This window comes from Aromatoleum toluolicum, from assembly GCF_012911005.2.
Taxonomy (GTDB): Bacteria; Pseudomonadota; Gammaproteobacteria; order Burkholderiales; family Rhodocyclaceae; genus Aromatoleum; species Aromatoleum toluolicum.
The window spans coordinates 57,672-113,776 of the sequence record NZ_WTVS01000008.1 but is presented as its reverse complement, the minus strand read 5'-3'; the positions used below and the strand labels follow the sequence as shown (position 1 = coordinate 113,776).

At 66.2% G+C, this 56,105-nt stretch carries 54 protein-coding genes and 1 tRNA gene (2 of these 55 cut by a window edge); 32 read left to right on the top strand and 23 right to left on the bottom strand.

Annotation, left to right across the window (positions count from 1 at the left end):
* A protein-coding gene (icd, locus tag GPA27_RS05815; RefSeq protein WP_169138474.1) for an NADP-dependent isocitrate dehydrogenase crosses the window boundary here: on the bottom strand, nt 1–1,094 show its 5' portion. It extends 151 nt beyond the left edge of the window; only the first 1,094 of its 1,245 coding nucleotides appear in the window; it begins with the start codon at nt 1,092–1,094; its stop codon lies off the left edge, out of view.
* Between the two features lie 306 nt (nt 1,095–1,400).
* Entirely contained in the window at nt 1,401–3,638 is a 2,238-nt protein-coding gene (locus tag GPA27_RS05810) for an NADP-dependent isocitrate dehydrogenase (RefSeq protein ID WP_169138472.1), read from the bottom strand.
* 361 nt (nt 3,639–3,999) lie between these two features.
* On the opposite strand from GPA27_RS05810, the gene aceK reads away from it, so the two are divergent.
* A complete protein-coding gene (gene aceK / locus GPA27_RS05805) occupies nt 4,000–5,769 on the top strand; it encodes a bifunctional isocitrate dehydrogenase kinase/phosphatase (protein WP_169138470.1) in 1,770 nt (589 codons plus the stop codon).
* Between the two features lie 4 nt (nt 5,770–5,773).
* Here the strand turns inward: aceK and soxZ are convergent, their stop codons facing one another.
* Together soxZ and soxY are read right to left on the bottom strand one after the other, a co-directional pair.
* Nucleotides 5,774–6,085: a thiosulfate oxidation carrier complex protein SoxZ gene (gene soxZ, locus GPA27_RS05800; RefSeq protein ID WP_169138468.1), complete on the bottom strand. Its 312-nt coding sequence runs from the start codon at nt 6,083–6,085 to the stop codon at nt 5,774–5,776.
* Nucleotides 6,082–6,549 (bottom strand): thiosulfate oxidation carrier protein SoxY, encoded by a 468-nt coding sequence (gene soxY / locus GPA27_RS05795; protein WP_169138466.1) that lies wholly within the window; start codon nt 6,547–6,549, stop codon nt 6,082–6,084. The genes soxZ and soxY overlap by 4 nt, the downstream gene beginning before the upstream one ends.
* A gap of 102 nt (nt 6,550–6,651) precedes the next feature.
* On the opposite strand from soxY, the gene GPA27_RS05790 reads away from it, so the two are divergent.
* On the top strand, nt 6,652–6,984 hold the full coding sequence (locus GPA27_RS05790) for a c-type cytochrome (protein ID WP_256222799.1): 333 nt from the start codon (nt 6,652–6,654) through the stop codon (nt 6,982–6,984).
* A complete protein-coding gene (locus GPA27_RS05785) occupies nt 6,981–8,255 on the top strand; it encodes an NAD(P)/FAD-dependent oxidoreductase (protein ID WP_169138464.1) in 1,275 nt (424 codons plus the stop codon). Before GPA27_RS05790 ends, GPA27_RS05785 begins: the two co-directional genes overlap by 4 nt.
* Before the next feature lie 50 nt (nt 8,256–8,305).
* Here GPA27_RS05785 and GPA27_RS05780 read toward each other — a convergent pair whose 3' ends face one another.
* The 3 genes from GPA27_RS05780 to coaBC are packed head-to-tail and all read right to left on the bottom strand — an operon-like array spanning nt 8,306 to nt 10,415.
* Nucleotides 8,306–8,761 carry an NUDIX hydrolase gene (locus GPA27_RS05780; RefSeq protein WP_211164849.1) on the bottom strand — a complete coding sequence of 152 codons (456 nt, stop codon included), beginning with the start codon at nt 8,759–8,761 and terminating at the stop codon, nt 8,306–8,308.
* The gene (dut, locus tag GPA27_RS05775) at nt 8,761–9,210 is read right to left on the bottom strand and encodes a dUTP diphosphatase (protein ID WP_169138463.1); all 450 of its coding nucleotides are present in this window, start codon (nt 9,208–9,210) and stop codon (nt 8,761–8,763) included. Before dut ends, GPA27_RS05780 begins: the two co-directional genes overlap by 1 nt.
* Before the next feature lie 8 nt (nt 9,211–9,218).
* Nucleotides 9,219–10,415 (bottom strand): bifunctional phosphopantothenoylcysteine decarboxylase/phosphopantothenate--cysteine ligase CoaBC, encoded by a 1,197-nt coding sequence (gene coaBC, locus GPA27_RS05770; protein ID WP_169138462.1) that lies wholly within the window; start codon nt 10,413–10,415, stop codon nt 9,219–9,221.
* 46 nt (nt 10,416–10,461) lie between these two features.
* Here coaBC and radC point away from each other — a divergent pair, with 46 nt between their 5' ends.
* From radC to rpmG, 3 genes are all read left to right on the top strand, one after another.
* The gene (radC, locus tag GPA27_RS05765) at nt 10,462–11,139 is read left to right on the top strand and encodes a RadC family protein (protein ID WP_169138461.1); all 678 of its coding nucleotides are present in this window, start codon (nt 10,462–10,464) and stop codon (nt 11,137–11,139) included.
* Nucleotides 11,140–11,260: 121 nt separating this feature from the next.
* Nucleotides 11,261–11,497, top strand: coding sequence for a 50S ribosomal protein L28 (gene rpmB / locus GPA27_RS05760; RefSeq protein WP_018990829.1), 237 nt, complete (start codon nt 11,261–11,263; stop codon nt 11,495–11,497).
* 66 nt (nt 11,498–11,563) lie between these two features.
* Nucleotides 11,564–11,731, top strand: a complete 168-nt coding sequence (rpmG, locus tag GPA27_RS05755) for a 50S ribosomal protein L33 (protein WP_018990830.1) — start codon at nt 11,564–11,566, stop codon at nt 11,729–11,731.
* Between the two features lie 133 nt (nt 11,732–11,864).
* On the opposite strand, the gene GPA27_RS05750 is transcribed toward rpmG, so the two are convergent.
* Nucleotides 11,865–12,068, bottom strand: a complete 204-nt coding sequence (locus GPA27_RS05750; RefSeq protein WP_018990831.1) for a cold-shock protein — start codon at nt 12,066–12,068, stop codon at nt 11,865–11,867.
* A 416-nt stretch (nt 12,069–12,484) separates the two neighbouring features.
* Between GPA27_RS05750 and clpS the strand changes: the two genes are divergently transcribed.
* From clpS to aceA, 4 genes are all read left to right on the top strand, one after another.
* Nucleotides 12,485–12,793 (top strand): ATP-dependent Clp protease adapter ClpS, encoded by a 309-nt coding sequence (gene clpS, locus GPA27_RS05745; RefSeq protein ID WP_169138460.1) that lies wholly within the window; start codon nt 12,485–12,487, stop codon nt 12,791–12,793.
* A 2-nt stretch (nt 12,794–12,795) separates the two neighbouring features.
* Complete coding sequence (gene clpA / locus GPA27_RS05740) at nt 12,796–15,072, top strand: ATP-dependent Clp protease ATP-binding subunit ClpA (RefSeq protein WP_169138459.1); 2,277 nt, start codon at nt 12,796–12,798, stop codon at nt 15,070–15,072.
* A gap of 162 nt (nt 15,073–15,234) precedes the next feature.
* On the top strand, nt 15,235–15,714 hold the full coding sequence (gene rraA, locus GPA27_RS05735) for a ribonuclease E activity regulator RraA (RefSeq protein ID WP_169138458.1): 480 nt from the start codon (nt 15,235–15,237) through the stop codon (nt 15,712–15,714).
* A 336-nt stretch (nt 15,715–16,050) separates the two neighbouring features.
* A complete protein-coding gene (aceA, locus tag GPA27_RS05730) occupies nt 16,051–17,364 on the top strand; it encodes an isocitrate lyase (protein WP_169138457.1) in 1,314 nt (437 codons plus the stop codon).
* 121 nt (nt 17,365–17,485) lie between these two features.
* Here aceA and GPA27_RS05725 read toward each other — a convergent pair whose 3' ends face one another.
* On the bottom strand, nt 17,486–18,031 hold the full coding sequence (locus GPA27_RS05725; protein WP_169138455.1) for a Spy/CpxP family protein refolding chaperone: 546 nt from the start codon (nt 18,029–18,031) through the stop codon (nt 17,486–17,488).
* A gap of 227 nt (nt 18,032–18,258) precedes the next feature.
* Between GPA27_RS05725 and GPA27_RS05720 the strand changes: the two genes are divergently transcribed.
* Nucleotides 18,259–19,020, top strand: a complete 762-nt coding sequence (locus GPA27_RS05720; protein WP_169138453.1) for a response regulator — start codon at nt 18,259–18,261, stop codon at nt 19,018–19,020.
* Entirely contained in the window at nt 19,017–20,369 is a 1,353-nt protein-coding gene (locus tag GPA27_RS05715) for an ATP-binding protein (RefSeq protein WP_169138451.1), read from the top strand. Before GPA27_RS05720 ends, GPA27_RS05715 begins: the two co-directional genes overlap by 4 nt.
* Before the next feature lie 9 nt (nt 20,370–20,378).
* On the opposite strand, the gene gcvA is transcribed toward GPA27_RS05715, so the two are convergent.
* The gene (gene gcvA, locus GPA27_RS05710; protein WP_169138449.1) at nt 20,379–21,389 is read right to left on the bottom strand and encodes a transcriptional regulator GcvA; all 1,011 of its coding nucleotides are present in this window, start codon (nt 21,387–21,389) and stop codon (nt 20,379–20,381) included.
* 109 nt (nt 21,390–21,498) lie between these two features.
* Between gcvA and GPA27_RS05705 the strand changes: the two genes are divergently transcribed.
* A complete protein-coding gene (locus GPA27_RS05705) occupies nt 21,499–21,852 on the top strand; it encodes a DUF2917 domain-containing protein (protein ID WP_169138447.1) in 354 nt (117 codons plus the stop codon).
* 10 nt (nt 21,853–21,862) lie between these two features.
* On the opposite strand, the gene GPA27_RS05700 is transcribed toward GPA27_RS05705, so the two are convergent.
* From GPA27_RS05700 to glpK, 3 genes are read right to left on the bottom strand one after another with little or no spacing between them, the layout of a single operon-like run.
* On the bottom strand, nt 21,863–22,702 hold the full coding sequence (locus tag GPA27_RS05700; RefSeq protein WP_169138445.1) for a DMT family transporter: 840 nt from the start codon (nt 22,700–22,702) through the stop codon (nt 21,863–21,865).
* A gap of 60 nt (nt 22,703–22,762) precedes the next feature.
* A complete protein-coding gene (locus tag GPA27_RS05695) occupies nt 22,763–24,334 on the bottom strand; it encodes a glycerol-3-phosphate dehydrogenase/oxidase (protein WP_256222793.1) in 1,572 nt (523 codons plus the stop codon).
* A 2-nt stretch (nt 24,335–24,336) separates the two neighbouring features.
* Nucleotides 24,337–25,827, bottom strand: a complete 1,491-nt coding sequence (gene glpK, locus GPA27_RS05690) for a glycerol kinase GlpK (protein WP_169138441.1) — start codon at nt 25,825–25,827, stop codon at nt 24,337–24,339.
* 132 nt (nt 25,828–25,959) lie between these two features.
* Between glpK and GPA27_RS05685 the strand changes: the two genes are divergently transcribed.
* The 3 genes from GPA27_RS05685 to GPA27_RS05675 are packed head-to-tail and all read left to right on the top strand — an operon-like array spanning nt 25,960 to nt 28,145.
* Nucleotides 25,960–26,847 (top strand): DMT family transporter, encoded by an 888-nt coding sequence (locus GPA27_RS05685; protein ID WP_169138439.1) that lies wholly within the window; start codon nt 25,960–25,962, stop codon nt 26,845–26,847.
* Nucleotides 26,848–26,907: 60 nt separating this feature from the next.
* A complete protein-coding gene (locus GPA27_RS05680; RefSeq protein WP_169138437.1) occupies nt 26,908–27,270 on the top strand; it encodes a SpoIIAA family protein in 363 nt (120 codons plus the stop codon).
* Entirely contained in the window at nt 27,267–28,145 is an 879-nt protein-coding gene (locus GPA27_RS05675; RefSeq protein ID WP_169138435.1) for a sulfurtransferase, read from the top strand. Before GPA27_RS05680 ends, GPA27_RS05675 begins: the two co-directional genes overlap by 4 nt.
* A gap of 18 nt (nt 28,146–28,163) precedes the next feature.
* Here the strand turns inward: GPA27_RS05675 and murI are convergent, their stop codons facing one another.
* Both murI and queG read right to left on the bottom strand, forming a co-directional pair.
* A complete protein-coding gene (gene murI / locus GPA27_RS05670; protein ID WP_211164847.1) occupies nt 28,164–28,967 on the bottom strand; it encodes a glutamate racemase in 804 nt (267 codons plus the stop codon).
* Nucleotides 28,968–29,009: 42 nt separating this feature from the next.
* On the bottom strand, nt 29,010–30,104 hold the full coding sequence (queG, locus tag GPA27_RS05665) for a tRNA epoxyqueuosine(34) reductase QueG (protein WP_169138433.1): 1,095 nt from the start codon (nt 30,102–30,104) through the stop codon (nt 29,010–29,012).
* Here queG and tsaE point away from each other — a divergent pair.
* The 9 genes from tsaE (at nt 30,090) to GPA27_RS05620 (ending at nt 42,260) form a co-directional block, all read left to right on the top strand.
* Nucleotides 30,090–30,602 (top strand): tRNA (adenosine(37)-N6)-threonylcarbamoyltransferase complex ATPase subunit type 1 TsaE, encoded by a 513-nt coding sequence (gene tsaE / locus GPA27_RS05660; protein ID WP_169138431.1) that lies wholly within the window; start codon nt 30,090–30,092, stop codon nt 30,600–30,602. The two genes, queG and tsaE, sit on opposite strands and share 15 nt — an antisense overlap.
* Nucleotides 30,599–31,915, top strand: coding sequence for an N-acetylmuramoyl-L-alanine amidase (locus tag GPA27_RS05655; protein ID WP_169138429.1), 1,317 nt, complete (start codon nt 30,599–30,601; stop codon nt 31,913–31,915). The genes tsaE and GPA27_RS05655 overlap by 4 nt, the downstream gene beginning before the upstream one ends.
* Before the next feature lie 130 nt (nt 31,916–32,045).
* Entirely contained in the window at nt 32,046–32,996 is a 951-nt protein-coding gene (locus GPA27_RS05650) for a bifunctional riboflavin kinase/FAD synthetase (RefSeq protein ID WP_169138427.1), read from the top strand.
* Between the two features lie 24 nt (nt 32,997–33,020).
* Nucleotides 33,021–35,840 carry an isoleucine--tRNA ligase gene (gene ileS, locus GPA27_RS05645; protein ID WP_169138425.1) on the top strand — a complete coding sequence of 940 codons (2,820 nt, stop codon included), beginning with the start codon at nt 33,021–33,023 and terminating at the stop codon, nt 35,838–35,840.
* Nucleotides 35,833–36,372, top strand: a complete 540-nt coding sequence (gene lspA, locus GPA27_RS05640) for a signal peptidase II (RefSeq protein ID WP_211164846.1) — start codon at nt 35,833–35,835, stop codon at nt 36,370–36,372. Before ileS ends, lspA begins: the two co-directional genes overlap by 8 nt.
* Nucleotides 36,369–36,797 (top strand): FKBP-type peptidyl-prolyl cis-trans isomerase, encoded by a 429-nt coding sequence (locus GPA27_RS05635; protein WP_169138423.1) that lies wholly within the window; start codon nt 36,369–36,371, stop codon nt 36,795–36,797. Before lspA ends, GPA27_RS05635 begins: the two co-directional genes overlap by 4 nt.
* A gap of 37 nt (nt 36,798–36,834) precedes the next feature.
* Nucleotides 36,835–37,773, top strand: coding sequence for a 4-hydroxy-3-methylbut-2-enyl diphosphate reductase (gene ispH, locus GPA27_RS05630; protein ID WP_169138421.1), 939 nt, complete (start codon nt 36,835–36,837; stop codon nt 37,771–37,773).
* A 232-nt stretch (nt 37,774–38,005) separates the two neighbouring features.
* Nucleotides 38,006–39,145, top strand: a complete 1,140-nt coding sequence (locus tag GPA27_RS05625) for an efflux RND transporter periplasmic adaptor subunit (RefSeq protein ID WP_169138419.1) — start codon at nt 38,006–38,008, stop codon at nt 39,143–39,145.
* Nucleotides 39,146–39,155: 10 nt separating this feature from the next.
* Nucleotides 39,156–42,260: an efflux RND transporter permease subunit gene (locus GPA27_RS05620; protein WP_169138417.1), complete on the top strand. Its 3,105-nt coding sequence runs from the start codon at nt 39,156–39,158 to the stop codon at nt 42,258–42,260.
* Between the two features lie 86 nt (nt 42,261–42,346).
* Here GPA27_RS05620 and GPA27_RS05615 read toward each other — a convergent pair whose 3' ends face one another.
* Nucleotides 42,347–43,447 carry an aromatic ring-hydroxylating oxygenase subunit alpha gene (locus GPA27_RS05615; RefSeq protein ID WP_169138415.1) on the bottom strand — a complete coding sequence of 367 codons (1,101 nt, stop codon included), beginning with the start codon at nt 43,445–43,447 and terminating at the stop codon, nt 42,347–42,349.
* Nucleotides 43,448–43,574: 127 nt separating this feature from the next.
* Here GPA27_RS05615 and xseB point away from each other — a divergent pair, with 127 nt between their 5' ends.
* Genes xseB through folE2 form a run of 4 tightly spaced genes read left to right on the top strand, consistent with a single transcriptional unit; the run spans nt 43,575 to nt 47,469 of the window.
* The gene (gene xseB, locus GPA27_RS05610) at nt 43,575–43,820 is read left to right on the top strand and encodes an exodeoxyribonuclease VII small subunit (RefSeq protein WP_169138413.1); all 246 of its coding nucleotides are present in this window, start codon (nt 43,575–43,577) and stop codon (nt 43,818–43,820) included.
* 23 nt (nt 43,821–43,843) lie between these two features.
* Nucleotides 43,844–44,713, top strand: a complete 870-nt coding sequence (locus GPA27_RS05605) for a polyprenyl synthetase family protein (RefSeq protein ID WP_169138492.1) — start codon at nt 43,844–43,846, stop codon at nt 44,711–44,713.
* Nucleotides 44,714–44,736: 23 nt separating this feature from the next.
* Nucleotides 44,737–46,602: a 1-deoxy-D-xylulose-5-phosphate synthase gene (gene dxs / locus GPA27_RS05600; protein WP_169138411.1), complete on the top strand. Its 1,866-nt coding sequence runs from the start codon at nt 44,737–44,739 to the stop codon at nt 46,600–46,602.
* Between the two features lie 57 nt (nt 46,603–46,659).
* On the top strand, nt 46,660–47,469 hold the full coding sequence (gene folE2 / locus GPA27_RS05595; protein ID WP_169138409.1) for a GTP cyclohydrolase FolE2: 810 nt from the start codon (nt 46,660–46,662) through the stop codon (nt 47,467–47,469).
* 95 nt (nt 47,470–47,564) lie between these two features.
* Here the strand turns inward: folE2 and GPA27_RS05590 are convergent, their stop codons facing one another.
* From GPA27_RS05590 to GPA27_RS05560, 7 genes are all read right to left on the bottom strand, one after another.
* Entirely contained in the window at nt 47,565–48,014 is a 450-nt protein-coding gene (locus GPA27_RS05590; RefSeq protein WP_169138408.1) for a MaoC family dehydratase, read from the bottom strand.
* A 187-nt stretch (nt 48,015–48,201) separates the two neighbouring features.
* Nucleotides 48,202–48,483: a type II toxin-antitoxin system HicA family toxin gene (locus GPA27_RS05585; protein WP_169138406.1), complete on the bottom strand. Its 282-nt coding sequence runs from the start codon at nt 48,481–48,483 to the stop codon at nt 48,202–48,204.
* A gap of 71 nt (nt 48,484–48,554) precedes the next feature.
* Nucleotides 48,555–49,475 (bottom strand): spermine/spermidine synthase domain-containing protein, encoded by a 921-nt coding sequence (locus tag GPA27_RS05580; RefSeq protein WP_308446323.1) that lies wholly within the window; start codon nt 49,473–49,475, stop codon nt 48,555–48,557.
* Between the two features lie 62 nt (nt 49,476–49,537).
* A tRNA-Pro gene (locus tag GPA27_RS05575) sits at nt 49,538–49,614 on the bottom strand.
* Nucleotides 49,615–49,628: 14 nt separating this feature from the next.
* Nucleotides 49,629–50,597: an octaprenyl diphosphate synthase gene (gene ispB, locus GPA27_RS05570; protein WP_169138404.1), complete on the bottom strand. Its 969-nt coding sequence runs from the start codon at nt 50,595–50,597 to the stop codon at nt 49,629–49,631.
* A gap of 87 nt (nt 50,598–50,684) precedes the next feature.
* On the bottom strand, nt 50,685–51,431 hold the full coding sequence (gene ugpQ, locus GPA27_RS05565; RefSeq protein ID WP_169138402.1) for a glycerophosphodiester phosphodiesterase: 747 nt from the start codon (nt 51,429–51,431) through the stop codon (nt 50,685–50,687).
* Nucleotides 51,432–51,438: 7 nt separating this feature from the next.
* On the bottom strand, nt 51,439–52,758 hold the full coding sequence (locus tag GPA27_RS05560) for an extracellular solute-binding protein (protein ID WP_211164844.1): 1,320 nt from the start codon (nt 52,756–52,758) through the stop codon (nt 51,439–51,441).
* Nucleotides 52,759–52,910: 152 nt separating this feature from the next.
* Between GPA27_RS05560 and GPA27_RS05555 the strand changes: the two genes are divergently transcribed.
* The 3 genes from GPA27_RS05555 to GPA27_RS05545 form a co-directional block, all read left to right on the top strand.
* Nucleotides 52,911–53,321 carry a hypothetical protein gene (locus tag GPA27_RS05555; RefSeq protein WP_169138400.1) on the top strand — a complete coding sequence of 137 codons (411 nt, stop codon included), beginning with the start codon at nt 52,911–52,913 and terminating at the stop codon, nt 53,319–53,321.
* A gap of 129 nt (nt 53,322–53,450) precedes the next feature.
* Nucleotides 53,451–54,560 (top strand): 23S rRNA (cytidine(2498)-2'-O)-methyltransferase RlmM, encoded by a 1,110-nt coding sequence (gene rlmM / locus GPA27_RS05550; RefSeq protein ID WP_169138398.1) that lies wholly within the window; start codon nt 53,451–53,453, stop codon nt 54,558–54,560.
* Between the two features lie 205 nt (nt 54,561–54,765).
* On the top strand, nt 54,766–56,105 hold the 5' portion of the coding sequence (locus tag GPA27_RS05545; RefSeq protein WP_169138396.1) for a DEAD/DEAH box helicase. 136 nt of this gene lie beyond the right edge of the window; only the first 1,340 of its 1,476 coding nucleotides appear in the window; its start codon is at nt 54,766–54,768; the stop codon falls past the right edge of the window.

Genomic DNA, 56,105 nt, shown 5'->3' with positions numbered 1-56,105 from the left:
AGGTGGCGCAGCATCATCTCGGCCGACAGGATCAGCGAGCCGGGGTTGACCTTGTCCAGCCCGGCATACTTCGGTGCCGTGCCGTGGGTCGCCTCGAAGCACGCGTACTGGTCCGAGATGTTCGCCCCCGGCGCGATGCCGATGCCGCCGACCTGCGCGGCCAGGGCGTCCGAGATGTAATCGCCGTTCAGGTTGGTCGTCGCGATCACGTCGTATTCGGCCGGACGCAGCAGGATCTGCTGCAGGAAAGCGTCGGCGATCGCGTCCTTGATGACGATCTCGCGGCCGGTCTTCGGGTTCTTGAACTTGCACCACGGGCCGCCGTCGATCGGCTGCGCGCCGAACTCTTCCTGCGCGACCTTGTAGCCGGTGTCACGGAACAGACCTTCCGTGAACTTCATGATGTTGCCCTTGTGCACCAGGGTCACCGACTTGCGGTCGTTGTCGATCGCGTACCGGATCGCCGCGCGCACCAGTCGCGTCGTGCCTTCCACCGACACCGGCTTGATGCCGATACCGGAAGTCTCGGGGAAGCGGATCTTCTTCACGCCCATCTCGTTCTGCAGGAAGGAGATGACCTTTTTCACCTGCTCCGAGCCGGATGCCCACTCGATGCCGGCGTAGATGTCCTCAGTGTTCTCGCGGTAGATGACCATGTCGGTCAGTTCCGGATTCTTCAGCGGCGAGGGCACGCCCTTGAAGTAGCGCACCGGACGCACGCACTGGTACAGGTCCAGTTCCTGGCGCAGCGCGACGTTCAGCGAACGGATGCCGCCGCCGACGGGGGTGGTCATCGGCCCCTTGATCGATACCGAGAACTCCTTCAGCGCGTCGAAGGTCTCCTTCGGCAGCCACTCGTCCGGACCGTACAGCTGGGTCGATTTCTCGCCCGCGTACACCTCCATCCAGTGGATCTTCTTCTTGCCGCCGTATGCCTTCGCGACCGCCGCGTCGATGACCTTGATCATCACGGGGGTGATATCGACACCGATGCCGTCGCCCTCGATGAACGGGATGATCGGTTGATCGGGAATTGCCTGGCCGGCAACGATCTTCTGGCCGCCTGCGGGAACCTTGATCTTGGATGTGCTCATGCCTACTCCCTCTTCATGTGGATATGTCTCGCTCGATTCAGCTCGTCGCTGAAAACCCTTGGCTTGCAGCTGGGGGACCATCGCGCATGCAGGTCGTGACAGGATCATGCAAGGCGGATGACATCTCCCCAATCCAGCTTGCGATTATGGCTCAAAAATGCAGGACGAACGATCCGACGCGCGTTGTACCGCCGCTACGGGGCTCCCCGGGAAAATCCGCCGACAAAAAAAAGCCAGCGCATAGCGCTGGCTTTCTGGGATTGTCGGCTCCGCCCGGCTCAAGGGCAGGGCCGGCGCAACTCGCCGTCAGGCATTCACTGCAGCAAGCACCGCGTTGAGCGTCGCGCTCGGCCGCATTACCGCCTCGGTCTTGACCGGATCGGCATAGTAGTAACCACCGATATCGACCGGCTTGCCCTGCACGGCGCTGAGTTCCGCGACGACCTTCTGCTCGTTCTCGGCCAGCGTCTTGGCAAGCGGCGCGAAACGGGCCTTCAGATCGGCATCCTCATCCTGCGCGGCCAGCGCTTCGGCCCAGTACAGCGCGAGGTAGAAGTGGCTGCCGCGGTTGTCGAGCTGGCCGGTACGGCGCGACGGCGACTTGTCGTTGTCGAGCAGCTTGCCGGTCGCCTGGTCCAGTGTCTTCGCCAGCAACCTGGCCTTGGCGTTGCCGGTCTTGAAGCTCATCTCCTCGAGCGACACCGCGAGCGCGAGGAATTCGCCGAGCGAATCCCAGCGCAGGTGGTTTTCCTCGACCAGCTGCTGCACGTGCTTGGGCGCCGAACCGCCCGCGCCCGTCTCGTACATGCCACCGCCGGCCATCAGCGGGACGATGGACAGCATCTTCGCGCTGGTGCCCAGTTCCATGATCGGGAACAGGTCGGTCAGGTAGTCGCGCAGGATGTTGCCGGTCACCGAGATCGTATCGAGACCGCGAGCGACCCGCTCCAGCGTGAAGCGCATCGCGCGCACCTGCGACATGATCTGGATGTCGAGGCCGTTCGTGTCGTGATCCTTCAGGTACTTCTGCACCTTCTTGATCAGTTCGTTCTCGTGCGGGCGGTACGGGTCGAGCCAGAAGATCGCCGGCATGCCCGAGTTGCGCGCGCGCGTCACGGCGAGCTTGACCCAGTCGCGGATCGGCGCGTCCTTGACCTGGCACATGCGCCAGATGTCGCCCTCTTCCACGTTCTGCGACATCAGCACTTCACCGGTGTCGAGGTCGGTGATGTTCGCGACGCCGTCTTCCGGAATCTCGTAGGTCTTGTCGTGCGAGCCGTACTCCTCGGCCTGTTGCGCCATCAGGCCTACGTTCGGCACCGTGCCCATCGTCGCCGGGTCGAAGTTGCCGTGCCACTTGCAGAAGCTGATCATCTCCTGGTAGATGCGAGCGAAGGTCGATTCCGGCATTACGCACTTGCTGTCGTACTGCTTGCCGTCGGCGCCCCACATCTTGCCGCCGGAGCGGATCATGGCGGGCATGGAAGCGTCGACGATGATGTCGTTGGGCGAATGGAAGTTGGTGATGCCCTTGGCCGAGTCGACCATCGCCAGACGCGGACGGTGTTCCTGGCAGGCGTGCAGGTCGCGGATGATCTCGTCGCGCTGCGATTCCGGCAGCGTCGCAATCTTCTCGTACAGCGTGGCCATGCCGTTGTTGACATTGATGCCCAGCTGGTCGAACAGCTTGCCGTGCTTCTCGAAGGCTTCCTTGTAGTAGATCTTCACGCAGTGGCCGAAGACGATGGGGTGCGACACCTTCATCATCGTCGCCTTCACGTGCAGCGAGAACAGGATGCCGGCTTCGCGGCAGTCGTCGAGCTGCTTCTCGTAGAACTCGTACAGCGCCTTCTTGCTCATGAACATCGAATCGATGATCTCGCCGTCGAGCAGCGCGACCTTCGGCTTCAGCACGATGTTCTTGCCGCTCTTCGTGACGAGTTCCATCTTCACGTTGCGCGCGCGGTCCAGCGTCATCGACTTTTCGCCGTGGTAGAAGTCGCCGTGCTCCATGTGCGAGACGTGGGTCTGCGACCACTGCTTCCACTCGCCCATCGAATGCGGGTGCTTCTTCGCGTAGTTCTTGACTGCCGCAGGCGCGCGACGATCGGAATTGCCTTCGCGCAGCACCGGGTTCACGGCGGAGCCGAGGCACTTGCCGAAACGAACCTTCAGCGCCTTTTCTTCCTCGGTCGTCGGGTTCTCCGGGTAGTCGGGGATCGCGTAGCCCTTCGACTGGAGCTCCTTGATGCAGGCGATCAGCTGCGCAACGGAGGCGCTGATGTTCGGGAGCTTGATGATGTTGGTGTCCGGATCCTGGGTCAGGCGGCCGAGTTCGGCGAGGTTGTCCGGGACCTTCTGAGCGTCGGTCAGGCAATCCGAGAATTCAGCCAGCACGCGGGCCGCGACCGAGATGTCGGTCTTCTGGATCGTCACACCGGCCGGCGCCGTGAACGTCTCGATGATCGGCAGCAGCGAATAGGTCGCCAGCAGGGGCGCCTCATCGGTGAGCGTGTAGATGATCGTCGAACTCTTGTCTGTCATGCATTTCTCCCGGATTATCTCTATATGGCGCGAAGCCAGGCCGACGCTTGAACCGACCGGAGTACGCCCCCAATTGCGGGATTGCACCCGGACCTCTTTAGACGACCGCTTATTATAAACGTGCACCGGCAGCAGTTTGGCGCAATTCCGATAAATCAGGTCTTATATAAGACACAAGATGTTTCAGACAGCATAAACACCGCCCGCCCATCGACGCGTCCCGAACGAGGGAGCGGCACAGGGCCAGCGCCGGCAGGCAGCTGCGCGGTTGCCATGATCCGTCGGGCAACACGTTCGCGGCGCGTTAGAATCGAGCGCATTCGCCCTGTTGCCACGCCGCCATCACCGTGACGAGGAAGCCATGGAAGCACCGACGGGAGAAAACGTCCTTGCCCAGTCGATCGCACAGACACTGATCGAGGGCTTCAACAAGCACTACCGCATCTTTCGCGAGACCTCCCGACGCGCGAAGGAAAGCTTCGAGGCCGCCGACTGGCAGGCCCAGCTCGCTGCGGTGCGCGACCGCGTGCAGTTCTACGACGACCGCGTCGAAGAGACGGTGCGCCGCCTGCACGAGGAGTTCGATGCCGATTCGGTCGACGACGACACCTGGCAGCAGGCCAAGCTCCACTACATCGGCATCCTGATCCGCCACAAGCAGCCGGAACTCGCCGAGACATTCTTCAATTCGGTGTGCTGCAAGATCCTGCACCGCACCTACTTCAACAACGACTACCTGTTCGCGCGCCCGGCGATCTCCACCGAGTACATGGAGTCCTACCCGCCGGTGTACAGCAGCTACTACCCGCGCGACGCGGGCCTGCGCACGACCGTGCGCCGCATCGTCGAGGACTTCGACTGGGAGCGCCCCTTCGAGGACCTCGACCGCGACATCGACCTGATCCTGCACACCGTGCACCGGCACCTCGGCGAGTGGCCCGACATGGAGGTCAACTGCCAGATCCAGGTGCTGTATTCGGCCTTCTACCGCAACAAGACGGCCTACATCATCGGCAAGGGCATCAACGGCTACCAGGAATATCCGTTCGCGATCGCCGTGCGCCACAATGCCTCGGGGCGCCTCGAGATCGACACCATCCTGCTCGACCCGTGGCGCATCTCGGTGCTGTTCTCGCTGTCGCGCGCGTACTTCCTCGTCGACATGGAAGTGCCGTCCGGCTACGTCCAGTTCCTGCGCTCGATCATGCCCAACAAGCACCGCTCGGAGCTCTACACGATGCTGGGACTGGGCAAGCAGGGCAAGACGATGTTCTTCCGCGACCTCATCGCGCACCTGCGCCACTCCAACGACCAGTTCGTGATCGCGCCGGGCATCCGCGGCCTGGTGATGCTGGTGTTCACGCTCCCCTCCTATCCCTACGTGTTCAAGGTCATCAAGGACGTGTTCGGCGCCTCCAAGAACATGGATCGTGCCACGGTGAAGCGCAAATACCTGATGGTCAAACGTGTCGACCGCGTGGGCCGGATGGCCGACACGCTGGAGTTCTCCAACGCCGCCCTGCCGCTGGCGCGCTTCCATCCCGAACTGCTGGAGGAATTGCGCGCCCTCGCCCCGACCGCCTACGAGTTCGACGGCGATTCGATCGTCATCAAGCACCTGTATATCGAGCGCCGCATGACGCCGCTCAACATCTACCTCGAGCGCTCCAGCGACGAACAGGTCGAGCACGCCGTGCGCGAATACGGCAACGCAATCAGGGAGATGGCCACGGCGAACATCTTCCCCGGCGACATGCTGTGGAAGAACTTCGGCGTCACGCGCTACGGCCGAGTGGTGTTCTACGACTATGACGAGATCGACTACATGACGGACATGAATTTCCGTCACATCCCCGAGGCGCCGTACCCTGAGATGGAGATGTCGAGCGAGCCGTGGTACTCCACCGGGCCCATGGACGTTTTTCCCGAGGAATTCGCGACCTTCCTGCTAGGCGCCCCGCGCGTGCGCCAGGCCTTCCTGAAACACCACCGCGACCTGCTGACGCCCGCCTTCTGGCAGCGCACGCAGGCGTCGATCCGCAGCGGCTACGTCGAGGACTTCTTCCCCTACCCCGACGAACTGCGCTTCTGTCACCTGCACGCGACCCGCGACCGCCACATCGGCGCCTGAGCCGCTACGCGACCCGGATCGTGTCGCTGCGCGTCTCGCCGAGGTTGTCCCGCCAGCTCACCACGATTTCGTCGCCCGCGGCACCGCCGCCGACGCTGAACGCAAGATAGGGATTCGTCGCGATCGACGGGCCGAAGTCTGCCGCCAGCACGACTTCGCCGTTGCGCCGCACGCTCAGCTCGGTGATGAAGTGCGCCGGAATGCGCTTGCCCTCGGCATCCTTGCGCAAGCCGTTCTCCATCGGATGCGACAACAGCATACGCAATTCCGTGCCCCCGTCCTTGAGCGTCGCGCGGATACGCGTCGGCGTGCTCATGTCCCGCAGCCCCCGACGGTCACGGTGACCTCCCGCCGCGCCGCGAAGAGGCGGCCGTCGGCCTTCACCAATACGTGCACGCGCGTCGAACGGGCCATCTTCACCCGCGTCTGGATCGACGGAGCCATCGCCCCGGAGAGGCGAAAACTCGCGGCGACCTTGTAGGGATTCTCTTCGATGAGGATCACGATCTGCTCGGTCCGCGGAATGTCGCTGGCCACCGAGAGCGCCACCGCACGCCCGTCCTCCGCTACATCCGGGGCTCCGATGCGGATCGCGCCGCTCTCCGCGGCGTTCCCGGCACCCAGCGCCCGCAAGGCGTCGTCCAGAGTGGTGGCCTCGAACGCGGCCACGTTCCTCGCATCCTGAGCCTGCGCCGGCGTGACGATCCCGGCGGCCGCCAGCACGGACCAGATCCCCAGCCCACCACCCGCCTTCAGCACATCCCTGCGCCGACTATCCATCCCTGCTCCCGAAATTCCATTTACCTCTCAGCCGCCCGGACGCGCCTTTCACGCGCGCTATACTGCGCAGTCCCCCGTACGCGCCACGCATGGAGAACGTCCGTGACCGGCAAGTCTACCCTCGCCGCCCTGTGCCTGCTTGCCGGCACGACTCATGCCGCCGAATCCGCCACCGACCTCGCCGCCCTCCACGCGCGCAATCTTGCCGCCAACTGCACCCCCTGTCACTCGGCCGACACCCCCGCGCCGAACGCGATCCCGCGCATCGTCGGCCTGCCGGCGGACAGCATCCTGCAGCGGCTGCGCGCGTTCCGCAGCGGCGACGCACCCGCGACCGTCATGCATCAGATCGTGCGCGGCTACAGCGACGAACAGCTCTCGCTGATCGCCACCCATCTCGCCACCAGCCCTGACCTGGCACTCGATCCGCGATGAACCGACGCCGTTTCCTGCACAGCCTGAGCCTTGCCGCGACCGCGCCGGCCAGCGCAATCCTGGCCGCGTGTTCGTCCGCCCCGCGGCGCGGCGCCGCGCACGTCGTCGTGGTCGGTGGCGGTTACGGCGGCGCGACGACGGCGAAGTACCTGCGCATGTGGAGCGCCGGGCGTATCGACGTCACGCTCATCGAGCGCGAGGCGCGCTTTGTCTCCTGCCCGATGTCCAACCTCGTCCTCGCCGGCCTGCGCAACCTGGGCGACCTCACCGCCAGCTACGACCGCCTTCGCACGCGCTGGGGCGTGCGTGTGGTCAACGATGAAGTCGTCCACGTGGACGTCACCCGACGCCAGGCCCGCCTCGCCCGCCACGGCGACATCGGCTTCGATCGCGTCGTGCTGGCACCCGGCGTGGATTTCCTCACCGAACAGATCGCCGGGCTGGCAGGCAACTCCGAGCGCATTCCCCACGCGTGGAAGGCCGGCCCGCAGACCGAACTGCTGCGTCGCCAGATCGAGGCGATGCCGGACGGCGGCGTGTTCGCACTGCACGTCCCGAGGTTCCCCTACCGCTGCCCGCCCGGCCCCTACGAGCGCGCCTGCCTCGTCGCACACTACCTGCGAGCCCGAAAGCCGCGCGCGAAGCTGCTCGTGCTCGACGCGAACAGCGAGATCCAGTCCAAGAAGGCGCTGTTCGCGGCAGCCTTTGCAGGACCGTACAGGGACATCATCGAGTATCGCCCCGACAGCACCCTGCTGTCGGTCGATGCCCAAACCCTGAGCGCGGACCTGGAGTTCGACAGGGTCCGTGCCGACGTCCTCAACGTCATTCCGCCGATGCGCGCGGGGCGCCTCGTGGACCGCATGGGCATCCCACTGACCAATGGCCGCTGGGTCGACGTCGACTGGCGCACGATGGAAGCGCGCGCGCTCCCCGGCGTCCATGTCATCGGCGACGCGGTACTCGCCGCACCGGGTATGCCGAAGTCCGGCCACATCGCGAACCAGCAGGCGAAGCTCGCCGCCGCCGCGATCGTCGAACTGCTCGACGGACGTTCGCCCGACCCCATCCCGACACTGCTGAACACCTGCTACAGCTTCGTCGATGACCGCAACGCGATCCATGTCGCGACCGTACACCGCTATGACGCTGCCGCGGGCACCGTCCTGCCGGTCGCAGGCGCCGGCGGCCTGTCGTCGGCGGCAAGCGAAGAGGAAGGCCGCTACGCCGCAGCGTGGGCGCAGAGCATCCGGGCCGACACGCTCGCCTGAAGCGTCCGGAGGCGCCTCGCCGGCCCCTTAATTGCCCCTTAATTGCCCCCTTACCTGCCCGGTTCCGACCCCTTCTCGGGCGCCTGCCAGCCGAGCTCCAACAGCCACGGCCCCTCGCCCGCGGCCAGCGCCTCGCGCACGTAGGCCACCGTGTTCGCCGGCAATTCGCCGCGCGCGAACCAGCCCAGCGCATCGCACTTGGCGGGCTCGCAGATGTGCGGCTCACCCGACCAGGCCCTCGCCCGCAGGAAGAAGTCCACCCGGTTCGTGTCCGACCGCCGATGCACGACGCCCATGTTCGCCAGCTCCGCCGGAGCAATGTCGATCCCGAGCTCCTCGCGCATCTCGCGCACCGCGGTCCCGGCCAGGGATTCACCCGGCTCGACGTGGCCGCCGGGCAGGCTGAAGAGCCCGTCGAAGAAGCCCGTCCCGGCACGGTGCATCAACAGGATGCCGCCATCGCGCTCGAGCAGGACATGCACCCCGACGGGAATCCCCACATGCATCAGTGTTTGCCGGTGCTGCCGAACCCGCCCTCGCCGCGGTCGCTTTCGGTGAATTCATCGACGACGTTGAAGCCGACCTGCAGCACCGGCACCACGACCAGTTGCGCGATGCGCTCCATCGGCTGCAGCGTGAAGCTCGCGCGGCCGCGGTTCCACACCGACACGAAGATCTGCCCCTGGTAATCGGAATCGATCAGACCGACGAGGTTGCCCAGCACGATGCCGTGCTTGTGGCCCAGCCCCGAACGCGGCAGCACCATCGCAGCGAGCCCGGGGTCGGCGAGGTGAATCGCGAGGCCGCTCGGGATGAGCGCGGTCTCGCCCGGATGGAGCGTTACCGGCGCGTTCAGGCAGGCGCGCAGGTCCAGCCCGGCCGAACCCGGCGTGGCGTAGGACGGCTTGTGATCGCGCAGGCGATCGTCGAGGATCTTGACGTCGATTCGGTGCATGTTCGCTCTCAGTTGGCAGCCGTCTTCAACAGACCGGCCAGGTGTTCGACAATCCTGCGCGCGACCTCGGTCTTGGGCGCACGCTCCAGCGGATGACGCCCCGCGTCGTCGTACAGGATCACCAGGTTGTCGTCGCTGCCAAGACCGTCCTGCACCAGGTTGCCCACCAGCATCGGCAGGCGCTTCGCCCGCCGCTTGCCTTCGGCATAGGCATCCAGGTCGCGGCTCTCCGCAGCGAAGCCGACGCAGAACGGCGCATTTTCGCGCGCCGCCACCTCGGCCAGAATGTCAGGATTGGGCGTCAGCTGCAGCGTCATGTCTGCCGACGACTTCTTGACCTTGTGCTCCGCGGCCTCGGCCGGACGATAGTCCGCCACCGCCGCCACGCCGATGAAGACGTCCGCACCAGGCAGGGCCGCGGTCACCGCATCGCGCATCTGCAGGGCGCTGCGCACATCCACGCGCTGCGCGCCAACCGGCACGGGCAGGCCCGTCGGGCCGCTCACCAGCACGACTTCCGCACCGGCCCGCACGCATGCCTGCGCCAACGCATAGCCCATCTTGCCCGAGCTGGTGTTGGTGATCCCGCGTACCGGGTCGATCGCCTCGAAGGTCGGCCCGGCGGTCAGAACCACCTTGCGCCCCGCGAGCAGCTTCGGCCGGAAGAATGCGATCACGTGCTCGAGCAGCTCCTCCGGCTCCAGCATCCGCCCCATGCCCACCTCCCCGCAGGCCTGGTCGCCGGCAGCCGGCCCGAGAAGCGTCGCGCCGTCGGCGACGAGCTGCGCCATGTTGCGTCGCGTCGCGGGGTGTTCCCACATCTGGCGGTTCATCGCCGGCGCCACCAGCAGCGGGCACTCGCGCGCGAGACACAGCGTGCTCAGCAGGTCGTCCGCGCGCCCCTGCACCAGCTTCGCGATCACGTCCGCCGTCGCCGGTGCGATCAGCACCGCATCTGCGCTGCGCGTCAGATCGATATGCGCCATGTTGTTGTCCATGCGCGCATCCCACAGGTCCGTCCACACCGGATTGCCCGACAGCGCCTGGTAGGTCACCGGCGTCACGAAGCGCGCACCGCCCTCGGTCAGCACGACATGCACGTCCGCCCCGGCTTTGCCCAGCAGCCGCACGAGCTCCGCTGCCTTGTATGCGGCCACCCCGCCGGTCACGCCGAGGACCAGTTTGCGTCCCTTCAATTCGCACATGGCATATGCCTTACAATTATCGATTCACCCACAACCTGCTCCCGACATGGCTATCACCGACTGGCCGGAAGACGAAAGACCGCGCGAAAAACTCCTCGGACGCGGGCCCGCAGCCCTCTCCGACGCCGAACTCCTCGCGTTGTTCCTGCGTGTCGGCATCCGCGGCAAGAGCGCCGTCGATCTCGCCCGCGACCTGCTCGACCGCTTCGGCTCGCTCACCCGCCTGTGCGCCGCGCCGGCAGACGATTTCGCTGCAGTCCCCGGCATGGGGCTGGCGAAGTATGCCCAACTGCAGGCAGTCATGGAACTGGCGCGGCGCGCGCTGAGCGAGGAGATGGCCGCACGCGACGTGTTCGACTCACCCTCCGCGGTGCGCGACTGGCTGCGCCTGCGCATCGGCAACCTGCCGCACGAGGTCTTCTGCGTCCTGCTCCTCGACGCCCGCAACCGCCTGATCGAGGCGGTCGAACTTTTTCGCGGAACCCTCACGCAGACCAGCGTCTACCCGCGCGAGGTGGTCAAGCTCGCCCTGTCGCGCAACGCCGCCGCAGTCATCCTCGCGCACAATCACCCCTCCGGCGCCAGCGAACCGAGCGGCGCCGACGAGTTGCTGACGCGCAACCTCAAGCAGGCGCTCGACCTCGTCGACGTGCGCGTCCTCGACCATTTCATCGTCACCGCCCATGCACGACCGCTCTCCTTCGCCGAACGCGGCCTGCTGTAGGGCAGGACGACCCGCCGGCGAGACCGACCTTGTCCGACAATCGCACGACGGACTTGCTCCTGTCCGGGCACATCGGATATCATCTTGCGTTTTCCGCAATCCGAATTCCCTGGAGCAACCTATGGCTCGCGTTTGCCAAGTTACCGGTAAGGCACCGATGGTGGGAAACAACGTTTCCCACGCCAACAACAAGACCAAGCGTCGTTTTCTCCCGAACCTGCAGAATCGCCGGTTCTGGAGCGAAGCTGAAAACCGCTGGATCCGCCTGCGCGTGTCCAACGCAGCGCTGCGCACCATCGACAAGAAGGGCATCGACGTCGTCGTGTCCGAGCTGCGCGCCCGCGGCGAGAAAGTTTGACACTGAGTCTGACACTGCAGATCCAAGCGCTGCGCCACGCAGCGCTGTAACTGAACGGAGATTCAAATGGCTAAAGGCGGCCGCGAAAAGATCAAGCTGGAATCGACCGCAGGTACCGGTCATTTCTACACGACCTCGAAGAACAAGCGCACCACCCCGAACAAGCTTGAGTTCAACAAGTACGACCCCGTCGCACGCAAGCACGTCCTGTACAAGGAAGTGAAGCTCAAGTAAGCACCCTCGCAGGCTGCGGCCTGCTCCAGGGACGCAGCGCGTAAAACAAGAGGCCGCCGGAGTGATCCGGCGGCCTCTTGTTTTTCCTGAAGGCCTTTCGCTGGAGCGTACGACCTTCGGGACTAGAGGGACATCAGGCCTTCTGGATGTTAGAGGCCTGCTTACCCTTCGGACCCTGGGTGACTTCGAAGGAGACTTTTTCGCCTTCCTTCAGCGTCTTGAAACCGGCCATATTGATCGCGGAGAAGTGAGCGAAAAGGTCCTCGCTACCATCGTCCGGAGTAATGAAGCCAAAACCCTTGGAGTCGTTGAACCACTTAACGGTACCAGTTGCCATGTTGCCTTAATCCTTCAAGATTTCTTAAAACGATGCGGGGTCTCCCCCTTCAGTGCATCAATGCTCAGTGAAGCCCTACCTGCACTGCCATGCTGGGGCCCCAAAAACGGCCAGGACCACATCACCAGTGCATTGAACTTTGCATCTCGCACCCGTCCTGCTTTTACGCATTTGTCAGCACAGCGTCAACAATTTATTGCCCCCCGAATTGCTGCATCGCAGCGACTCAAACCCCCTGAATATGCGCACTTCGACGCCGTTTGCAGTCAATCCAATGCGCTTATCCATCGACGCGCATTCGTTGCGCCGCAATATGCCGCTTGTCGCATCGGCGCACTTCCGCGAAGGCGCAGACCCCTTGCCCGGGGCGCCCGGCAGTTGTTGCACTCCGCTTCCACTTCATTAGAATGGATTGCATGGCCACGCAAAAACAGGGCGAGTTCATACTCGAGGCGGAGCGCTCTCGCACCAAGCCCCCGCCGCTATACAAGGTGCTGTTGCTCAATGACGACTTCACACCAATGGATTTCGTCATCGTTGTGCTGCAGAAATTTTTCGGCATGGACCGCGAACGGGCTACGCGGGTCATGCTCCAAGTCCACAGAGAGGGCATGGGGGTCTGCGGCGTCTTTCCGAAGGACGTCGCGGCGACCAAGGTGGAACTGGTCGTATCCTTCGCCCGTCAGCACCAGCACCCGCTGGCATGCGTGATGGAGGAAAACTGAGAATGATCGCGCAAGAGCTTGAAGTCAGTCTGCACATGGCGTTTGTCGAAGCCCGGCAAAAGCGGCACGAGTTCATCACCGTTGAACACCTGCTGCTGGCGCTGCTCGACAACCCCTCTGCAGCCGAGGTCCTGCGCGCCTGCGCAGCGAACGTCGAGGAGTTGCGTCGGGAACTGACGAATTTCATCAACGAGCACACCCCCAAGGTCGAAGGCACGGACGAGATCGACACGCAGCCGACGCTCGGCTTCCAGCGCGTGATCCAGCGTGCGATCCTGCACGTCCAGTCGTCGGGCAAGAAGGAAGTGACCGGCGCCAACGTGCTCGTGGCGATCTTCGGCGAGAAGGATTCGCACGCAGTCTATTTCCTGCAGCGGCAGAACATCTCGCGCCTGGACGTGGTGAACTTCATCTCGCACGGCATCTCCAAATCGCCGCAGCAAGGGCAGCCGCCAGCGGGAAAGAGCGAACCCCAGGAACAGGGCGAACAGGAAAGCGAGGGAGCGCAGAGTAACAGCGCGCTCGAGAACTACACGCAGAACCTCAACCAGCAGGCCCTCATCGGCAAGATCGACCCGCTGATCGGTCGCGAGCGCGAGCTCGAGCGCGTGATCCAGACGCTGTGCCGGCGGCGCAAGAACAACCCGCTGCTGGTCGGCGAAGCCGGCGTAGGCAAGACCGCGATCGCCGAAGGTCTGGCGCGCTCCATCGTCGAAGGGCGCATCCCGGAAGTGCTCGAAGGGGCGCAGGTGTACGCGCTCGACATGGGCGCCCTGCTCGCCGGCACCAAGTATCGGGGCGATTTCGAGCAGCGCCTGAAGGCCGTGCTGAAGCAGCTGCGCGAGACGCGCAACGCCATCCTCTTCATCGACGAGATCCACACGCTGATCGGCGCAGGCGCGGCGTCGGGCGGCACGCTGGATGCGTCCAACCTGCTCAAGCCGGCGCTCTCCTCCGGGCAGCTGAAGTGCATCGGCGCGACCACCTATTCCGAATTCCGCCAGATCTTCGAGAAGGACCACGCGCTGTCGCGGCGTTTCCAGAAAGTCGATGTGACCGAGCCTTCGGTCGCGGAGACGGTCGAGATCCTCAAGGGACTCAAGAGCCGCTTCGAGGAGCACCACGGCGTCAAATACTCGACGGCCGCCCTGAGTTCGGCGGCCGAGCTTTCGGCCCGCTATATCAATGACCGCCAGTTGCCCGACAAGGCCATCGACGTGATCGACGAGGCGGGCGCCGCACAGCGCATCCTGCCCAAGTCGAAGCAGCGCAAGACGATCGGCAAGGGCGAGATCGAGGACATCGTCGCGAAAATGGCGCGCATTCCTCCGCGCAGCGTGTCGAGCGACGACAAGGCCGCGCTGAAGAACCTCGACCGTGACCTGAAGAACGTCGTGTTCGGCCAGGAGGCGGCGATCGACGCGCTCGCCAAGGCGATCAAGATGTCGCGCTCGGGCCTGGGAAATCCCGCGAAACCGATCGGCAGCTTCCTGTTCTCCGGCCCCACCGGCGTCGGCAAGACCGAGGTGGCACGTCAGCTCGCCTTCACGATGGGCATCGAGCTCGTGCGCTTCGATATGTCGGAATACATGGAGCGCCATGCGGTGAGCCGGCTGATCGGTGCGCCGCCGGGATATGTCGGCTTCGACCAGGGCGGCCTGCTGACCGAGGCGATCACCAAGAAGCCGCACTGCGTGCTGTTGCTCGACGAGATCGAGAAGGCTCACCCGGACATCTTCAACATCCTGCTGCAGGTCATGGACCACGGCACACTGACCGACAACAACGGCCGGCAGGCGGATTTCCGTAACGTCATCATCATCATGACGACCAACGCGGGGGCCGAGATGATGCAGAAGTCGGTGATCGGCTTCTCGGCCAAGCGCGAGGTCGGCGACGAGATGGGCGAGATCAAGCGCATGTTCTCGCCGGAATTCCGCAACCGGCTGGATGCGACGATCTCGTTCAAGCCGCTCGACAACGTGATCATCCTGCGCGTCGTCGACAAGTTCCTGATGCAGCTGGAAGCACAACTGCACGAGAAGAAGGTCGAGGCGCATTTCACCGACGAACTCAAGGGCTGGCTGGCGTCCGAAGGCTTCGATCCGGTGATGGGCGCGCGGCCGATGGCACGCCTGATCCAGGACACGATCCGCTCGGCGCTCGCCGATGAACTGCTGTTCGGTCGCCTCGTGCACGGCGGCAAGGTGACGATCGATCTCGACGGAGAAGGCAAGGTCAAGTTGGTCTTCGACCAGACCGAAGCGGCCACAGTCTGAGCGTTCAAGCGCTGCGAACCGGGCACAACCGGGAAGGGCGACCTGCGGGTCGCCCTTTTTTTGTGTGTCGCGCTGGTTTATCGTGCCAGCCCTGAGCACGCGCAGGTGTGCGCGTTTCATCGAGTCCCCCTGTCAACCGCCAGCAAACAAGGAAACGCAAGCATGGAAATCCAGACCGCCGACCTCTGCGACGCCCACGAGGGCAAACTCCGCGTCGTCAGCCCGATGTTCCGCAGCTACGGCGGCCGCCCCGCTTTCGGCGGCGAGATCGCGACACTCAAGGTCTTCGAGGACAACTCGCTGGTGCGCACCGCACTGGAGGGGCCAGGCTACGGCCGCGTACTCGTGATCGACGGTGGCGCGTCGATGCGCTGTGCGCTGGTCGGCGACCAGTTGGCGCAGCTGGGCGTGAAGAACGGCTGGGCCGGGGTGATCGTCTATGGCTGCATCCGCGATTCGAAGGCGATCGCCGGCATGGACATCGGCGTCTTTGCGCTCGGCACGCACCCGCAGAAGAGCATCAAGAAGGGTGCCGGCGACAGGGATCTGCTGGTGACGTTCGGCGGCGTCACCTTCGTGCCCGGTCAGTTCGTCTACGCGGACGAAGACGGCGTCGTGGTTTCCGAATCGCCCCTGCTATAACCCGCACGGGGCTGCGCTGCATGCGCCGGCCCCGGCCTTGAGCCTGCGCCCGCGCGACCGACCTTGCGCGCCGCAGCAGAATTTCATTTCACAACGCCAATCACCATCTCACGGTATGAAATCACGATCTCAACTCGTTGATTTTATTTAATCAAATAATTTCTTATATCTTATATAAGACTTATTGCTGCAAAGCGAGATCGTCCCTATACTTTTCCCCACACGAGGACGCTTCAGCGGACCCCGTACCGGCGAGACCCGCCCGACCCGAACACCGACCGGGCGAGCAGCCGAGTTGAAACCAGCACGTAAACCATCCGTCGAGAAGGAACTGTCATGACCCTGACCCGCGAACAGCAAATCGCCGCCCTCGAAAAAGACTGGGCCGAAAACCCCCGCTGGAAAGGCATCAAGCGCGGCTACGCCGCTGCCGATGTCGTCCGCCTGCGCGGCTCCCTGCCGATCGAGCACACCCTGGCCAAGCGCGGCGCCGAGAAGCTGTGGGAAAAGGTCAATGGCGGCGCGAAGAAGGGCTATGTGAACGCCTTCGGCGCGATCACCGCCGGCCAGGCGATGCAGCAGGCCAAGGCCGGCCTGGAAGCCGTCTATCTGTCGGGCTGGCAGGTCGCCGCCGACGGCAACACCTCCGAAACCATGTACCCGGACCAGTCGCTGTACGCCTACGACTCGGTGCCGACGATGGTTCGCCGCATCAACAACACCTTCAAGCGCGCCGACGAGATCCAGTGGTCGCGCGGCGTCAACCCGGGCGACAAGGAATTCATCGACTACTTCCTGCCGATCGTCGCTGACGCGGAAGCCGGTTTCGGCGGCGTGCTGAACGCTTTCGAACTGATGAAGAACATGATCGCTGCCGGCGCCGCCGGTGTGCACTTCGAAGACCAGCTGGCTGCGGTGAAGAAGTGCGGCCACATGGGCGGCAAGGTGCTGGTGCCGACGCAGGAAGCGATCGAGAAGCTGATCTCGGCCCGCTTCGCCGCCGACGTGATGGGCGTGTCGACGCTGATCCTGGCCCGTACCGACGCGGAAGCCGCGAACCTGATCACCTCGGACCATGACGCCAACGACAAGCCCTTCCTCACCGGCGAGCGCACCCAGGAAGGCTTCTACCGCGTGAAGAACGGCCTCGAGCAGGCCATCAGCCGCGGTGTCGCCTACGCCCCGTACGCCGACCTGGTGTGGTGCGAGACCGGCACCCCGGACCTCGGCTTTGCCCGCGAGTTCGCGCAGGCCGTGCTGTCCGCCTGCCCGGGCAAGCTGCTGTCGTACAACTGCTCGCCGTCGTTCAACTGGAAGAAGAACCTGGACGACAAGACCATCGCCAAGTTCCAGGACGAGCTGTCGGCGCTGGGCTACAAGTACCAGTTCATCACGCTGGCCGGTATCCACGTCAATTGGTTCAACACCTTCCAGTTCGCGCACGCTTACGCTCGCGGCGAAGGCATGAAACACTACGTCGAAATGGTCCAGGAGCAGGAATTCGCCGCCCGCGATAAGGGTTACACGTTCGTCTCGCACCAGCAGGAAGTCGGCGCGGGCTACTTCGACGACGTCACCACCGTCATCCAGGGCGGCTCGTCCTCGGTCAAGGCCCTTACCGGTTCGACCGAAGAAGAGCAGTTCCACTGATCAAAGGGGCATAGGCGGGCCGCCATCAGGCCCGCCCAAGCTGAAAGCCGCGCCCACAAGGCGCGGCTTTTTCATTGTTGCGATACGCCGACGCACGAGGCTTCCGTGCGCCGGATCAAGCTCAGTTCGTGCCGTCGGCGCCCGCCGGAGGCATCATTCCCGGCCCCATGCGGCCGCCGCCTTTCCCGCCGCGCCCCATTCCGCGCGGTCCGGACATCGGGAACCGTTCGTCGAAGGTCTTCTTCTGCGTCGCATCGAGTCCGCCATACAGCGCCTCGGTGGCCTTGCGCACGTCCTGCATCGACACCAGGCGCTCCTTCGCGTGGGACTCCATGCGCTCCATGCGTTCAAGCGCAGTCTTGGGACGCTCCTGCGTGCGCATCGCCTGCATGTGTTCGGACATCCTCCGCGCCTTGTCCTGCATCACACTCTTGAATTGCTCCCACGCCAGCACCTGTTCGGGTTTGAGGGAGAGCGCGGTCTGCAGCGTCGCAAGGCGCTGGGTCATGTGCTCGGACATGGCTGCCGGGTCCATGCGGTGGGTCCGGTGCATTGCGCCACGCGGACCGTCACAGTCGCCCCACGGCGCCGCAACAGCCCCACCGGCTCCCATGCCGATCGTCGCGATCAGCGCGGCGGCAAGTGAATTCTTCATCCAGGTTTTCATGGTCCTTCTCCGGTGGGTGTTCGGGTTCGCCCGTCGTGGGCGGCAGAGTCATTTGATCACCGGCGTGTATGCGCGATTTGTCCGCAGAGGGTCCGATTGAATGGTCGTGTTTCGCGCGCCGTGGGCGATACTCTGGGATACAAACCGGCAGCCTCGCGGCCGTAAGATTCGATCGACCCGAACTCCCGGGGCGGCCCCTGCCGCCCCGCTGCAACGATTCAATGATCATGACGAACGCGCCCGACCATATCCTCATCGTCGACGACGACCGCGAGATCCGCACGCTCCTGGCCGACTACCTCGAAAAGCAGGGAATGCGCTGTACGACCGCCGCGGACGGGCGCGAGATGAAGGCGGCCCTCGACCGCCACCGCGTGGACCTGATCGTGCTCGACCTGATGCTGCCCGGGGAGGACGGCCTGACCCTGTGCCGCAACCTGCGCGCCGCCGGCGCACACGTGAACACGCCGGTCCTGATGCTGACCGCGCGGGGGGAGGACATGGACCGCATCCTCGGGCTGGAAATGGGAGCGGACGACTATCTACCGAAGCCTTTCGTGCCGCGCGAGCTGCTCGCACGCATCCGCGCCGTCCTGCGCCGCGCACGCGCGCTGCCGCCCAATCTCGATGCGGCGCCGGTGCAGCACGCGAGCGAACTGGGCTTTGCGCACTGGCGCCTGAATACCGTGGGTCGCCATCTCGTCGGCGCCGACGGTACGATCGTCCCCTTGTCCGGCGCCGAATACAGGCTTCTGTCGGTATTCCTCTCGCATCCGCAGCGGGTGCTGAATCGCGACCAGCTGATGGAACTGACCCAAGGCCGCGAGGCGGACGTCTTCGATCGCTCGATCGACCTGCTCGTGAGCAGGCTGCGCCAGCGCCTCGGCGACAATGCGCGCGAACCCGAGATCATCAAGACGGTGCGCAACGAGGGCTACGTGCTCGCATGCGCGGTGACGCCGGTCACGCCGGAAGACGAGGCGTCATGAGAGCACGCTGGACCCGCACGCTGTTCGCCCGCCTGATGCTGATCTGGCTGGGCGGGATGGTGGTCGTGCTCGCGGTGAGTCTGGCGCTGTTCGTCAGCGAACGCGACCGCTACGCGCGCGAGGTCCTGTTCGAGGGCGTCGCGCGCGAAATCGCGGCCGCCGTCGATGTGCTCGAACACCTGCCCGCGGGTCAGCGCGAAGACTGGATCGATGCGGTCGGGCGCCGCCGCCTGCGCTTCGCGCTTGCACCGCCGCCGCCCGACGCGACCGCCAGTACCGCATCGGCCCCGCTTGCCGCAGCCATTCGCGAGGCCCTGCCGGATCGCCGTGTCGAGGTGCTCACCCGTACGCGGTCGGACGACGAGCATCCGCACCGCTCCCAGTCCTTCGTCAGCCTGAGTCTGGGCGACGGCACTCCGCTGCTGATCCGCATGCCCGGTCCGATGTTCGGCATGCGGCCACCGCTGCTTCCACCTGGCAGCCTCGTGACCTCGCTGCTGGCGCTGCTCGTCGGCGTCACGCTACTGACCTGGTTCGCCGTGCGCATCGCGACGCGCCCGATCACACGGCTCGCGGCCGCCGCCGACGCGCTGGGGGAGGATCCGAACCGCACGCCGCTCGCCACCGACGGACCCGCCGAAGCCGCGCAGGCAGCGCACGCCTTCAATCGCATGCAGGAGCGCATCCTGCGGCACGTGGATGAACGCACGCGCATCCTGGCCGCGATCTCGCACGACCTGCAGACCCCGATCACGCGCCTGCGGCTGCGCGCCGAGCTCATCGACGACGAGGCCCTGCGCGCGAAGTTCCAGAGCGACCTCGACGCGATGCAGGCGCTGGCGAAGGAAGGGCTCGACTACGCGCGTAGTCTGGACGCGAGCGCGCCGAAGCAGGCGATCGACGTGAACGCCCTGGTCACGGCCTTGCGCGACGACGCCCAGGACATGGGCTGGGACGTCGAGATCGAGGGTGACACGGTCCCGCCCTGCCGCGGGCAAGTGGGCGGTTTGCGGCGCGCGCTGTGGAACCTGATCGAGAACGGGCACAAGTTCGGGGGGCGCGTGCGCATCGCGCTGCACACGCAGCCCGCTTCCTGCGAACTGCGCATCCGCGACGATGGCCCCGGCCTGTCTCCGGACGAGCTCGACAAGGTGTTCGAGCCTTTCTACCGCGTGGAGTCCTCGCGCAGCCGGGAAACCGGCGGTACCGGACTGGGGCTGGCGATCGCGCGCAACCTGCTGCGGGCGCAGGGCGGCGACGTACGGCTGGCGAACAGACCCGAGGGGGGGCTCGAGGCGGTCGTCACGCTGGCGCGCAGCGTGGCCGGCACCGGCACGACGGCCACCTGAACAAAGGGATCACATCAGGGCGGCAAAGCTCCCGCGCCCCGTCGGCAGCGGCGCCAGAGGTGTTGCAAGATCGGTCGCCACCTCGGCACGCAGCCACTCGAGAAACGCCGTGAGCAACGATGTCTCGGGCGTCCGTTCCGGCAGCACGATCCAGTAGCGCCACAGCGGGCGCTGCGCGAACGGCAGATCAGGCGGAAAATCGTGCGCACAGAGCCCTTCCGGTGCATGCCGCGCCTCGATCGCGATATCGAACGGTCGCAGCAGTTTTCCCGCACGCAGCGCCGAGGCGGCAAGGCTGCGGCGGGCGAGCGCGACGCCGCGGCCTTCCAGCGCAGCCTGAAGCACCAGGGCGGAATCGGACAGCATCAGGCCACTGGCCGGTTCCGGCCAGTCGAGTCCCGCGGCGCAAAACCAGGGCGCCCAGTCCTCCCCTTCCGAGCGAAGCAGCGGCAGCCCGGCGAGGTCCGCCGGGACGCGCAGTGGGTGCCCGGCACACAGGGCGGGGCTCACGACCGGGAACAGGACGTCGTCCATCAGCAGTTCGCTCCTGACTCCCGTGTAGCCTCCCGGGCCCCAGCGGATGCTCAGGTCCATGCCGTCGCGGCTGAAATCCGTGAGGGCGCCGGTGGCGGTGATATTCACTTCCGCCGACGGGTGGGCGTCGATGAAGGCGCCGATTCGGGGCGTCAACCAGCGGCTGGCGAAGGACGGCATGACGCTGATCGACAGGCGGTTCGGATTGGAGCGCCGTCTGAGACTCGCCACGCTATCGGCGATCTGCCGCAGGGCGCCGTTTGCGGCCTGCAGGAGCTCTTCGCCGGCCGGCGTCAGTGCGACTGCCCGGCCCTGACGCTGGAAGAGCGGAAAGCCGAGATGCTCCTCGAGCGTGCGGATCTGGTGGCTGACCGCGCCGTGCGTGACGAACAGTTCGTCGGCCGCGCGCGAGACGCTCGACAGGCGTGCCGCCGCCTCGAAGGCACGCAGCGCCGGCAGCGGCGGAAGCTTCCCGGGGCGTTCCATATGTGAGCCTTATTCACAAACATGCCAGAAAAGATCGATTTTCACGATCGCCGTTCGCGATGACAATTCCTCCCACGACGGTTGTTCGACCGGAGCATCAGGAGGCATCATGGAAGCGAAATATGCGCGCCCGGAATGGAATCTGCAAGCAGGCGGAATCCTCTCGATCAACGATGCGAGTGACTGGGAAGTGAGTCTGGAAAGCGGCCACGCATGGCTGACACTTGAGGGATACTCACAGGACAAGTGGCTCGGCGCAGGCGACCGCTTCCGTGTGCCAGGCGATGGCCGGCTGGTCATCGAGGCTGACCGCGAGTCCCGCATCCGGCTCGAACCGCCCCCCGCCAGCGCGTTGCAGCGCGTCCTCACGCGGATCGAGAGCGGCACGCGGCAATTCGCGCGGACGGTTGCCAGCGCGACCGTATATTCGGCCGAGCGCATCAGCTGCGGCCCGGCACGCTGAACTGCGCCGATCAGGCACGGCGCTTGAGCAGCACGATGGCGACGCCGCCGAGGATCGCGATCGACGACACGACGAGGCGCAGGGTCAGCGCCTCGCCGAGGAACAGCACCCCGCCCACCGCCGCGATCACCGGCACGCTGAGCTGGACGGTCGCGGCAGTCGTGGCGGTCAGGCCGCGCAGCGCCGCGTACCACACGGCATAGCCGGCCCCCGAGGCCAGCGCGCCGGAAAGCACCGCGTAGAGCGCACCGACCGGATCGACGCGAACGTCGCCGGTACCGAGGATGCCGAGCGCAAGCGCCATCGGCACCGTGCGAAGGAAATTGCCGCCGGTTGCCGCCAATGCGTCGGAAACCTTGCGGCCACGCAGCGAATACACGCCCCACGCGATGCCTGCGCCTATCATCAGCAGCGCTCCGCCAAGCGGCGGCGCACTCAGGCCCGGCATCAGCAGGTACACCAGCCCGCCGAACGCGAGCAGCAAGCCGGCCGTCTGCTGCGCGCGCAGGCGCTCCCCGCGCGCGATTCCGGTCAGGATCATGGTCGCCTGCACGGCCGCGAATAGCAGCAGGGCCCCCACGCCGGTCGGCAAGGACACGTAGGCGAAGGAAAATCCCGCCGCGTAGGCGAACAGGGCCAGGGCCGATCCCCAGTTGCCCGCCGTGCCCGGACGCTGGCGTCGCCACTGCAGCAGGATGACGAGCATCACCGCGCCGGACACGAGGCGGATCACGGTGAAGCTCGCCGGATCGATGGCGGTATTCTGGAGCGCAAGACGGCACAGCACCGAATTGGCCGCGAAGGCGATCATCGTGACCAGGGTCAGCGATGCGATACGCAAGGATGTCACGCGGGTCTCCTCGACGGGCAAGCTGCACGGGCGGCTTACGCTCCGCGCGACCTTCCCTTCTTATTTTTCTTCGGGCCGGGCGTATTGTCGGGCGAGCGCGCCGAAGCGCCCCACCTCGGCCTCGCACCAGGCCGCATCCTTTCCCAGTTCCTCTGCCAGCAGGCGCGCGACCTGCGGCGCAGCGGCCGCCGCTCCGGCGGCGTCGAGGAACAGCGCGCGGTGCCGACGCGCCAGCACGTCCTCCACGCCGCGGGCGAGCTCGCAGCGCGCAGCGTAACGCACTTCGGCTTCGGTCAGGCGCAAACCCGCATGCACGGGGCGTCCGGCGCCGGGCAACGCGTCCACGGCGGCGCGCGCCGAACCGTAGGGATCGGAGGAGGCCCCCGCCTCCGCGCCGTGCAGACGCAGCTCGGCGGTGACGCACGGACGGCGCGACAGGCCGGCAACCGACTGCGCGGTATCGACGGTCTCCTCAGCCATGCGGCGATAGGTGGTCCATTTCCCGCCGGTGATCGTCACCAGTCCGCCCGGTGACACCTCGATGCAGTGCTCGCGCGACAGGCTACGGGTGGCGGAACGGTCGCCCGCGCCGATCAGCGGACGCAGGCCGACGAAGACGCTGCGGACATCTGCACGTGTGGGCGGCCGCACGAGATAGGGCGCAACGGCGTCGAGGATGAAATCGATCTCGCCCGCGAGCGGCTGCGGCTCCAGCGGGAGGTCCTGCCGTGGCGAATCCGTGGTGCCGATCAGCACCCGCCCCTGCCACGGAATCACGAAAAGGACGCGTCCGTCGGCGGTTTGCGGCACCAGCAGCGCATCGCGTCCGGGGAGGAATTCCGCATCCACGACGACATGCACGCCCTGGCTGGGTTTCAGCAAGGGACGTACCTGCGGGAGCTCCGCGCGGCGGATGGCGTCGGCCCACACCCCGGTGGCGTTGACGACGACACCCGCGGCGATGCGGAACGTCTCCCCGGACTCGGCGTCGTGCGCAAGGACGCCGTTCACCTGTCCGTCCTCGACGACCAGGCCGTCGACGGGAAGATAGTTGAGCGCGAGCCCGCCGAGGTCGACATGCGTGCGCATCAGGGCCAGCGCAAGTCGCGCGTCATCGAACTGGGCGTCCCAGTAGGCGATTCCTCCGCGCAGGCCGCCGGGCCTGAGCGTCGGCAGGGCGACGATGGTGCTCGCGGCATCGAGCACGCGGCTGCGGCCGATGCCGTGCATGCCCGACATCAGATCGTAGAACGCGAGGCCGGCCCCGAACTTGGGGATATCCAGCCAGTGATAGGCCGGAACGACGAAGCGCAACTTGCGCACCAGATGCGGCGCATTGGCGAGCAGGCGCGATCGCTCGGCAAGGGCCTCATGCACGAGCGGGAGATTGCCCTGCGCGAGGTAGCGCACGCCGCCGTGGATCAGCTTGGTCGCGCGCGAGCTGGTCCCCTTCGCGAAGTCGTGGGCCTCGAGCAGCAGCGTGCGGTGGCCGCGCGAGCTCGCATCGACTGCGCAGCCCAGCCCCGTCGCTCCGCCGCCGATCACGACGACGTCCCACGCATCGGTCTCACGCAGACGGGCGAGTAGCGACACCCGATCGAGCCGGCCCGCCGCGTCCCTGCCCTCCGTCACGCTCACGCTTCGGCCCAGCCGCGCGCGCGCTCGACGGCCCGATGCCAGCGGGCGATCAGCGCCTCGCGCCGCCCCGCATCCATCGCCGGCTCGAAACGCCGCTCCGCACACCAATGCGCCGCGACCTCGTCCGCTCCCGACCACACGCCGACGCCCAGACCGGCAAGGTAGGCGGCTCCCAGCGCCGTCGTCTCCAGCATCTGCGGACGCACGACGGGTACGCCGAGCAGATCGGCCTGCATCTGCATCAGCAGGTCGTTCGCCGCCGCGCCGCCATCGACACGCAGCTCCGTCAGGGGCCCGGCGCCGTCGCGATCCATCGCCGCGACCAGATCCACCGTCTGCAGCGCGATCGCCTCCAGCGCCGCGCGCGCGATATGGGCGGCGCCGGTGCCACGCGTCAGCCCGAACAGGGCACCGCGCGCGTACGCGTCCCAGTACGGCGCGCCCAGCCCGGTGAAGGCCGGGACCAGCACGACGCCGCCGCTGTCCGGAACGCTCGCGGCGAGCGCCTCGATCTCGCCCGAATGCCGAATCAGTCCGAGGCCGTCGCGCACCCATTGCACGATCGCCCCGCCCATGAAGATGCTGCCTTCCAGCGCATAGCTGGTCCGCCCGCCTGCACGCCAGCCGACGGTCGTCAGCAGGCGGTTGGTCGAGGCGACGATGGCGTCGCCGGTGTTCATGAGCAGGAAGCAGCCGGTCCCGTAGGTGTTCTTCGCCATACCGGGCGTGAAGCAGGCCTGGCCGAACGTTGCGGCCTGCTGGTCGCCGGCGATGCCAGCGATCGGTACGGCAGCGCCGAGCACCTCGGCACGCGTCGTGCCGCACACGCCGCTGCTATCGACGACCCGCGGCAACAACGCGCGCGGAATGTCGAACAGCGCGAGGAGCTCGTCATCCCAGCCAACGGTGTGGATGTTGAACAGCATCGTGCGTGCGGCGTTGCCCGGGTCGGTCACGTGCAATGCGCCGCCGCTCAGGTGCCACACCAACCAGCTGTCGACGGTGCCGAAGGCCAACTCGCCGGCCTCCGCCCGCCTTCGCGCGCCCGGCACATTGTCCAGCAGCCAGGCGAGCTTGGTCGCCGAGAAGTAGGCATCGAGCTCCAGGCCGGTACGCTCACGGATCCGCTCCGCATGTCCTGCCGCGCGCAGGCGGTCGCACTCGGCGGCGGTGCGGCGGTCCTGCCACACGATCGCGGGCGCGAGCGCCCGGCCGCTCGAGCGCTCCCACAGGATGGTCGTCTCGCGCTGGTTCGTGATGCCGAGGGCCGCCAGGTCGCGAGCGCCGATCCCGGCGTCGGCGAGCGCGGCACGCGCACAGTCCAGTTGCGACGCAAGGATTTCGTCCGGATCGTGCTCGACCCAGCCCGGCTGCGGAAAGGACTGGGCGAAGGCCTTCTGCGCGACCCCGCGCACGCGCCCGTCGGCATCGAACACCATGGCCCGCGAACTCGTCGTTCCCTGATCCAGCGCCAGCAGCCAGCTCATGCCATCCCCGCAAAGACCCGCGATGACGCAAGCCTACCGCGGCGCAGCGCGCGTGACCATCCCTCCCCGCTCTCGCGCACCCGGCCCGCATGTGGTTCAATATCGCCTTTCGCTGCACCGCAACAAGCCGCCATGCAATCCCTCTGGATGATCGTCGCCAGCGTTCTCTTCGCCTGCATGGGGTTATGCGTCAAGCTCGGCGCCGGCATTTTTTCCACCGGGGAGCTCGTGTTCTACCGCGGTTTCGTCGGCCTGCTGGTCGTCGCACTTATCGCGCGCATCCAGGGCGTGCCGCTGCACACGCCGCACTGGCGGCTGCAGATCACCCGTGCCTTGTCGGGCTGTGCGGCGCTGATGTGCTACTTCTACGCGATCAGCGCCCTGCCGCTGGCGACGGCCGTTACGCTCAATTACACCTCGCCGATCTTCGTCGCCCTGCTGCTCGCCCTGTGGTTCCGCGAGCGACTGCGCGGCCCGGTGATCGCTTCGGTCGCACTGGGCTTCGTCGGCGTCATCCTGCTGCTCAAGCCCACGCTGCAGGCCGAACAATGGCTGGGCGCCTGCGCAGGCCTCGGCTCCGGCCTCGTCGCGAGTCTGGCCTACATCAACGTGCGCGAACTCGGACGCGCCGGCGAACCCGAGGCGCGGACGGTGCTGTGGTTCTCGGCGATCACCACCCTGCTCGGCATCCCCTGGGCGCTGTCCGGCGAGCTGAGCGCCATCGACCTGCAGGGCGGCGCGGCGCTCGCGGGCGTCGGCCTGTTCGGCGCGCTGGCCCAGCTCGCGATGACCCGAGCCTATCGCTTCGGCAAGACCATCGTCGCGGCCAATCTGGCCTACACTACGGTGATCTTCTCGAGCCTTTTCGGCGTCCTGCTGTGGGACGAAATCCTCCCGCTCGACGCATGGATCGCCATCGTGCTGATCATCGCCAGCGGCGCGGCCGTGTCGGTCGCCGCGCGCCCGGCGCCGCAAGCGCTCCCCGCCGCGGCGGCACCTGGCGGCCGCAGCCCCGATTGAAGCGGCTACCGCCCGGGGATATAGTAGTCTGCATAATCCAGTCGCCATGCGGAGGCAGTCATGATCACAACGGACCATCGCCCCAATCTGGTCGCCGTTGCCGTGTTCGGCGAATTCACCCTCGCGGACTACAAGGAGTTCGAAGAACTGGTCAATTACAAGATCCAGTTCGAGGGCCCGGTGAGCCTGCTTTTCGACCTGCGCGAAATGGCCGGTTTCACGCTCGACGTCGCGTGGGAGGAGATCAAGTTCTCGCGCAAGCACGCGCACGACTTCCGCCGCGTCGCGGTGCTCACGCAGGACCAGTGGCTGACGTGGAGCGCGTGGATCTCGCAGATCTTCGTCGACGCCGAAGTGCTCGTCTTCGACGACGAAACCGAAGCGCGCACCTGGCTCGAGGCGACCGAGGAGCCGGCACAGTGAGCAATTCCGCGTCCGGCGGCTCCGCCTCGTACAGCACGCTGATCAGCGCCCACGAGCTCGCCCAGCATCTCGATGATCCCGCCTGGGTGATCTTCGACTGCCGCCACGACCTCGCGAACCGCGACTTCGGCCGCGATGTCTACGCCCGCGCCCACATCCCGGGCGCGCGCTTCCTGCACATCGACGAAGACCTGTCGAGCCCGCTGACGGGAACGAACGGCCGCCATCCGCTGCCCGACCCCGCAGTATTCGCGCAGCGCCTCGCGCGGGCGGGCGTCGGCAACGAAACCCAGGTCGTCGCCTATGACGACGCCGGCGGCATGTTCGCCGCGCGCCTGTGGTGGATGATGCGCTGGATCGGACACCACTGTGCGGCAGTCCTCGACGGCGGACTGGTCGCATGGCTGGAAGCCGGCCAGGCCCTCACCGCGAAAGTCCCCGAACCGGTCCCCCAGAGCTTCCGCGTCTCGCTGCGTCCCGAAGTCGTGGATGCGGCCTATGTCCTCGAGCACCTGCAACACCCCGAGATGCTGCTGATCGACGCCCGCAGCCCGGACCGCTACCGCGGCGAGAACGAGACGCTGGACCCCGTCGCCGGACACATTCCCGGCGCGATCAACCGCTTCTTCCGCGACAACCTCGACGGCCGCGGACACTTCAAACAGGCTTCGGTCCTGCGCGAAGAGTTCGGCGCGCTGCTGAAGGGCGGCGACGCCCACCGCGTCGTCCACCAGTGTGGCTCGGGCGTCACCGCCTGCCACAACCTGCTGGCGATGGAGTCCGCGGGACTGACCGGCTCGCGTCTCTACGCGGGCTCGTGGAGCGAATGGTGCGCCGATCCGGCGCGTCCCGTCGCAACCGGCCCCGAGCGCTGACGGCCCTGGACGGACGTCCTACCACTCGACCTTTTCGACGGTGCCGAGCGAGCGCCCGAGAAAGCGCTCGCCTATCGTCTGGAAGCGCAAGGGCACATCGGTGACGACGAAGCGATAAGCCGTCGGCCCTGCGTGAGTGCTGGCGATGCCGAGTTCCATCAGCTTCGCGGCCGCCAACTCCGCCGTCGTGATCGCGGAATCGACCAGGCGCACGCCCGGACCGACGACATCGCGCAGCAGCGGTTTCAGCAATGGATAGTGAGTGCAGCCAAGAACGAGGCTGCCAACTTCCTCGGCGAGCACCGGCTTCAGGTATTCCTGCGCCGTCAGCCGCGTCACCGGATGATCCAGCCAGCCCTCCTCGACCAGCGGCACGAACAGCGGGCAGGCCTGCGAATACACCCGTACGCCGGGATCCAGCGCATGGATGCGCCGCGCATAGGCATTGCTGTTGATCGTCGTCGGCGTGCCGATCACGCCGATCCCGCGCCCGTTCGACTCCGCGACGGCCGCATGCGCGCCCGCCTCGATCACGTCGAGCACCGGGATGTCGCGCGCCAGGCGCCGCACCACGTCGGCCGCCACCGCCGCCATCGTGTTGCACGCGACAATCAGCATCTTGACGTCCTGCTGCAGCAGGAACTCGGTGATCTGCGCGGTGAAGTGTTCGATGGTCGCGACGGACTTGACGCCGTAGGGCACCCGCGCGGTGTCACCGAAATACACGATGCGTTCGAGCGGCAGCCGCTCCATCAGGGCGCGCACGACGGTCAGTCCGCCGATGCCGGAATCGAATACACCTATGGGTCGGGAGGAGTCCAATGCAGAAACCAGGTCAGGACAAAAACGGATTTTAACGCAAGCTCACCCCTGCCGTAGCCCGTGCCGCTCCAGCGCCCAGGCGACATGCTCGCGCACGAGCGCCGACGGGTCGTCCGCCCGCGCCCGCAGCGCATCCAGCACCACCGGCGTGCCGGGCGCGTTGCCCAGCGCCACCGCAAGATTGCGCAACCAGCGCTCGAAGCCGATGCGATGAATCGCGCTGCCCGCCATCCGTTCCCGGAACTCGCTCTCGCTCCACGCGAACAGCTCGGCCAGACTCGCCTCGTCGAGCCCGTGGCGCGGCGCGAAGTCCGCTTCCGCGCCGAGCTGCGCGAAGCGATTCCACGGGCACACGAGCTGGCAGTCGTCGCAGCCGTAGATGCGGTTGCCGATCAGCGGTCGCAGCGCCTCCGGAATCGCGCCCTTGAGCTCGATCGTCAGGTAGGAGATGCAGCGCCGTGCGTCGACCCGATAGGGCGCGACGATCGCACCGGTCGGGCACGCGTCCAGGCAGGCGCGGCAGCTGCCGCAATGCGGCGTCTCGGGGGCGTCGAGCGGCAGCGGCAGGTCGGTGAAGATCTCGCCGAGGAAGAAGTACGAGCCGGCGCGGCGATTCAGCAGCAAGGTGTGCTTGCCGCGCCAGCCGAGTCCGGACCGGCTCGCGAGTTCGACCTCGAGGACCGGCGCGGAATCGACGAACACCCGGAAACCGTGCGGCGCCTCGGCGGCGATGCGCTCCGCGAGCTTCTGCAGGCGGTTGCGCATCAGCTTGTGGTAATCGCGCCCCAGCGCGTAGCGCGACACGTAGGCGCGCTGCGGGTCGTCCAGCGCCGATTGCGCGTCTGCCGCGCGGGGCCAGTAGTTCATGCGCATGCTCACAACGCGCAGCGTGCCCGGCACCAGGTCCGCCGGGCGCGCCCGCATCATGCCGTGCCGCGCCATATAATCCATCTCTCCGTGGAAACCGTCCGCCAGCCAGGCTTCCAGCCCGGGCTCGGCCGACGACAGATCCACACCGGACACGGCCAGGTCGGCGAAGCCCAGCTCGCCGGCCCATACCTTCATCCGCCCGACGAGCGCGCTCAGGAACGCGTCGGGAGCGACATCCTCAGGAACTTCATCATGATTCACGTTCATCACCGGGTAGATGATAGCAGCCCGTTCTCTGCGCACCTCGACGACGAATCCGACACCGCAAGCGCGGGTGCCGCCCTCGCCACAGCCCTGCATGCGGGCCTCGTCATCTACCTGCGCGGCGACCTCGGAGCCGGCAAGACGACGCTGGTGAGAGGGGTGCTGCGTGCCCTCGGTCACGAGGGAAAGGTGAAAAGTCCGACGTACACCTTGATTGAACCTTATATTGTTTCTAGATTACACTTATATCACTTTGATTTTTATCGCTTCGCAGTCCCAGAAGAATATCTGGAAGCAGGGCTGGACGAATACTTCGACGGAAACGGGGTATGTCTGGTGGAATGGCCGGACAAGGCGGCGCCTTACATTGCCGCACCGGACCTCGAAATCCGCCTCACCGTATCCGGCCCGGGTCGGCGCCTCGAAGCGCTGGCACTGACGGAGGCAGGACGGACATGCATACGCAAACTGGATTCGGAGCTGACCCGGAACCCGACATGACTGCCGCGCCCGGCGTGACGCGACGCGACCTGCTGAAATTCGCCGGCGCGACGCTGGCGCTGCTCGTCAGCCCCGTCGGCATGGCCGCGACCAGCCTCCTCGCGGTACGCGTGTGGCCCGCGGCTGAATACACGCGCGTCACGATCGAAGGGAACTCGCAGCTCAAGTTCACCCACCTGCTCGTCACCGACCCGCACCGCCTCGTCGTCGACCTCGAAGGGGTCGAGTTCGACAGCGTGCTGCAGTCGCTGCCGTCCAAGGTGCTCGACTCGGACCCCTACATCAAGCTGATCCGCGCCGGGCGCAACCGCCCTGGCGTCGTGCGCCTGGTGGTCGAACTGAAGAGCGAGATCAACCCGCAGGTGTTCACGCTCGCGCCGGTCGGCAACTACGGCCATCGCCTCGTGGTCGACCTGTATCCCACGACGCCGGTCGATCCGCTGCTCGCCCTGATCGAGAAATCCTCGCCGATGGACGCCGCGGCGGGACAGACGGGCGACGCACAGACGTCCACCGATGCGCCCGCACAGATCGCGCGCCCCGACCCCGCCGAGCAGGCGTCCGGAACCCGGCGTTCCAAGCGCCCGGCCGCCAACCGCCTCGTCACCATCGTGCTCGACCCCGGCCACGGCGGCGAAGATCCGGGCGCGGTCGGCGCACGCGGCAGCTACGAGAAGAACGTCACGCTCTCGATCGCACGCCGCCTCAAGCAGAAGATCGACGCCGAGCCGAACATGCGCGCGGTGCTCACACGCGACGGCGACTACTTCGTGCCGCTGAGCCAGCGCGTCACGCGCGCGCGGCGCGTGCAGTCCGACCTCTTCGTGTCGATCCACGCCGACGCCTTCGTGCGCCCCGATGCACGCGGCAGCTCCGTCTTCGTCCTGTCCGAGCGCGGCGCATCGAGCTCGGCCGCACGCTGGCTCGCGCAGAAGGAAAACGACGCAGACCTCATCGGCGGCGTCAATCTCGCCAAGCAGGACGGCCACCTCGCGCGCACGCTGCTCGATCTGTCGCAGACCGCGACGATCAACGACAGCCTCAAGTTGGGCAAGGCCGTGCTCAACGAGCTGGGCGACATCAACAAGCTGCACAAGGCGCACGTCGAACAGGCCGGCTTCGCCGTACTGAAGGCGCCGGACATTCCCTCCATCCTCGTGGAAACAGCGTTCATCAGCAATCCCGAGGAAGAGCAGCGGCTCAACGACGACGCCTACCAAGACAAGATGGCGAACGCGATCCTGCGCGGGCTGCGGATTTATTTCCGCGACAATCCGCCGCTCGGCCGCACCAAGATCGCACAGCTCGACTGATTCGACGGGCCGGGCATGAAGGCCGCACGGGCGGCCGCCTCCCGCTTCCACAGCACCCGCAAGCACCTTCTGCGCCCGCCCCCCAGAGCGGGCGCGTTGCCGTTATAATTACGGCTTTTTTCAGGCGGTTATGCAGGTTTTTCGCGGGATTCCCGGGCACGCCGCACACGCCTCGGTGCTCACCATCGGCAACTTCGACGGCGTGCATCGCGGCCACCAGGCGCTGCTCCAGATGCTCATCGACACCGCGCGCGCAATGTCGCTGCCGGCGGTGGTGATGACGTTCGAGCCCCATCCGCGTGAATATTTCTCGCCCGACGACGCCCCCGCCCGACTCGCCTCGCTGCGCGAAAAGCTGCTGCTGCTCGCCGCGGCCGGCGTCGACCGCGTGCACGTCTGCCGTTTCGATGCCCGCTTCGCCGCGGTGACCGCCGATCAGTTCATCGACGACATCCTCGTGCGTGGTCTCGGCGTGCGCCATCTCATCATCGGCGACGACTTCCGCTTCGGCGCGCGCCGCCAGGGCGACTTCGCGCTGCTGAAGGCACGCGGCGCGCAACAGGGTTTCGCCGTCGAGGCGATGCACACGCTCGACGTGGCGGGCGAGCGCGCCTCCAGCTCCGCCGTGCGCGAGGCGCTCGCCGAAGGCGATCTCGCCCACGCCGCGCGCCTGCTCGGACGCCCCTACAGCATCGCCGGCCGCGTGGTCCGCGGCGATCGGATCGGCCGCCAGCTCGGCTTCCCGACCGCCAACATCCAGATGAAGCACCGCCGCCCCGCGCTCGCCGGCGTGTTCGCGGTCAGCGTCGAGGGCTTGGGCGAAGCCCCGGTCGCCGGCGTCGCGAACATCGGCGTGCGGCCGTCCGTGACCAGCGCCGGCAAGCCCACGCTCGAAGTGCACCTCTTCGACTGGAGCCGCGACTGCTACGACGCCCACCTGCGCGTGCATTTCCTCAACAAGTTGCGCGACGAGGCGAAGTTCGCTTCGCTCGACGCCCTCAAGGCCCAGATCGCCAAGGACGCGGCCGACGCCCGCACCTGGTTCGCCGACAACCCGATCTGCCCCACCAATTGCCCCTGATCGCCACCGAGGCCCGAACCCACCATGGCTGACTACCGCAAGACGCTCAACCTGCCCGACACCCCCTTCCCGATGCGCGGCGACCTCGCCAAGCGGGAGCCGGGCTGGATCGCCGCATGGCAGCAGAAAAAGCTCTACCAGAAAATCCGCAAGGCCGCAGCCGGCCGCCCGAAGTTCATCCTGCACGACGGCCCCCCATACGCGAACGGCGACATCCACATCGGCCATGCGGTGAACAAGATCCTCAAGGACATCATCGTCCGCTCCAAGACCATGGCGGGCTTCGACGCCCCCTACGTGCCCGGCTGGGACTGCCACGGCCTGCCGATCGAGCACCAGATCGAGAAGCAGCACGGCAAGCACCTGCCGGCCGACCGCGCGCGCGAACTGTGCCGCGAGTATGCGGGCGAGCAGATCGAGCGCCAGAAGAAGGACTTCATCCGCCTCGGCGTGCTCGGCGACTGGGACAACCCCTACCGCACGATGCAGTTCTCCAACGAGGCCGACGAGATCCGCGCGCTCGGCGAGATGTACCGCAAGGGCTTCCTGTTCAAGGGCCTGAAGCCGGTGAACTGGTGCTTCGACTGCGGCTCGGCGCTCGCCGAAGCCGAAGTGGAATACCAGGACAAGAAGTCGCCGGCGATCGACGTCGGTTTCCCCCTTGCCGACAGCGAACGCGACAAACTCGCGCGCGCCTTCGGTCTCGACGCGCTGCCCGAGCAACCCGTCCACATCGTGATCTGGACCACGACGCCCTGGACGATTCCGTCCAATCAGGCGCTCAACGTGCACCCCGAACTGATGTACGAACTGATCGAAACGCCGAAGGGCCTGCTGATCCTCGCCGCCGAGCTGCGCGCCTCGGCCCTCGAACGCTACCAGCTCGAAGGCCGCGTGCTCGCTGCCGCCCGTGGCGTCGCGCTCGACCGCATCCAGTTCCGCCACCCCTTCTACGACCGCATCTCGCCCGTTTTCCTCGGCGACTACGTCGCGGCCGACGCCGGTACCGGCATCGTGCATAGCGCGCCCGCCTACGGCCTGGACGACTTCCAGTCCTGCATGCGTTACGGCATGCGCAACGACGACATCCTCAACCCCGTGCAGGGCGACGGCGTGTTCCACGAAAGCCTGCCCTTCTTCGGCGGCCTGTCGGTGTGGGACGCCAACCCGAAGATCGTCGAGAAGCTCGCCGAGGTCGGCAGCCTGTTCGCCTCGGGCAACCTCACGCACAGCTACATGCACTGCTGGCGCCACAAGACGCCGGTGATCTACCGCGCCACGACGCAATGGTTCGTCGGCATGGACCGCCTGGCCGGCCGCGAAACGGTCGAGCCGGGCGCACCGACGCTGCGCGAACTGGCCCTCAAGGCCATCGACGAGACCCAGTTCTTCCCGTCGTGGGGCAAGGCCCGCCTGCACTCGATGATCGCGAACCGCCCCGACTGGTGCGTGTCGCGCCAACGCAACTGGGGCGTGCCGATCCCGCTGTTCCTCGACAAGGAAACCGGCGAGCCGCATCCGCGCAGCCTCGAACTCCTCGAAGAAGTCGCGCTGCGCGTCGAAAAGGAAGGCATCGACGCCTGGTTCAAGCTTGACGCCGCCGAATTCCTCGGCGCCGAGGCGGCGCAGTACGACAAGATGCGCGACACCCTCGACGTCTGGTTCGACTCCGGCACCACGCACTGGACGGTGCTGCGCGGCTCGCATGCCGACGTCAGCCGCTGGCCGGCCGACCTCTACCTCGAAGGCTCGGACCAGCACCGCGGCTGGTTCCACTCGTCGCTGCTCACCGGCTGCGCGGTCGATGGCCGCGCCCCCTACGACGGCCTGCTGACCCACGGCTTCGTCGTCGACGGCCAAGGCAAGAAGATGTCGAAGTCCAAGGGCAACGTCGTCGCGCCGCAGGAAGTCTCCGACAAGCTTGGCGCCGAGATCCTGCGCCTGTGGGTCGCCGCAACGGACTACTCGGGCGAGCTGACGATCTCGAAGGAGATCCTCGACCGCGTCGTCGAGGTCTACCGCCGCCTGCGTAACACGCTGCGTTTCCTGCTCGCCAACACCGCCGACTTCGACATCGAGAAGGACGGCGTGCCGGTCGAGCAGTGGCTCGACATCGACCACTACGCCCTTGCGCTGACGCAGCGCCTGCAGGAACAGGTCACCGGCGACTACGCGCGCTACGAATTCCACAAGATCGTCCAGGCGCTGCAGAACTTCGCCGCGGAAGACCTCGGCGCGTTCTACCTCGACATCCTCAAGGACCGCCTGTACACCACCCAGGCGGACTCGCCCGCGCGACGCGCCGCGCAGACGGCACTGTGGCACATCACCCAGGCGATCACCCGCATGATGGCGCCGATCCTCGCCTTCACCTCCGAGGAGATCTGGCACCTCATCGGCAAGAACGGTGAAGACAGCGTCATGCTGCACACCTGGCACGAACTGCCCGCACTTGCTGACAGCGAGGCGCAGGTCGCCCGCTGGACGCTGATCCGCGAGGAGCGCGCGAAGGTGCAGAAGGTCCTCGAAGGCCTGCGCACTGAAGGCAGGATCGGCTCCTCGCTGCAGGCCGAAGTCGTCGTGCGTGCAAGCGGTGCAAAGCACGACGCGCTGGCGAGCCTCGGCGACGACCTGCGCTTCGTGCTGATCACGTCGCGCGCCGAGCTCGTGCGCGCCGCCGACGAAGCGACCGAGGGTGTCGACGCGGGCTCGTCGGCACACGCCAAGTGCGGTCGTTGCTGGCACTTCCGCGCGGACGTCGGCAGCCACGCCGACCACCCCGAACTGTGCGGCCGCTGCCACGACAACCTGTTCGGTGCCGGGGAAACGCGCGTCCATGCGTGATTCCGCCGCAGCCCCGCAAGCGGCCCGCGGCGCCCCCGCGCTGACGCGCCGCTTCTTCGGCTGGCTCGAACTTGCGGCGCTGGTGATCGGCCTGGACCAGCTCACGAAATGGCTTGTGCTGTCGAAGCTCGAATTCGGCGAGGCCATTCCGGTCACGGGCTTCTTCCAGCTCGTGCTGGTCTACAACCCGGGCGCGGCGTTCAGCTTCCTCGCCGACCACTCCGGCTGGCAGCGCTGGTTCTTCGTCATCCTCGCCCTCGGCGTCTGCGGCTGGCTCCTCGCACTGCTGCGCCAGCACCAGCGCGAGACGCTCCAGCCGCTCGCCTTCAGCCTGCTGATCGGCGGGGCGCTGGGCAACGTGATCGACCGCCTGGTGCACGGCGCCGTCGTCGACTTCCTCTATTTCCACATCGGTCGCTATGGCTGGCCGGCCTTCAACGTGGCGGACTCGGCGATCACCGTCGGCGTCGCCCTGATGCTGTGGGCGCAGTTCCGCGCTCCGCGCAACACCACTCCGGAGAACCCCTCGTGACGCAGACCGTCCAACCGAACAGCCTCGTAACGCTGCACTACCGCATCGCACTGGAAAACGGCCAGCCGCTCATCAGCACCTTCGAGGGCACGCCCGCGACGCTGCAACTGGGCTGCGGCGATCTCCTCCCGAGTCTCGAGCGCGTGCTCGAAGGGCTCGAGGTCGGCACCCGCCAACAGTTCACGCTGGCGCCGGAGCAGGCTTTCGGCCCCTACAACCCGGACCTCGTCGAGCACGTCAAGCGCGAACACATGCCCGACGAGGAGATCGAGCCGATGACGATCATGGAATTCGGCGCACCGGACGGCACCCGTTACTCCGGCCTCGTGCGCGAGATCGACAACGTCCGCGCGATCGTCGACTTCAACCACCCGCTCGCCGGCAAGACCATCCGCTTCGAGGTGGACATCATCGGCGTTCTCTGAGGCACCCCATCGCCCCGCCCCCGACACAGAGACCACAATGAACGACCCTGAAATCCTGCTCGCCAACCCGCGCGGCTTCTGCGCCGGGGTGGAACGGGCGATCGAAATCGTCGAGCGCGCGCTGGAACGCTTCGGCGCCCCGATCTACGTGCGCCACGAAGTCGTGCACAATAAATTCGTCGTCGACAGCCTGCGCGCCAAGGGCGCCGTGTTCGTCGAGGAACTCGACGAGGTGCCCGCGGGCAACACCGTCATCTTCAGCGCCCACGGCGTGCCCCAAGCGGTGCGCACGGAGGCCGAGAAGCGCGGCCTGCGCGTGTTCGACGCCACCTGCCCGCTCGTCACCAAGGTGCACATCGAAGTTGCCCGCATGCGCGAGCAGGGCCGCGAGATCGTCATGATCGGGCACAAAGGCCACCCCGAGGTCGAAGGTACGATGGGCCAGGTGAAGGACGGCATCCACCTCGTCGAGAAGGTCGAAGACGTCGCGGCACTGCAGGTCGCCGACCCGGAGAAGCTCGCCTACGTCACCCAGACCACCCTCTCGGTGGACGACGCGGCCACCCTCGTCGCCGCCCTGCGCGAACGCTTCCCGGCCATCGTCGGACCGAAGAAGGACGACATCTGCTACGCGACGCAGAACCGGCAGGACGCCGTGAAATTCATGGCACCGCGCGTCGACCTCGTCTTCGTCGTCGGCTCGCGCAACAGCTCGAACTCCAACCGCCTGCGCGAAGTGGCCGAACTGCTCGGCGTGCCCGCCCACCTTATCGACAACGCCGACGGCATCGACCCGGCCTGGCTCGAAGGCAGGAAGCGCATCGGCGTGACGGCCGGCGCCTCGGCGCCGGAAGTGCTCGTCGATGCCGTCATCGAGCGCCTCAAGGCATTGGGCGGCGGCTCGGTTCGGACCCTCGAAGGGGTCCCCGAGCGCGTCACTTTTCCGCTGCCCAAGGAACTGCAGACCGACGCGTGAGCGCCCCGGCCCGCCGGTTCGTCCGTCATGACGGGCCCACGGCGGGGCGGTTTCCGCTTCAGCCATAGCGCGCGTGTTGCCAAGCGGCGAACAAGAGGGCTAAATATGCCGTTATCGAGCGTCGTGCGCCAAGCCTCCGGTCCGCACGCCGCTCGTGTGCCCAGACGCATCACCACCGAGCGTCGCTCGAGACCCGGTGATATCCAGCAGCCCCAGGGGAGCCCCTGCCGCGATGAAACGCCAACATTCCGAACGGCTGGCTGCGCTCTTGCCGGCCGCCGCGCTCGCCATCCTCGGGGCGTGCAGCGCACCGAATGCCGATGCGCCACAGCCCCCCGCCGCCGCCGCGACGTCCGCTGCCCGGCCGGCCCTCACCGTCGAAGTCACCAGCCCGCAGCCGGTCGCATGGAGCAGATCGATCCCCGCGACCGGCAATATTGCCGCCTGGCAGGAGACCATTGTCGGAAGCGAGATCGGGGGACTGCGCATCGCCCAGGTGCACGCGAACGTTGGCGACCGGGTCAGGAAGGGGCAGATCCTTGTGACCCTCGACGACGCCGTCGTGCAGGCCGACCTCGCCCAAGCTCGCGCGCAGCTCCAGGAGGCGCGGGCCATGCACGCCGAAGCGCGCTCCAACGGGGACCGCGCCCGGCGCTTCCAGCCGACGGGCATGATGAGCGAACAGCAGGTCACGCAGTACCTGACGGCCGAGCAGACCGCGAAGTCGCGCATCGAAATCGCCGCTGCACGCGTCCAGCTGGCTGAACTGCGCGTCCGGCAAACCCGCATCCTCGCCCCCGACGACGCCCTCATATCCGGTCGCGCCGCAACAATGGGAACCGTCCCGCAGGCGGGACAGGAACTCTACCGCCTCATCCTGCAGGGACGCCTCGAATGGCGCGCAGAGGTCGCGGCCGACGACATCGGCCAGATACGCGCCGGCGACACGGCAACGCTGAAGCTCGCCAGCGGCGAAACCGTCGATGGCCGCGTACGCAGCATCGCACCGTCGATCGACCCGCAGACCCGCAATGGAATCGTCTATGCCGATCTCGCCGATAGCACTGCGAAGGCTGGCATGTTCGCAAGTGGCGAAATTACGCCGGCCGCCCAGAAGGCTCAGCAATCGCTGAGTCTGCCGCAGTCCGCAGTGCTCCTGCGCGATGGCTTCTCCTACGTCTTCCGGGTAGGCCCCGACAAGAAGCTGACGCAGGTCCGCGTGGTGCCGGGCCGCCGCCGTGGTGATCGCATCGAGATTGTGTCCGGTGTTGCCGAAGGCGAACAATTCGCCCAGAGCGGCGTCGGCTTCCTCAACGACGGCGATCTGGTCGAGCTTGCGGCGGCCACACCCACCGCCTCGCCGCAGCAGTGAGGCGCGGGACATGAACGTTTCGGCGTGGTCGATCCGCAACCCGGTACCGGGGGTGCTTCTGTTCATCCTGCTGAGCCTGCTCGGCATGATGTCATTCGCACGCATGAAGGTGCAGAACTTTCCCGATGTCGACCTGCCCATGGTCGTGCTCACCGCGAGCCTACCCGGGGCGGCACCAGCCCAACTCGAAACGGACGTAGTGCGCAAGATCGAAAACTCGATCGCGACACTGCAGGACGTCAAGCACATCTATACGCGCATCCAGGATGGCGTCGCAACGATCACGACCGATTTCCGCTTGGAAAAGCCCGTTCAGGAAGCAGTCGACGACGTCCGGGATGCCTTTTCGCGCGTGCGCTCCGACTTGCCGGGCGACTTGCGCGACCCGGTCATCCAGCGGTTCAACCTTTCCGGCCTACCGATCGTCACCTACACGGTCGCTTCCACGACACTAGACGAAGAGGCACTTTCGTGGTTCATCGATAACACCGTCGCGAAGGCCCTCCTCTCGGTTCCCGGCGTCGGCCTCGTGTCCCGCGTAGGCGGCGCAACGCGCGAGGTACGTCTCGAACTCGATCCGGACCGGCTGCTTGCGCTCAACGTCACAGTCGCGGACATTTCCCGTCAGCTGCGAAGGATCCAGCTGGAATCCTCGGGAGGACGGGCCGATCTAGGCAGCGGCGAACAGGCGGTCAGGACGTTGGCGACAGCACTGAGTGCCGCGGAACTCGCGGACATGGAAATTGTGCTGAGCGACGGACGCAACGTGCGCCTGGGCAGCCTCGGCCGACTCGAGGACACGGTGGCCGAACGGCGCTCCGCGGCGCTCCTTGATGGCAAATCGGTCGTCGGTTTCGAGATCGTGCGTGCACGCGGAGCCGGCGAGATCGAGGTCGGCGCAGGGGTCGCCGAGCGGGTCCGCGAACTTTCCGCCACGCACCCCGACATCAGGTTTCGCGAGGCCTACAACTTCGTCGACCCGGTGCGCGAGGGTTACCACGGTTCGCTTTGGCTGCTCGCCGAAGGGGCGATCCTCGCGGTGATCGTCGTATGGTTCTTCTTGCGTGACTGGCGCGCGACCTTCGTCGCGGCAACCGCGCTGCCCCTTTCCGTGCTGCCTGCGCTGATCGGCATGGAGTATCTTGGCTTCACGATCAACGTCGTGACGCTGCTTTCGCTCTCGCTCGTGATCGGCATCCTCGTTGACGACGCCATCGTCGAGATCGAGAACATCGTGCGCCATCTGCGCATGGGCAAGACGCCCTATCAGGCGGCGATGGACGCGGCCGACGAGATCGGACTCGCGGTCATCGCCACCACCTTCACACTCGTCGCGGTGTTCCTGCCGACCGCTTTCATGAGCGGCATCTCAGGCAAGTTCTTCAAACAGTTCGGCTGGACGGCCTCGCTCGCGGTGATGGCTTCGCTGCTTGTCGCACGAATGCTTACCCCGATGATGTCCGCCTACATGCTGCGCCCCTTGCCACCCAAGACGCACGAAGGCCGCCTCATGGCCGCCTACCTCCGCTGGGTGCGTACCTGCCTGAACCGCCGCTGGGCCACGATGCTCGCTGCAACCAGTTTCTTCGTCGGCTCGCTCGCCCTGATTCCGCTCCTGTCCACCGCGTTCCTGCCCCCTGACGATCTCGCACAGACGCTCGTGTCGCTCGAACTGCCACCGGGAAGCCGCTTCAACGACACATTTCGTGCAGCCGAACAGGCCCGCGTGATCATCCAGCAGAACCCCCACGTGAAACAGGTCTACACCGCGGTCGGCGGCGGCAATGCAGGTGCCGACGCTTTCAGCCTGGGCGGCGCCCCCGAGGTCCGCAAGGCCTCACTCACGATCAACCTCACCCCCCGTGGCGAGCGCCCGATCACCAAGCAGGCGATCGAGGAGCAGTTGCGCCATTCCCTGCGCAGCCTGCCCGGCGTGCGCGTGCGCGTCGGGCTCGGCGCGGGCGGGGAGAAATACGTATTCACGCTGATCGGTGAAGATTCCGCGGTGCTGTCGCGTACGGCGAGGGAGGTCGAACGCGAACTGCGCACAATCCAGGGCATCGGCAATATCACCTCGAGCGCCAGCCTCGTGCGTCCGGAGGTCGTCGTTCGCCCGAATTTCGCCCGCGCAGCCGATCTCGGCGTCACCGCGGCCGCCATCTCGGACTCCCTGCGCATCGCGACTGCCGGCGACTACGATTTCGGCCTCGCGAAGCTCAATCTCTCGGAACGCCAGGTACCCATCGTCGTGCGCTTGCCCGAAGCCGCACGCGGCGATCTCGACCTCCTCGCGCGCCTGCCGGTGCCGGCACGGCAGGGGAACGTCATGCTCGGGAACGTCGCGGACATCAGCATCGAAAGCGGCCCATCCGAAATCGCCCGCTTCGACCGCCGGCGCAACATCAACTTCGATATCGAGCTCACAAGCCGCCCCATGGGCGAGATCGAAGCCGAGATCCGCGCGTTGCCCGCACTCAAAGCGCTCCCCCCAGGCGTTACGTGGCTGCCGATCGGCGACGCCGACGAGATGCGCGTCCTCTTCAAGAGCTTTGGCATCGCCATGCTCACGGGGGTGCTATGCATCTACATCGTGCTCGTGCTGCTGTTTCGTGAATTCACCCAACCCGTAACCATCTTGGCGGCGCTACCGCTGGCGCTGGGCGGCGCTTTCGTCGCACTACTCGTCGCCGGCAGCAGCTTCTCGATGCCCTCGCTGATCGGCCTGATCATGCTGATGGGCGTCACCAGCAAGAACTCCATCCTGCTCGTCGAATACGCGATCGTCGCGCGACGCGATCACGGCATGTCGCGATTCGACGCGGTCATCGACGCCTGCCACAAGCGCGCACGCCCAATCATCATGACCACGATTGCGATGGGCGCGGGCATGCTGCCGATCGCGCTGGGTCTCGGGGTCGACCCCTCGTTCCGCGCCCCCATGGCCATCGCCGTGATCGGCGGACTGGTCACCTCGACCTTCCTGAGCCTGCTCGTGATTCCGGTCGTCTACACACTCGTCGATGACGCGCTCGCGCGCTGGCGCAAGCAGCACGACCGCCGCACAGCGATCCGGGACGAACAGGAAGCAGCGGAAACCAGCCTGCGCCGCTCCTGACAAGAAAACGGGCCGCCCGCAGGCGACCCGTTTTTTTGCGCTCCTCGCACACGGTGCCGAAACGCACCGTGCAGCGGCATCGCGTATCAGAGGCGCTCACCCATGACACGACGGTAGAACTCGTGAAAGTGCTGCATCCCGTCCTCGTACGGAGACTGGTAGGGGCCGACCTCGTTGCGCCCCTCCTGCAGCAACGCCCAGCGGCCGCGATCCATGCGTTCGCCGATCACGTCATCCTCGATCGCCGTCTCCATGTAGGCGGCCTGCTCGGCCTCGACGAACTCGCGCTCGAACTCGACGATGTCCTCGGGATAGTAGAACTCGACGACATTGGTCGTGCGGTTCACGTCCGTCGGAATCAGCGTGCTGACCACCAGCACGTGCGGATACCACTCCACCATCACGTTCGGATAGTAGGTAAGCCAGATCGCACCCTGCTCCGGGCGCTTGTCGCCATAGTAGTCCAGTACCGCCTTGTGCCACTTCTGGTAGGTCGCGGACCCCGGCTTCGCGAGCGAGGTGATCCCCACGCGCTGCACCGAGTACCAGTCGCCGAACTGCCATGTCAGGTCGTCGCAGGTCACGAAGTTGCCCAGCCCCGGGTGGAAGGGCACGACGTGGTAGTCCTCCAGATAGACCTCGATGAAGGTCTTCCAGTTGTACTTGCACTCGTGGATTTCGACGCGGTCGAGTTTGTAGCCGGAGAAATCGAACCGCTCGCCCACGTTCATGCCGGCAAGATCGGCAGCGGCCGAACGCGGCCCGGCGAACAGCAGACCGTTCCAGTTCTCGAGCGCATCACGCTTCAGGTTGAGGCAGGGGTTCACGGGGAAATGCGGCGCCCCGAGCAGCTCGCCCTTCTGGTCGTAGGTCCAGCGGTGGATCGGGCAGACGATGCGCTCGGTCTTGCCGGAACCTTCGAGCATGATCGCCTGACGATGGCGGCAGATGTTCGAAAGCCGATGGACGCCGTCACCGCTGCGAAACAGGAGCTTGGAATGATCGAGCCACTCGAGCGACCGGTAGCTGCCGACCTCCGGCACCATCAACTCATGACCGACATAGCCCGGCCCGGCCTGGAACAACAGACGTTTTTCGAGCTCGAATACGCTTTCGTCGAAATACGCCGACACCGGCAACTGAGACACCGCCGGGGACAATTTGGCCTTGGAAGCAAGGTCGGACACCCCCGAACCTCCCATGAAAAGTCAAGAAATTCGGAAAAACCAGCAGACCATTTTATGCGAGAAGTAATTTGACCGCCAGTAGCCCGATCGGTTACTTTTCTCCCTTTTACTGGCCCCGCTTCGAGTCATGGCAAAGACGGCAAACTCGCCGAAATCCTTCGAATCGGCCATCGCCGAACTCGAATCGATCGTGCAGGAAATGGAAACCGGCAACATCACGCTGGAACAGGCGCTGGAACACTACCAGCGCGGCGCCGGCCTGCTGAGATACTGCCAGGAAACCCTGCAGGCGGCCGAGCAGCGCGTGCTTCAGCTCGAGAACGGCGCGCTCGCCCCGCTCGACAACCCCGAAGACAGGAGGAGCCCGGAGTGAGCGGGAATCATTTCGCCGCCTGGATGGAAAGCGTCCAGCACCGCACCGAATCCGCCCTCGGCACGATCCTCCCTGAAGCGTCCATTGCGCCGCAGCGCCTGCACGACGCGATGCGCTACGCCGCCCTGGGCGGCGGCAAGCGCGTACGTCCGCTCCTCGTGCATGCCGCCGGCGAGATCGCCGGCGCCGCGCCCGAGCGCCTCGACTGCGTCGCCTGTGCCGTCGAGCTCGTCCACGCCTATTCCCTCGTCCATGACGATCTGCCCTGCATGGACGACGACGTCCTGCGACGCGGCAAACCGACCGTGCATGTCGAGTACGACGAGGCGACCGCGCTGCTGGTGGGCGATGCGCTACAGGCGCTTGCCTTCCAGACCATTGCCGAAAGCCGCGTCAACGACGACCCGGCAGTACAACTCGAGATGATCACGCTCCTCGGTCGCGCCTCCGGGTCACGTGGCATGGCCGGCGGCCAGGCCATCGACCTCGGCGCCGTGGGCAAGCAACTCACGCGTGAAGAACTCGAGTTCATGCACATCCACAAGACCGGCGCCCTGATCCGGGCCTCGGTGCTGCTCGGCGCGCAGTGCGGCGCCCCGCTCGCCCCCGACGCACTGGCCCGCCTCGACCGCTACGGCAAGCTCGTCGGCCTGCTGTTCCAGGTCGTCGACGACATCCTCGACGCCCAGGCCGACACCGCGACGCTGGGAAAGACGGCGGGCAAGGACGCGGACCAGAACAAGCCGACCTACGTCACGCTGCTGGGCCTGGCCGAAGCGCGCACGCTGGCCGACGCCCTGCTTGCCGACGCCCGTGACGCCATCGCGTCCTTCGGCGCCGCAGCCGCCAGGCTGGACGAACTGGCGAACTTCATCGTTCACCGCCGATTCTGAATTCCGCTCTGCCGGACATCCACATGCCTCAGTACCCCCTGCTGCACCGCATCGACTCGCCATCCGACCTGCGCCGCTTCGAGCGGCGCGATCTGCATGCGCTTGCAACCGAACTGCGCGCCTTCCTGATCGAGTCGGTATCGAAGACCGGCGGACACCTGTCGTCGAACCTCGGCACCGTCGAACTCACGATCGCGCTGCACTACATCTTCGACACACCCGACGACCGCATCGTCTGGGACGTCGGCCACCAGACCTACGGCCACAAGATCCTGACCGGACGCCGCGAGGCGATGAGCGGGCTGCGCCGCTTCGGCGGCATCTCCGGCTTTCCGCGGCGCTGCGAGAGCGAGTACGACACCTTCGGGACCGCCCACTCCTCCACCTCGATCTCGGCCGCGCTGGGCATGGCGGTCGCCGCACGCGACCGCGGCGACGGCGAACGACGTTCGATCGCGGTCATTGGCGACGGCGCAATGTCGGCCGGCATGGCCTTCGAAGCGCTCAACAACGCGGGCGACACCAGCGACGTGAACCTGCTGGTGATCCTCAACGACAACGAGATGTCGATCTCGCCGCCGGTCGGGGCGCTGACCAAGATCCTCGCGCGCATGCTCTCGGGCAGCACCTACAACGCCGCGCGTCGCGCCGGCGAAAAGGTCCTCGGTGTCGCCCCGCCGATGCTCGACTTCGCCCGCAAGGTCGAGGAGCACGTCAAGGGCCTCATCACACCGGGCACGCTGTTCGAGGAGTTTGGTTTCCATTACTACGGACCGATCGACGGCCACGACCTCGACGCGCTCATCCCCACGCTGCAGAACCTCAAGAAACTCAACGGCCTGCAGTTCCTGCACGTAATCACGCGCAAAGGCCAGGGCTACAAGCTCGCCGAGGCCGACCCCATCCTCTACCACGGCGTTTCGAGCTTCGACCACCGTGCGGGCATCCAGAGCGGCAAGGGCGGTGGCAAGCTCAGCTATACCCAGATCTTCGGCGACTGGCTGTGCGACATCGCCGCGCGTGACGACAAGGTCATTGGCATCACGCCGGCAATGCGCGAAGGCTCGGGGATGGTGCGCTTCGCAAAGGAATTCCCCGACCGCTATCACGACGTCGGCATCGCCGAGCAGCACGCCGTGACGTTCGCGGCGGGCCTCGCGTGCGAGGGCTTCAAGCCGGTCGTCGCGATCTACTCGACCTTCCTGCAGCGCGCCTACGACCAGCTGATCCACGACGTCGCGCTGCAGAACCTGCCCGTCGTGTTCGCGATCGACCGCGCGGGCATGGTTGGCGCCGACGGCGCCACGCACCACGGCGCCTTCGACCTGTCCTACCTCGCCTGCATCCCGAACATGGTCGTAATGACGCCTGCCGATGAGAACGAATGCCGGCAGATGCTCTACACCGCCTACCGGCACAACGGCCCCGCGGCCGTGCGCTATCCGCGCGGCAGCGGCATGAACGTGCGCCCAGAGAACACGATGACCGAACTGCCACTGGGCAAGGGCGAAATCCGCCGCCAGGGCAGGAAGGTCGCACTGCTCGCCTTCGGCAGCCTGCTGACCAATGCGCTCCTCGTCGGCGAGGAGATCGACGCGACGGTCGCCAACATGCGCTTCGTGAAACCGATTGACGCGGCGCTGATCGAAGAACTGAGTGCCAGCCACGAACTGATCGTGACGCTGGAGGAAAACGCGGTGATCGGCGGCGCGGGGTCCGAAGTCGCACGCGTGCTCGAACGCCTGCCGCACCGGCCGCGCCTGCTGCGGCTTGGCTTGCCGGATCATTTCGTCGATCATGGAGACCAAAGCCAGCTGTTCGAACAGGTCGGGTTGCACCCCGCGGGGATCCTGAGCGCCATTGAGCGCATCTATGTGCGCAATAGCTGAGCGAATTTGTCGGGAAATGGTAGCATTGACCGGCTGCAACCAAACAGAGAACGCGACATGAAATCCCACGAGAGCCAAGCCATCCCTGACGTCCAGAACGCCAACGACAGTCGTCAGCTGGCCATCAACAAGGTTGGCATCAAGTCGATTCGCCACCCCATCCGCGTCAGCGACAAGAGCGGCGGCGTGCAGCACACGATCGCGACCTTCAGCATGTATGTCGGGCTTCCCCACAATTTCAAGGGAACCCACATGTCGCGCTTCATCGAGATCCTCAACGGCAACGAGCGCGAAATCTCGGTCGAGTCGATCGAGCCGATGTTGCGCGAAATGGTCAAGCGCCTCGAAGCCGAGACCGGCGTCATCGAGATGAGCTTCCCGTACTTCATCAACAAGACGGCCCCGGTTTCCGGCGTCCAGAGCCTGATGGACTACGAAGTAACCTTTGTCGCGGAAATGCGCGAAGGCGGCGAGTACGTGTTCGAAATGCGGGTCGTGGTGCCCGTCACGAGCCTGTGTCCGTGCTCGAAGAAGATTTCCGAATACGGCGCGCACAACCAGCGCTCGCACGTCACCGTGACCGCACAGACCAACGATTTCCTGTGGATCGAGGAGCTGGTCCAGCTCGTCGAGAGCCAGGCCTCGTGCGAGCTCTACGGCCTGCTCAAGCGCACGGACGAAAAGTTCGTGACCGAGCGCGCCTACGAGAACCCGAAGTTCGTCGAGGACATGGTTCGCGACGTCGCCGGCCTGCTCAACGCCGAGAAGCGCATCGACCGCTTCGTGGTGGAGTCGGAGAATTTCGAATCCATTCACAACCACTCGGCCTACGCGCTGATCGAACGCGACAAGCGCAACGACGTCTGATTCCACGCGACGCCTGAACGGAAAACGGGAGGCCGCACACAGCGGACCTCCCGTTTTCATTTTCCCGCAACGGCCCGCGAACGGACCGGGACACGTCAGTCGCGTGCGGGAACCATCATCTCCGCCTCGCCCTCCAGCACCACCTTGCCGCCGACCGTGCACACGGTATCGAAGATCGCACGGCGCTTCGGCGTGTTCAGCTCCTTCAGCGTGACGCGCGCCACTACCGTGTCGCCCGGTTTCACGGGCGCCTTGAACTTGAGCGTCTGCGACAGGTAGATGCAACCCGGCCCGGGCAGCTTGTTCGCGAACAGCGCGGAGATGTAGCTCGCCGACAGCATGCCGTGGGCAATGCGACCGCCGAACATCGAGGCCTTTGCGAACTCCTCATCGACGTGGGCAGGATTGGTGTCGCCGGAAACACCTGCGAACATCAGGATGTCGGCATCCGTCACGGTGCGGCCCGTCGCGGCGGACATGCCCACCTTCAGGTCCTCGTAGCGGTATCCGAGGAACTCGGAAAAGTCGCGCGTTTGTTCAGTCATCTCGGTTGGTTTCCCATGATTCCCCCTCCCGGCACGCAACAGTCGCGCGCGGCGCAGGGCTTTGTATTTGTCAAGACAGCCGGCCCGGCTCTCCGGGCTCGACCCTAACAGCATAACCCAACCAGCACGACACATGTGTGACAGACGGCAAGCGCCTTCCCCGCCGCGGGCTTCGACGTCGCCGCGGCTAGCCCCCGTGCTCCTGCTCGTACGCGGCCGGGCTGACTCCCGCATGCGCGAGATATTCGCGCAGCTGCTTGATGTCCTGCTTCGTGCAGGCGCTGCCGTGGTGCGGATAGTGCAGGAATCCCTCAACCTTGTTCAGCACGATACGAAAACGGGCGCCGTGCGCCGGCTCGATGGTCGCGCCGAGGTGATTGAGCAGCGACTCCACCTCGCGCCAATGAATGTTGGCACTGACGGGATCCTGGAAGATGGCGCGCAACAGCGCGATGTGCTTGTGGCTCATGATCTCGACCTCCTTCCGATGGCGCCCCTTCCGCTATGGCCGTGGCGCCCTTGCCCCGGTGCGCCGCGCCCTCAGTCGCCCCGCGTGCGGCGGGAGTCCTCTTCCCACAGGTCGGGGCGATAGTGTGCGCGGCGCTCGAGGCGCTGCTGGATACGTTGCGCCGTCGACATTATCCCAATCGGGTGGTGCGTGGCGAGCATTCGCGCACGTTCCAGCAACTGCCGGCGCCGCGGCGGAAAGCCACGCCCCTTGCATGCGAAAGCGATGCGGTTGCTGTCGTGCTCGGCGCCGATGGCGACGAAGCGGTCCTCGAAGCTGTCGCGGATGCGTGACGCGTACAGCCCGTAACGCCGGTCCCCGGACCACAGATTCACCGCCATGACCCCGCCGTCGGCGAGCATCGTGTGGCAGTCGTCGTAGAACCCTGCGGTACACAGGCAGTCGGGCTGGCCACCGCGATCGAAGCCGTCGATCAGCAGCACGTCCGGGGAGTGCTCCCGCCGGCGCACATAATCGGCACCATCGGCACGCACCACCCGAAAACGCTCTCCGTCCGGCGGGATGCCGAACGCGTCGCGCAGCTCGATCACATCCGGATCGATCTCGACGGCGGTGAACCGGACCTCCGGCAAGGTGCGCAGACAGTATTTCGCCAGCGACCCGCCGCCGAGTCCGATCATCACGATGTCGCACGGCTCGGGATTGAAGAGCAGGAATCCCATCATCGCCCGCGTGTAGTCGATCTCGAGGGTGCCGGGGTCGTCGAGCCGCATCTGGCTCTGCACCGTCAGGGCCCCGAAGTGCAGCGCACGCATTCCGTCCGTTTCGACGACATACGGACGCCCCTCCTCGCCTGCCGTCGCCGCGAGAGCGCAGTACCGCAACAGGGATTGCTGATCGAGCGCCATATCCATGCGCCGGTCACCATGCAACCGGCGATTCAGAATGTACGTCACCGCGTGGTGACAACGATGGTAACCCGCCGCGAACACGAACGCATCTACCGGGCGCGGAAATGAAAAGACCGCCTTGCGGCGGTCTTTTCACGGATTCTTGGTCGGGGAAAGAGGATTCGAACCTCCGGCCCCTGCGTCCCGAACGCAGTGCTCTACCAGGCTGAGCTATTCCCCGACGCTTTGCATTTGTCAGTGATCTCGACCAACTGCAAAGTCCGATAATTGTAGCAGCGCTTCTTTGAAAATGGAAGGGGAAAGTGCAGAAAGCGCGTCGGCCGCCAGCTTGGCCTCGGCACGCGCGTAGCGGCGCGTCTCCTCCAGCGCACCGGATTCATGGATCGCGACGAGGATCGCCGCAAAGTCATCGCGCCCGCCCGTTTCGATCGCCTTGCGCACGAGCGCAGCCTGTTCCGGCGTGCCGTGCTGCATCGTATGAATGAGCGGCAGCGTCGGCTTGCCTTCGGCCAGGTCGTCGCCGAGGTGCTTGCCGGTCGCGGCCTCGTCCGAGGAGTAGTCGAGCACGTCGTCGATGAGCTGGAAGGCCGTTCCCAAGTGCATGCCGAAGGCCGCGATCGACGCTTCCGTCGTTTCGTCCGCACCGCCGAGGATTGCGCCGAGGCGGGTCGCGGCCTCGAACAGCTTGGCGGTCTTGTAGCGGATCACGCGCAGGTAGTCTTCGATCTCGACATCGGCGTTGTGGCAGTTGAGCAACTGCAGCACCTCGCCTTCGGCGATGATGTTGGTCGCATCGGCCAGCACCTGCATGACGCGCATGTTGTCGACGCCGACCATCATCTGGAACGCGCGTGTGTACAGGAAGTCGCCGACCAGCACCGACGCGGCATTGCCGAACATCGCGTTTGCGGTCTTGTTGCCGCGCCGCAGCTCCGACTCGTCCACGACGTCGTCGTGCAGCAGGGTCGCCGTGTGGATGAACTCCACGACCGCCGCCAGCTGGTGATGGTGCGTCCCTTCGTACCCCATCGCACCAGCCGCGAACAGCACCAGCGCCGGACGCATGCGCTTGCCGCCGCTGTGGATGATGTACTCCGCAATCTGGCGGATCAGGACGACGTCGGAATGGAGACGCTGGCGGATGACCGCATCGACCGCCTGCATGTCGGCGGCGATCGGCGCGTAGAGCTGCTTGGTTGACAAGATGAAGCGCCCGGCGGAACAAAAGGAAGATGGTAGGGGGGCGGGTGGCGTGCCGTCAAGAATCGCACGCGGGCCGCTTGCGCGCGCTCACCGGCGCGGCGGCCGGACGATGTCGGGACGGTCGGTGATCACGCAATCGACACCCCAATCGAACAGCGTGACGGCTCGCGCGGGATCGTTCACCGTGTAGGTCACGACCCACAGGCCGGCAGCGCGCGATGCCGCGACGCAGTCGGCGTCGAGGTGGCGGTGATCGGCATGAAGGGCCGCTACGCGCAGCCTGCGGCAGCGCGCGAGCCAGTCCGGCGGTACGACCCCGACCAGCAGCCCCCGGCGCAGCCCGGGCGCGAGCGCGGCCGCGATCTCGAGCGCGCGTTCGGAAAACGACGACAACAGGACCGTGTCGGGCTCAGCGGCCCACAGCGTGCGCGCTCGGCGCACGACGCGCTCGGCCGTCTCGGCATCGGTTCCGTGCGACGGCTTGATCTCGAGGTTCACCGCCAACCCCAACGCCTGGCAGCGGGCCGCAGCAAGATCCAGGCAGGGAACGGGTTCGCCCGCGAAGCGCGGATCGAACCAGGAACCCGCATCGAGTGCGAACAGGGCGTCGTCGGAGGTGTGCGCGACCGGCCCGTACCCGTCGGTGGTGCGCTCGAGCGTTTCGTCGTGGATCAACACGGGCGAAGCGCTGCCGCTGAGCATCACGTCGAACTCGACGCCCCGACAGCCGTTCGCGGCCGCCGCGGCAAGCCCGGCCAGGGTATTTTCCGGCGCGAGCGCTCCGCCGCAGCGGTGTGCAAGCACCGCGGGGAGCGGGAACTCCGGGCGGTGCATCACGAACTCAGCGCGGAACGGGGAACATCGCCTGGACGCGCGTCACCGCGTTGTCCAGTGCTTCCTTGGCCGGCTTGCGGTCGGCCCACACGGCACTCAGCTCCTCGTCGAGGATACCCAGCACCCGCGCCCGACCGATGAAGCTCGACGCGCTCGAATCCGCCGTTGCAGGCCTGTTCCCCAGTTGGGCGACCGCGACCTTGACGTTCTCGAGGTCGGCGCCGAGGACGTCACTCTGCGCGGCGAACAGGCCGGCGCGGTTGAGCGGCAGGTAGCCCGATTCACGCTGCCATGCGACCTGGTTCTCGGGTTGCAGCCAGAAGGCGACGAAGCGCGCGACGCCCTTGTACTCGGCCGGCTTCTTGCCCGCCGCGACCCACATCGCAGCACCGTCGGCAAGGGTGTTCTGCGGGGCGCCGGGGAAATCCTCGTGATACGGCAGCGGCGCAATGCCGATGTCGAATCCGGCCTTGCGGCGGAAATCGGTCCAGCTGGACGACGGGGCGGCGATGACGGCGCACTCGCCCGAGGCGAAGCGCTGTTCGGCCTCGGACTGGGCGTCGAAGGTGTGGAGATAGCGCGCGCGATGCCAGCTTGCCATCATCGCGACATGCTTGACCTGCAGCATGCCGTTGAAGGCGGGACGCTCACCCTTGCCCTGGCGTGCCGCGACCGGCTCGTTGTGCCAGGCGCTGGTGTTGCCGATCATCACGCGCCCGGGCTGGGACACCGTATAGGGGCATTTCGAGCCCGCATCGAAGAGTTGGCCGAGCGCCTGCTGCAGATCGAACCAGGTCTTGGGCGGCGCGTCGGGGTTGAGCCCCGCGCGCTGGAATTCCTTGCGGTTGATGTACATGACGGGCGTCGAGAGCCCTACCGGAAGCGCCAGCAGCTGCCCCTTGGCATCCGTGAGGGCGCGATCCATCATCGCCGGCGGCTTGAGCGTCTGCAGCGGCACGCCCGCTTCGCGCATCACTCCGGAGAGGGCCTTGTAGCGCGGCTTTCCGGCGCCGAGGAACTGATCTTCGGCGCTCCCCTCCAGGATCGCCATGTGCGGCGCGTCCGTGTCGCTCCACGTCGCGGCCTGGACGACGAGGCGATAGTCCTTGCTGCCCTCGTTGAAGCGTGCGGCGAGCTTCTGCAATGCCTCTTCGCGCTCGGGGCCGAGCTGATGCACGAGACGGATCTCCGTCGGCCCTGCCGGCGCTGCGGCCGCCTTGGCTGGTTTCGCCTTGGCCGCATGCGCGGCGACCGGGATTCCGACACACACCATCGCGGCGACACCGGCCACGACACCATTGCGCAACATTCGAGCCAAGGGCTTCATTCCTGCTTCCTTAACGACCGTAGAATGCCAAAAGTCTCATTATAAGACCCTTATGACTGGACGAACCTGACCGGGATTCCGACATTGCGTCAAGATTTTTCCTCCGCGGACGTTATAGATCTCGAACCCCGTGACAGGTACAAGGTAACTCCATGCTCGCGCAACGTGTGATTCCACTTTTCCTGCTCCTGAGCCTCGGCGCCTGCGAGCAGCTGAGCAACGCGCTCGACCTGCCCGACCCACAGAAGACGGCCGCCCTTGCCGAAGCCGAGGGAAAGGCGATCGGCGGCGCCTGCCGGCACGCCGGCCGCTCGCTGGAAGACTGCTACGCGCTCAATGCCAAGGCGCAGAAGGCGGCCATCTTCGCCGGCTGGCGAGAGATGAACGACTACATGACCCAGAACAACCTGTCGAACGTACCGTCGCAGATCGCCCATCCCCAGGCACCGATCCCGCCGGCGGCCCATGCGGCGGCCGGCGGCACACCTGCTGCGACGGATGCAGGCTCGGCCGCGGCACCCGTGGAAGATCGAGCGGCGAAGCGCCCGCGCGCGGCCCAGTAATGGGCATGTCATGAGCGGCGGGACGCCGGATGCTTTCCGGCGCTTTGCGGCACCTCCGCCGCGGCTTATCATCCGCGGCCATTCGATAACACCACACAGCGCGGCAGTTCCCGCAGCGAGCCCCTCCCCATGTCCCTGACCCCTTCGCAGCGATCCGGCTTTGCCGCCAACGGCCTCCTTGCCCTTTGTCGTGCCGGCTTCGAGAAGGAAGCCGCCGCCGAACTGGATGAATTCGCCGCCGGACTCGGGCTGATGGGCTTCGTGCGCGCCCAGCCGGGTGAGGCGTTCGTGGTGTTCGAAACGCCCGAACCGGTTCCGTTCACGGAGCTCGCCGAACGCTGCGACTGGCGCAGTCTGATCTTCGCCCGCCAGCTCCTGCCGTGGTTCGCGCGCATCACCGACCTGCCCGAACGCGACCGCGCAACGCCCATCGTCGCGGCAGTGCGTGCGAGCGGCCAGCGCTTCGCAGACCTGCTGCTGGAAACGCCCGACACCGACGAAGCGAAGCAGCAGTCCGGGTTCTGCAAACGCTTCACCGCACCGTTGCAACGCGAGTTGGACAAGGCCAACACCTTCCGCGAACGCGCGAAGGGCCTGCCGGCGCTGCACGTGTTGTTCGCCGACGCCCATACGGCCTGGCTGTGTGCCGCACTTCCGGGCCGCGCCGCGCTGTGGCCGATGGGCGTGCCGCGCCTGCGCATGTTGCGCGAGGCGGCAAGCCGGTCGACGCTGAAGCTCGCCGAGGCGTTCTTCACACTGCTCACCGAGGACGAACGCAACGCCAGCCTGCGCCCGGGCCTGCGTGCCGTGGACCTCGGCGCCGCGCCCGGCGGGTGGACCTGGCAGCTCGCGCACCGGGGGCTGCGTGTCACTGCGATCGACAACGGCCCAATGGCGCCGTCGGTGATGGCGACGGAGATGGTGGAGCATGTGCGGGCGGACGGATTCACGTGGCGGCCGCCGCGCCCCGTCGAATGGCTGGTATGCGACATGGTCGAGCAGCCAACGCGCATTGCGGCGCTGGTGGCCGACTGGATCGGCACGGGCCGCTGCCGCAGGGCGATCTTCAATCTCAAGCTGCCGATGAAGAAGCGCCTCGAGGCGGTCGAACAGTGCCGCGCCATCATCGCCAAACGGCTCGGGCCGCACGGGCCGTTCGAGCTGCGTTTGAAGCACCTTTACCACGACCGCGAAGAGATCACCTGCTACCTCGCGCTGCGCAATCCGGGCGGCGTCTGAGCGCACGATTCCCTTAAGGGCGACCCGCTCCCTGCATCGCAACAAACGGGGGCGATCGTGCATGTATAATGCGCGTTTTAAAGCACCCGGCCTGCCGGTTGGCGCGAGCCCTTTCCGGAACCCCGACGTTCCGGTCTCAGTTCCTCCAGTCGCCTCTTCTGGCGTCGCGCCCGACGCGACAGGCCCCCATGGAAGATAGGCGCCTATGAGCTTCGCCGACCTCGGGTTGATCCCCGAGTTGTTACGCGCTGTGGCCGATACCGGCTACACGACCCCTACCCCGATCCAGCAGCAGGCCATCCCTGTCGTGTTGTCCGGCCGCGACGTGATGGGCGGCGCCCAGACGGGTACCGGCAAGACGGCCGGCTTCACGCTGCCCTTGCTGCAACGCCTTTCCCGCCACGCCAGCACCTCGACGAGCCCCGCGCGCCACCCGGTGCGCGCGCTGATCCTCGCGCCCACGCGCGAGTTGGCGATGCAGGTGTACGAATCGGTAAAGACCTACAGCAAGTACGTCCCGCTGCGCAGCACCTGCATCTACGGCGGTGTCGACATGAAGCCGCAGATCCAGGAACTGCGCACTGGCGTCGAGGTCGTCGTCGCCACGCCCGGACGCCTGCTCGACCACGTGCAGCAGAGGACCATCGTGCTGAACCAGGTCGAGATGCTGGTGCTGGACGAGGCCGACCGCATGCTGGACATGGGCTTCATCCCCGACATCCGCCGCATCCTCGATCTGCTGCCGGCCTCGCGCCAAAGCCTGCTGTTCTCTGCGACCTTCTCCGACGAGATCAAGAAGCTCGCCGACCAGATGCTCAAGGAGCCGCAGCTGATCGAGGTCGCGCGCCGCAACATGGTGTCCGAAACGATCACGCACCGCGTGCACCCCGTGTCGGCCGGCCTCAAGCGCAACCTGCTGGCGCACATCCTGCGCCACGAACCGGACACCCAGGCGCTGGTGTTCGTTGCAACCAAGATCGAATGCGGACGCCTTGCGCACTTCCTCGAGCGCCACGGCATCGCTGCCGACGCGATCCATGGCGACAAGGGACAGGCGCAGCGCACCGAAACGCTGGAAGCTTTCAAGTCGGGCAAGCTGCGGGTGCTGGTGGCGACCGACGTCGCCGCGCGCGGGCTGGACATCGACGACCTGCCCTCGGTGATCAACTTCGAGTTGCCGCACACTGCGGAAGATTACGTGCACCGCATCGGCCGCACGGGCCGAGCGGGTCGCCAGGGCCGCGCGGTGTCGCTGGTGAGCTCCGAGGAAAAGCATCATCTCGCTGAGATCGAGAAGCTGATCAAGCTGCAGATTCCGCAGGAAGCCGTACCGGGCTTCGAGCCCGAACCCGACTTCCATGACGCCGGGACGCGCGGCAGGGGCCGCCGCGGCCCATCCGCGAAGACGTCCGACGCCCCGCGCGAATCGGCACCGCGCGAGCCGGCAGCGAGCGCCCGCAGCACGGCCCCCGCCCGAAACGCCGACACGCGGCGCCGCGGCAAGTCGACGATCGCCGCGGACGGATTCGATTTCAGCAAGCCCTA

Excerpts from the sequence above, each read along its gene's own strand:
- GPA27_RS05810 (WP_169138472.1), bottom strand. The coding sequence starts at position 3,638 with ATGACAGACAAGAGTTCGACGATCATCTACACGCTCACCGATGAGGCG.
- aceK (WP_169138470.1), top strand. The coding sequence starts at position 4,000 with ATGGAAGCACCGACGGGAGAAAACGTCCTTGCCCAGTCGATCGCACAG.
- soxZ (WP_169138468.1), bottom strand. The coding sequence starts at position 6,085 with ATGAGCACGCCGACGCGTATCCGCGCGACGCTCAAGGACGGGGGCACG.
- soxY (WP_169138466.1), bottom strand. The coding sequence starts at position 6,549 with ATGGATAGTCGGCGCAGGGATGTGCTGAAGGCGGGTGGTGGGCTGGGG.
- GPA27_RS05785 (WP_169138464.1), top strand. The coding sequence starts at position 6,981 with ATGAACCGACGCCGTTTCCTGCACAGCCTGAGCCTTGCCGCGACCGCG.
- GPA27_RS05780 (WP_211164849.1), bottom strand. The coding sequence starts at position 8,761 with ATGCATGTGGGGATTCCCGTCGGGGTGCATGTCCTGCTCGAGCGCGAT.
- dut (WP_169138463.1), bottom strand. The coding sequence starts at position 9,210 with ATGCACCGAATCGACGTCAAGATCCTCGACGATCGCCTGCGCGATCAC.
- coaBC (WP_169138462.1), bottom strand. The coding sequence starts at position 10,415 with ATGTGCGAATTGAAGGGACGCAAACTGGTCCTCGGCGTGACCGGCGGG.
- radC (WP_169138461.1), top strand. The coding sequence starts at position 10,462 with ATGGCTATCACCGACTGGCCGGAAGACGAAAGACCGCGCGAAAAACTC.
- rpmB (WP_018990829.1), top strand. The coding sequence starts at position 11,261 with ATGGCTCGCGTTTGCCAAGTTACCGGTAAGGCACCGATGGTGGGAAAC.
- rpmG (WP_018990830.1), top strand. The coding sequence starts at position 11,564 with ATGGCTAAAGGCGGCCGCGAAAAGATCAAGCTGGAATCGACCGCAGGT.
- GPA27_RS05750 (WP_018990831.1), bottom strand. The coding sequence starts at position 12,068 with ATGGCAACTGGTACCGTTAAGTGGTTCAACGACTCCAAGGGTTTTGGC.
- clpS (WP_169138460.1), top strand. The coding sequence starts at position 12,485 with ATGGCCACGCAAAAACAGGGCGAGTTCATACTCGAGGCGGAGCGCTCT.
- clpA (WP_169138459.1), top strand. The coding sequence starts at position 12,796 with ATGATCGCGCAAGAGCTTGAAGTCAGTCTGCACATGGCGTTTGTCGAA.
- rraA (WP_169138458.1), top strand. The coding sequence starts at position 15,235 with ATGGAAATCCAGACCGCCGACCTCTGCGACGCCCACGAGGGCAAACTC.
- aceA (WP_169138457.1), top strand. The coding sequence starts at position 16,051 with ATGACCCTGACCCGCGAACAGCAAATCGCCGCCCTCGAAAAAGACTGG.
- GPA27_RS05725 (WP_169138455.1), bottom strand. The coding sequence starts at position 18,031 with ATGAAAACCTGGATGAAGAATTCACTTGCCGCCGCGCTGATCGCGACG.
- GPA27_RS05720 (WP_169138453.1), top strand. The coding sequence starts at position 18,259 with ATGACGAACGCGCCCGACCATATCCTCATCGTCGACGACGACCGCGAG.
- GPA27_RS05715 (WP_169138451.1), top strand. The coding sequence starts at position 19,017 with ATGAGAGCACGCTGGACCCGCACGCTGTTCGCCCGCCTGATGCTGATC.
- gcvA (WP_169138449.1), bottom strand. The coding sequence starts at position 21,389 with ATGGAACGCCCCGGGAAGCTTCCGCCGCTGCCGGCGCTGCGTGCCTTC.
- GPA27_RS05705 (WP_169138447.1), top strand. The coding sequence starts at position 21,499 with ATGGAAGCGAAATATGCGCGCCCGGAATGGAATCTGCAAGCAGGCGGA.
- glpK (WP_169138441.1), bottom strand. The coding sequence starts at position 25,827 with ATGAGCTGGCTGCTGGCGCTGGATCAGGGAACGACGAGTTCGCGGGCC.
- GPA27_RS05685 (WP_169138439.1), top strand. The coding sequence starts at position 25,960 with ATGCAATCCCTCTGGATGATCGTCGCCAGCGTTCTCTTCGCCTGCATG.
- GPA27_RS05680 (WP_169138437.1), top strand. The coding sequence starts at position 26,908 with ATGATCACAACGGACCATCGCCCCAATCTGGTCGCCGTTGCCGTGTTC.
- tsaE (WP_169138431.1), top strand. The coding sequence starts at position 30,090 with ATGATTCACGTTCATCACCGGGTAGATGATAGCAGCCCGTTCTCTGCG.
- queG (WP_169138433.1), bottom strand. The coding sequence starts at position 30,104 with ATGAACGTGAATCATGATGAAGTTCCTGAGGATGTCGCTCCCGACGCG.
- GPA27_RS05655 (WP_169138429.1), top strand. The coding sequence starts at position 30,599 with ATGACTGCCGCGCCCGGCGTGACGCGACGCGACCTGCTGAAATTCGCC.
- GPA27_RS05650 (WP_169138427.1), top strand. The coding sequence starts at position 32,046 with ATGCAGGTTTTTCGCGGGATTCCCGGGCACGCCGCACACGCCTCGGTG.
- ileS (WP_169138425.1), top strand. The coding sequence starts at position 33,021 with ATGGCTGACTACCGCAAGACGCTCAACCTGCCCGACACCCCCTTCCCG.
- lspA (WP_211164846.1), top strand. The coding sequence starts at position 35,833 with ATGCGTGATTCCGCCGCAGCCCCGCAAGCGGCCCGCGGCGCCCCCGCG.
- ispH (WP_169138421.1), top strand. The coding sequence starts at position 36,835 with ATGAACGACCCTGAAATCCTGCTCGCCAACCCGCGCGGCTTCTGCGCC.
- GPA27_RS05625 (WP_169138419.1), top strand. The coding sequence starts at position 38,006 with ATGAAACGCCAACATTCCGAACGGCTGGCTGCGCTCTTGCCGGCCGCC.
- GPA27_RS05620 (WP_169138417.1), top strand. The coding sequence starts at position 39,156 with ATGAACGTTTCGGCGTGGTCGATCCGCAACCCGGTACCGGGGGTGCTT.
- xseB (WP_169138413.1), top strand. The coding sequence starts at position 43,575 with ATGGCAAAGACGGCAAACTCGCCGAAATCCTTCGAATCGGCCATCGCC.
- GPA27_RS05605 (WP_169138492.1), top strand. The coding sequence starts at position 43,844 with ATGGAAAGCGTCCAGCACCGCACCGAATCCGCCCTCGGCACGATCCTC.
- dxs (WP_169138411.1), top strand. The coding sequence starts at position 44,737 with ATGCCTCAGTACCCCCTGCTGCACCGCATCGACTCGCCATCCGACCTG.
- folE2 (WP_169138409.1), top strand. The coding sequence starts at position 46,660 with ATGAAATCCCACGAGAGCCAAGCCATCCCTGACGTCCAGAACGCCAAC.
- GPA27_RS05590 (WP_169138408.1), bottom strand. The coding sequence starts at position 48,014 with ATGACTGAACAAACGCGCGACTTTTCCGAGTTCCTCGGATACCGCTAC.
- GPA27_RS05585 (WP_169138406.1), bottom strand. The coding sequence starts at position 48,483 with ATGAGCCACAAGCACATCGCGCTGTTGCGCGCCATCTTCCAGGATCCC.
- ugpQ (WP_169138402.1), bottom strand. The coding sequence starts at position 51,431 with ATGCACCGCCCGGAGTTCCCGCTCCCCGCGGTGCTTGCACACCGCTGC.
- GPA27_RS05560 (WP_211164844.1), bottom strand. The coding sequence starts at position 52,758 with ATGAAGCCCTTGGCTCGAATGTTGCGCAATGGTGTCGTGGCCGGTGTC.
- GPA27_RS05555 (WP_169138400.1), top strand. The coding sequence starts at position 52,911 with ATGCTCGCGCAACGTGTGATTCCACTTTTCCTGCTCCTGAGCCTCGGC.
- rlmM (WP_169138398.1), top strand. The coding sequence starts at position 53,451 with ATGTCCCTGACCCCTTCGCAGCGATCCGGCTTTGCCGCCAACGGCCTC.